The sequence below is a fragment of the Hydrogenophaga sp. L310 genome, from assembly GCF_055703065.1.
Genome location: NZ_JBVPZA010000018.1, coordinates 1 through 54814, shown reverse-complemented (window position 1 = coordinate 54814; position 54814 = coordinate 1). Strand labels below are relative to the sequence as shown.

At 66.6% G+C, this 54814-nt stretch carries 56 protein-coding genes, 1 tRNA gene and 2 pseudogenes (1 of these 59 cut by a window edge); 40 read left to right on the top strand and 19 right to left on the bottom strand.

Features of this window, described 5'->3' with window-relative positions:
• On the bottom strand, nt 1–197 hold the beginning of the coding sequence (locus AC0GNO_RS21235; RefSeq protein ID WP_472905408.1) for a UvrD-helicase domain-containing protein. The gene continues 2239 nt to the left of window position 1, outside the view; the window shows 197 of its 2436 coding nt (coding positions 1–197); the start codon lies at nt 195–197; its stop codon lies off the left edge, out of view.
• A gap of 248 nt (nt 198–445) precedes the next feature.
• Here AC0GNO_RS21235 and AC0GNO_RS21230 point away from each other — a divergent pair, with 248 nt between their 5' ends.
• Nucleotides 446–1423: a GMP reductase gene (locus AC0GNO_RS21230; protein ID WP_472905407.1), complete on the top strand. Its 978-nt coding sequence runs from the start codon at nt 446–448 to the stop codon at nt 1421–1423.
• A gap of 200 nt (nt 1424–1623) precedes the next feature.
• On the opposite strand, the gene AC0GNO_RS21225 is transcribed toward AC0GNO_RS21230, so the two are convergent.
• Nucleotides 1624–2508 carry an alpha/beta hydrolase gene (locus tag AC0GNO_RS21225; protein WP_472905406.1) on the bottom strand — a complete coding sequence of 295 codons (885 nt, stop codon included), beginning with the start codon at nt 2506–2508 and terminating at the stop codon, nt 1624–1626.
• A gap of 84 nt (nt 2509–2592) precedes the next feature.
• On the opposite strand from AC0GNO_RS21225, the gene AC0GNO_RS21220 reads away from it, so the two are divergent.
• The 6 genes from AC0GNO_RS21220 to AC0GNO_RS21195 all read left to right on the top strand — a co-directional run bounded on the left by AC0GNO_RS21220 (nt 2593) and on the right by AC0GNO_RS21195 (nt 7662).
• Nucleotides 2593–3297: a GntR family transcriptional regulator gene (locus AC0GNO_RS21220; RefSeq protein ID WP_472905405.1), complete on the top strand. Its 705-nt coding sequence runs from the start codon at nt 2593–2595 to the stop codon at nt 3295–3297.
• A 135-nt stretch (nt 3298–3432) separates the two neighbouring features.
• Entirely contained in the window at nt 3433–4341 is a 909-nt protein-coding gene (locus tag AC0GNO_RS21215) for an NAD(P)-dependent oxidoreductase (protein WP_472905404.1), read from the top strand.
• Nucleotides 4342–4616: 275 nt separating this feature from the next.
• Nucleotides 4617–4692: transfer RNA gene (locus AC0GNO_RS21210), tRNA-Ala, on the top strand.
• 182 nt (nt 4693–4874) lie between these two features.
• The gene (locus AC0GNO_RS21205; protein ID WP_472905403.1) at nt 4875–6146 is read left to right on the top strand and encodes a tyrosine-type recombinase/integrase; all 1272 of its coding nucleotides are present in this window, start codon (nt 4875–4877) and stop codon (nt 6144–6146) included.
• A 45-nt stretch (nt 6147–6191) separates the two neighbouring features.
• Nucleotides 6192–6815 (top strand): type IV toxin-antitoxin system AbiEi family antitoxin domain-containing protein, encoded by a 624-nt coding sequence (locus AC0GNO_RS21200; RefSeq protein ID WP_472905402.1) that lies wholly within the window; start codon nt 6192–6194, stop codon nt 6813–6815.
• On the top strand, nt 6808–7662 hold the full coding sequence (locus AC0GNO_RS21195; RefSeq protein ID WP_472905401.1) for a nucleotidyl transferase AbiEii/AbiGii toxin family protein: 855 nt from the start codon (nt 6808–6810) through the stop codon (nt 7660–7662). Before AC0GNO_RS21200 ends, AC0GNO_RS21195 begins: the two co-directional genes overlap by 8 nt.
• Nucleotides 7663–7904: 242 nt before the next feature.
• Here the strand turns inward: AC0GNO_RS21195 and AC0GNO_RS21190 are convergent, their stop codons facing one another.
• Nucleotides 7905–8813, bottom strand: a complete 909-nt coding sequence (locus tag AC0GNO_RS21190) for a LysR family transcriptional regulator (RefSeq protein WP_472905400.1) — start codon at nt 8811–8813, stop codon at nt 7905–7907.
• Nucleotides 8814–8935: 122 nt separating this feature from the next.
• On the opposite strand from AC0GNO_RS21190, the gene AC0GNO_RS21185 reads away from it, so the two are divergent.
• From AC0GNO_RS21185 to sufT, 11 genes are all read left to right on the top strand, one after another.
• On the top strand, nt 8936–9568 hold the full coding sequence (locus AC0GNO_RS21185; RefSeq protein ID WP_472905399.1) for an NADPH-dependent F420 reductase: 633 nt from the start codon (nt 8936–8938) through the stop codon (nt 9566–9568).
• A 44-nt stretch (nt 9569–9612) separates the two neighbouring features.
• Nucleotides 9613–10056, top strand: coding sequence for a DoxX family protein (locus AC0GNO_RS21180; protein ID WP_472905398.1), 444 nt, complete (start codon nt 9613–9615; stop codon nt 10054–10056).
• On the top strand, nt 10056–10859 hold the full coding sequence (locus tag AC0GNO_RS21175) for a dioxygenase family protein (RefSeq protein WP_472905397.1): 804 nt from the start codon (nt 10056–10058) through the stop codon (nt 10857–10859). Before AC0GNO_RS21180 ends, AC0GNO_RS21175 begins: the two co-directional genes overlap by 1 nt.
• 15 nt (nt 10860–10874) lie before the next feature.
• On the top strand, nt 10875–11525 hold the full coding sequence (ypfH, locus tag AC0GNO_RS21170; RefSeq protein WP_472905396.1) for an esterase: 651 nt from the start codon (nt 10875–10877) through the stop codon (nt 11523–11525).
• Nucleotides 11522–11974, top strand: a complete 453-nt coding sequence (locus tag AC0GNO_RS21165; protein WP_472905395.1) for a hypothetical protein — start codon at nt 11522–11524, stop codon at nt 11972–11974. Before ypfH ends, AC0GNO_RS21165 begins: the two co-directional genes overlap by 4 nt.
• A 783-nt stretch (nt 11975–12757) precedes the next feature.
• On the top strand, nt 12758–14212 hold the full coding sequence (sufB, locus tag AC0GNO_RS21160; protein ID WP_472889722.1) for a Fe-S cluster assembly protein SufB: 1455 nt from the start codon (nt 12758–12760) through the stop codon (nt 14210–14212).
• Nucleotides 14213–14246: 34 nt separating this feature from the next.
• Nucleotides 14247–15017, top strand: coding sequence for a Fe-S cluster assembly ATPase SufC (gene sufC, locus AC0GNO_RS21155; RefSeq protein ID WP_226462534.1), 771 nt, complete (start codon nt 14247–14249; stop codon nt 15015–15017).
• 2 nt (nt 15018–15019) lie between these two features.
• Nucleotides 15020–16330, top strand: coding sequence for a SufD family Fe-S cluster assembly protein (locus AC0GNO_RS21150; protein ID WP_472905394.1), 1311 nt, complete (start codon nt 15020–15022; stop codon nt 16328–16330).
• Complete coding sequence (locus tag AC0GNO_RS21145) at nt 16323–17579, top strand: aminotransferase class V-fold PLP-dependent enzyme (RefSeq protein WP_472905393.1); 1257 nt, start codon at nt 16323–16325, stop codon at nt 17577–17579. The genes AC0GNO_RS21150 and AC0GNO_RS21145 overlap by 8 nt, the downstream gene beginning before the upstream one ends.
• Complete coding sequence (gene sufU, locus AC0GNO_RS21140) at nt 17576–18049, top strand: Fe-S cluster assembly sulfur transfer protein SufU (protein ID WP_472905392.1); 474 nt, start codon at nt 17576–17578, stop codon at nt 18047–18049. The genes AC0GNO_RS21145 and sufU overlap by 4 nt, the downstream gene beginning before the upstream one ends.
• 62 nt (nt 18050–18111) lie before the next feature.
• Nucleotides 18112–18657: a putative Fe-S cluster assembly protein SufT gene (sufT, locus tag AC0GNO_RS21135; RefSeq protein ID WP_472905417.1), complete on the top strand. Its 546-nt coding sequence runs from the start codon at nt 18112–18114 to the stop codon at nt 18655–18657.
• Between the two features lie 42 nt (nt 18658–18699).
• Here the strand turns inward: sufT and fdxA are convergent, their stop codons facing one another.
• From fdxA to AC0GNO_RS21120, 3 genes are all read right to left on the bottom strand, one after another.
• A complete protein-coding gene (gene fdxA, locus AC0GNO_RS21130) occupies nt 18700–19023 on the bottom strand; it encodes a ferredoxin FdxA (RefSeq protein WP_472905391.1) in 324 nt (107 codons plus the stop codon).
• A 15-nt stretch (nt 19024–19038) separates the two neighbouring features.
• Complete coding sequence (locus AC0GNO_RS21125; RefSeq protein WP_472905390.1) at nt 19039–19338, bottom strand: DUF2249 domain-containing protein; 300 nt, start codon at nt 19336–19338, stop codon at nt 19039–19041.
• 66 nt (nt 19339–19404) lie between these two features.
• The gene (locus tag AC0GNO_RS21120) at nt 19405–20622 is read right to left on the bottom strand and encodes an NnrS family protein (RefSeq protein ID WP_472905389.1); all 1218 of its coding nucleotides are present in this window, start codon (nt 20620–20622) and stop codon (nt 19405–19407) included.
• Nucleotides 20623–20745: 123 nt separating this feature from the next.
• Here AC0GNO_RS21120 and AC0GNO_RS21115 point away from each other — a divergent pair, with 123 nt between their 5' ends.
• Nucleotides 20746–21255, top strand: a complete 510-nt coding sequence (locus AC0GNO_RS21115) for an Rrf2 family transcriptional regulator (RefSeq protein WP_472905388.1) — start codon at nt 20746–20748, stop codon at nt 21253–21255.
• A 50-nt stretch (nt 21256–21305) separates the two neighbouring features.
• A complete protein-coding gene (locus AC0GNO_RS21110; protein ID WP_472905387.1) occupies nt 21306–21563 on the top strand; it encodes a DUF2249 domain-containing protein in 258 nt (85 codons plus the stop codon).
• A gap of 60 nt (nt 21564–21623) precedes the next feature.
• Here AC0GNO_RS21110 and AC0GNO_RS21105 read toward each other — a convergent pair whose 3' ends face one another.
• Nucleotides 21624–21908, bottom strand: coding sequence for a hypothetical protein (locus AC0GNO_RS21105; protein ID WP_472905386.1), 285 nt, complete (start codon nt 21906–21908; stop codon nt 21624–21626).
• Between the two features lie 110 nt (nt 21909–22018).
• On the opposite strand from AC0GNO_RS21105, the gene AC0GNO_RS21100 reads away from it, so the two are divergent.
• The 3 genes from AC0GNO_RS21100 (at nt 22019) to AC0GNO_RS21090 (ending at nt 24038) form a co-directional block, all read left to right on the top strand.
• Nucleotides 22019–22669, top strand: coding sequence for a LysE/ArgO family amino acid transporter (locus AC0GNO_RS21100; RefSeq protein ID WP_472905385.1), 651 nt, complete (start codon nt 22019–22021; stop codon nt 22667–22669).
• A gap of 153 nt (nt 22670–22822) precedes the next feature.
• Entirely contained in the window at nt 22823–23461 is a 639-nt protein-coding gene (locus AC0GNO_RS21095) for an FMN-binding negative transcriptional regulator (RefSeq protein ID WP_472905384.1), read from the top strand.
• Between the two features lie 211 nt (nt 23462–23672).
• Nucleotides 23673–24038 carry a hypothetical protein gene (locus AC0GNO_RS21090; RefSeq protein WP_472905383.1) on the top strand — a complete coding sequence of 122 codons (366 nt, stop codon included), beginning with the start codon at nt 23673–23675 and terminating at the stop codon, nt 24036–24038.
• On the opposite strand, the gene AC0GNO_RS21085 is transcribed toward AC0GNO_RS21090, so the two are convergent.
• The 3 genes from AC0GNO_RS21085 to AC0GNO_RS21075 form a co-directional block, all read right to left on the bottom strand.
• A complete protein-coding gene (locus AC0GNO_RS21085; RefSeq protein WP_472905382.1) occupies nt 24035–24700 on the bottom strand; it encodes a hypothetical protein in 666 nt (221 codons plus the stop codon). The genes AC0GNO_RS21090 and AC0GNO_RS21085 overlap by 4 nt on opposite strands.
• A gap of 254 nt (nt 24701–24954) precedes the next feature.
• Nucleotides 24955–25983: an MlaD family protein gene (locus AC0GNO_RS21080; RefSeq protein ID WP_472889736.1), complete on the bottom strand. Its 1029-nt coding sequence runs from the start codon at nt 25981–25983 to the stop codon at nt 24955–24957.
• Between the two features lie 19 nt (nt 25984–26002).
• Nucleotides 26003–26809: an MlaE family ABC transporter permease gene (locus tag AC0GNO_RS21075; RefSeq protein ID WP_472889737.1), complete on the bottom strand. Its 807-nt coding sequence runs from the start codon at nt 26807–26809 to the stop codon at nt 26003–26005.
• Between the two features lie 142 nt (nt 26810–26951).
• On the opposite strand from AC0GNO_RS21075, the gene AC0GNO_RS21070 reads away from it, so the two are divergent.
• The gene (locus tag AC0GNO_RS21070) at nt 26952–28511 is read left to right on the top strand and encodes an acyl-CoA synthetase (RefSeq protein WP_472905381.1); all 1560 of its coding nucleotides are present in this window, start codon (nt 26952–26954) and stop codon (nt 28509–28511) included.
• A 35-nt stretch (nt 28512–28546) separates the two neighbouring features.
• On the opposite strand, the gene AC0GNO_RS21065 is transcribed toward AC0GNO_RS21070, so the two are convergent.
• Both AC0GNO_RS21065 and queG read right to left on the bottom strand, forming a co-directional pair.
• On the bottom strand, nt 28547–28984 hold the full coding sequence (locus AC0GNO_RS21065; protein WP_472889739.1) for a c-type cytochrome: 438 nt from the start codon (nt 28982–28984) through the stop codon (nt 28547–28549).
• A 144-nt stretch (nt 28985–29128) separates the two neighbouring features.
• Nucleotides 29129–30253, bottom strand: a complete 1125-nt coding sequence (gene queG, locus AC0GNO_RS21060) for a tRNA epoxyqueuosine(34) reductase QueG (protein ID WP_472905380.1) — start codon at nt 30251–30253, stop codon at nt 29129–29131.
• Here queG and tsaE point away from each other — a divergent pair.
• Nucleotides 30236–30853 carry a tRNA (adenosine(37)-N6)-threonylcarbamoyltransferase complex ATPase subunit type 1 TsaE gene (tsaE, locus tag AC0GNO_RS21055; protein ID WP_472889761.1) on the top strand — a complete coding sequence of 206 codons (618 nt, stop codon included), beginning with the start codon at nt 30236–30238 and terminating at the stop codon, nt 30851–30853. The genes queG and tsaE overlap by 18 nt on opposite strands.
• Nucleotides 30850–32268, top strand: a complete 1419-nt coding sequence (locus AC0GNO_RS21050) for an N-acetylmuramoyl-L-alanine amidase (protein WP_472889741.1) — start codon at nt 30850–30852, stop codon at nt 32266–32268. Before tsaE ends, AC0GNO_RS21050 begins: the two co-directional genes overlap by 4 nt.
• Here the strand turns inward: AC0GNO_RS21050 and AC0GNO_RS21045 are convergent, their stop codons facing one another.
• A complete protein-coding gene (locus AC0GNO_RS21045; RefSeq protein ID WP_472889742.1) occupies nt 32269–32931 on the bottom strand; it encodes a DedA family protein in 663 nt (220 codons plus the stop codon).
• A gap of 42 nt (nt 32932–32973) precedes the next feature.
• Here AC0GNO_RS21045 and mutL point away from each other — a divergent pair, with 42 nt between their 5' ends.
• Both mutL and AC0GNO_RS21035 read left to right on the top strand, forming a co-directional pair.
• Nucleotides 32974–34956: a DNA mismatch repair endonuclease MutL gene (mutL, locus tag AC0GNO_RS21040; RefSeq protein WP_472905379.1), complete on the top strand. Its 1983-nt coding sequence runs from the start codon at nt 32974–32976 to the stop codon at nt 34954–34956.
• A gap of 19 nt (nt 34957–34975) precedes the next feature.
• Complete coding sequence (locus tag AC0GNO_RS21035; RefSeq protein ID WP_472905378.1) at nt 34976–35683, top strand: GNAT family N-acetyltransferase; 708 nt, start codon at nt 34976–34978, stop codon at nt 35681–35683.
• On the opposite strand, the gene AC0GNO_RS21030 is transcribed toward AC0GNO_RS21035, so the two are convergent.
• From AC0GNO_RS21030 to AC0GNO_RS21020, 3 genes are all read right to left on the bottom strand, one after another.
• Nucleotides 35655–36788, bottom strand: coding sequence for an ABC transporter permease (locus AC0GNO_RS21030; RefSeq protein ID WP_472905377.1), 1134 nt, complete (start codon nt 36786–36788; stop codon nt 35655–35657). The two genes, AC0GNO_RS21035 and AC0GNO_RS21030, sit on opposite strands and share 29 nt — an antisense overlap.
• A 61-nt stretch (nt 36789–36849) precedes the next feature.
• Nucleotides 36850–37794, bottom strand: coding sequence for an ABC transporter ATP-binding protein (locus AC0GNO_RS21025; protein WP_472905376.1), 945 nt, complete (start codon nt 37792–37794; stop codon nt 36850–36852).
• A complete protein-coding gene (locus AC0GNO_RS21020; RefSeq protein ID WP_472905375.1) occupies nt 37791–38876 on the bottom strand; it encodes an HlyD family secretion protein in 1086 nt (361 codons plus the stop codon). The genes AC0GNO_RS21025 and AC0GNO_RS21020 overlap by 4 nt, the downstream gene beginning before the upstream one ends.
• Nucleotides 38877–39101: 225 nt before the next feature.
• Between AC0GNO_RS21020 and gdhA the strand changes: the two genes are divergently transcribed.
• Entirely contained in the window at nt 39102–40445 is a 1344-nt protein-coding gene (gene gdhA / locus AC0GNO_RS21015; RefSeq protein WP_472905416.1) for an NADP-specific glutamate dehydrogenase, read from the top strand.
• Between the two features lie 47 nt (nt 40446–40492).
• Here the strand turns inward: gdhA and AC0GNO_RS21010 are convergent, their stop codons facing one another.
• Nucleotides 40493–40897 carry an HIT family protein gene (locus AC0GNO_RS21010; RefSeq protein WP_472889749.1) on the bottom strand — a complete coding sequence of 135 codons (405 nt, stop codon included), beginning with the start codon at nt 40895–40897 and terminating at the stop codon, nt 40493–40495.
• 97 nt (nt 40898–40994) lie between these two features.
• Here AC0GNO_RS21010 and AC0GNO_RS21005 point away from each other — a divergent pair, with 97 nt between their 5' ends.
• The 5 genes from AC0GNO_RS21005 to AC0GNO_RS20985 all read left to right on the top strand — a co-directional run bounded on the left by AC0GNO_RS21005 (nt 40995) and on the right by AC0GNO_RS20985 (nt 46537).
• Nucleotides 40995–41837 carry an alpha/beta hydrolase gene (locus AC0GNO_RS21005; protein ID WP_472889750.1) on the top strand — a complete coding sequence of 281 codons (843 nt, stop codon included), beginning with the start codon at nt 40995–40997 and terminating at the stop codon, nt 41835–41837.
• A gap of 156 nt (nt 41838–41993) precedes the next feature.
• The gene (locus AC0GNO_RS21000; protein WP_472905374.1) at nt 41994–43250 is read left to right on the top strand and encodes a Bcr/CflA family efflux MFS transporter; all 1257 of its coding nucleotides are present in this window, start codon (nt 41994–41996) and stop codon (nt 43248–43250) included.
• Complete coding sequence (miaA, locus tag AC0GNO_RS20995) at nt 43240–44226, top strand: tRNA (adenosine(37)-N6)-dimethylallyltransferase MiaA (RefSeq protein ID WP_472905373.1); 987 nt, start codon at nt 43240–43242, stop codon at nt 44224–44226. Before AC0GNO_RS21000 ends, miaA begins: the two co-directional genes overlap by 11 nt.
• A complete protein-coding gene (locus tag AC0GNO_RS20990; RefSeq protein WP_472889753.1) occupies nt 44223–44897 on the top strand; it encodes an ABC transporter ATP-binding protein in 675 nt (224 codons plus the stop codon). Before miaA ends, AC0GNO_RS20990 begins: the two co-directional genes overlap by 4 nt.
• Nucleotides 44894–46537 (top strand): alpha-D-glucose phosphate-specific phosphoglucomutase, encoded by a 1644-nt coding sequence (locus AC0GNO_RS20985; RefSeq protein WP_472905372.1) that lies wholly within the window; start codon nt 44894–44896, stop codon nt 46535–46537. The genes AC0GNO_RS20990 and AC0GNO_RS20985 overlap by 4 nt, the downstream gene beginning before the upstream one ends.
• A 97-nt stretch (nt 46538–46634) precedes the next feature.
• Here the strand turns inward: AC0GNO_RS20985 and AC0GNO_RS20980 are convergent, their stop codons facing one another.
• Nucleotides 46635–47972 (bottom strand): DUF2254 domain-containing protein, encoded by a 1338-nt coding sequence (locus tag AC0GNO_RS20980; protein ID WP_472905371.1) that lies wholly within the window; start codon nt 47970–47972, stop codon nt 46635–46637.
• Between the two features lie 239 nt (nt 47973–48211).
• Here AC0GNO_RS20980 and AC0GNO_RS20975 point away from each other — a divergent pair, with 239 nt between their 5' ends.
• The 5 genes and pseudogenes from AC0GNO_RS20975 (at nt 48212) to AC0GNO_RS20955 (ending at nt 53073) form a co-directional block, all read left to right on the top strand.
• Nucleotides 48212–48454, top strand: coding sequence for a hypothetical protein (locus AC0GNO_RS20975; protein ID WP_472905370.1), 243 nt, complete (start codon nt 48212–48214; stop codon nt 48452–48454).
• The gene (locus tag AC0GNO_RS20970) at nt 48432–48641 is read left to right on the top strand and encodes a hypothetical protein (protein ID WP_472905369.1); all 210 of its coding nucleotides are present in this window, start codon (nt 48432–48434) and stop codon (nt 48639–48641) included. Before AC0GNO_RS20975 ends, AC0GNO_RS20970 begins: the two co-directional genes overlap by 23 nt.
• Nucleotides 48642–48882: 241 nt before the next feature.
• The gene (locus AC0GNO_RS20965) at nt 48883–51789 is read left to right on the top strand and encodes a cation-translocating P-type ATPase (protein ID WP_472905368.1); all 2907 of its coding nucleotides are present in this window, start codon (nt 48883–48885) and stop codon (nt 51787–51789) included.
• An 83-nt stretch (nt 51790–51872) separates the two neighbouring features.
• Nucleotides 51873–52022 (top strand): annotated as a pseudogene (locus AC0GNO_RS20960) (heavy metal-binding domain-containing protein); the annotation flags it as partial.
• 604 nt (nt 52023–52626) lie between these two features.
• Entirely contained in the window at nt 52627–53073 is a 447-nt protein-coding gene (locus AC0GNO_RS20955) for a DUF2846 domain-containing protein (RefSeq protein ID WP_472905367.1), read from the top strand.
• Nucleotides 53074–53388: 315 nt separating this feature from the next.
• Here AC0GNO_RS20955 and AC0GNO_RS20950 read toward each other — a convergent pair.
• Nucleotides 53389–53508 (bottom strand): annotated as a pseudogene (locus AC0GNO_RS20950) (helix-turn-helix domain-containing protein); the annotation flags it as partial.
• A 374-nt stretch (nt 53509–53882) separates the two neighbouring features.
• Between AC0GNO_RS20950 and AC0GNO_RS20945 the strand changes: the two are divergent.
• Entirely contained in the window at nt 53883–54455 is a 573-nt protein-coding gene (locus AC0GNO_RS20945; RefSeq protein WP_472905366.1) for a hypothetical protein, read from the top strand.
• Nucleotides 54456–54814: the final 359 nt, after the last annotated feature.

Genomic DNA, 54814 nt, shown 5'->3' with positions numbered 1-54814 from the left:
ACGGCCAGCACGCCGCCGGGCGTCACCTGCCCGGTCTGCAGCAGCCAGGCGATGCGGGTGGTGAGCACACGGGTCTTGCCCGAGCCGGCGCCAGCGAGGATGAGCGCGTGTTCGGCCGGCAAAGTGACGGCGGCGCCCTGTTCGGCATTGAGGCCCGCGAGCAGCGGGGAGGAGGCAACGGGTTCTTCAAACAACATGGTGTCGATTGTAGGAAGCCGGTGCCCGACGATGGATCTATATGAGCAACCATATGAGCGTCATACCGCCACCAACCGGCCCGCAGTCTGGGCGAGCGGCGCCAGAGCGCCTAGAATCAATCACCGGGCCCAAGATTCTTGCGCCCGGTTTCTTTTTGGCGGGATGGATTCCCGCCGAACCGAAGGCCGGACCCAAGCCAAGCGCTCTCCCTGTTCATTTACAACAGTTTTCTGGAGCCTGGTTTCAAATGGAAATTTTTGACTACGACAATATTTTGTTGCTCCCGCGCAAGTGCCGCGTGGAGAGCCGTTCGGAATGCGATGCCAGCGTGGAGCTGGGTGGCCGCACATTCCGCCTGCCGGTGGTGCCCGCCAACATGAAGACCGTGGTGGATCAGACCATCTGCCTCTGGATGGCGCAGAACGGCTACTTCTACGTGATGCACCGTTTCGACCTGGACAACGTGCAGTTCGTGCGCGACATGCACGCCGCAGGTGTCTACGCCTCGATTTCGCTGGGCGTGAAGGCGCCCGACCGCGCCACGGTGGACACCCTCGCCGCCGAAGGGCTGGTGCCCGAGTACATCACCATCGACATCGCCCACGGCCACGCCGACAGCGTGCGCGACATGATCGGCTACATCAAGACCCGGCTCCCGGGCAGCTTCGTGATTGCGGGCAATGTGGCCACGCCCGAGGCGGTGATCGACCTGGAAAACTGGGGTGCCGACGCCACCAAGGTGGGGGTGGGACCGGGCAAGGTCTGCATCACCAAGCTCAAGACGGGTTTCGGCACCGGTGGCTGGCAACTCAGCGCGCTCAAGTGGTGCGCCCGCGTGGCGACCAAACCCATCATTGCCGACGGCGGCATCCGCAGCCACGGCGACATCGCCAAGAGCATCCGCTTCGGTGCGTCCATGGTCATGATTGGCTCGCTGTTCGCCGGACATGAAGAGTCGCCGGGCCAGACGGTCGAGGTCGACGGTGTGCTCTACAAGGAGTACTACGGCTCGGCCAGCGACTTCAACAAGGGCGAATACCGGCACGTCGAAGGCAAGCGCATCCTGGAACCAATCAAGGGCAAGCTGGCCGACACGCTGGTGGAGATGGAGCAGGACGTGCAGAGCTCCATCAGCTACTCGGGCGGCACCAAGCTGCTGGACCTGAAAAAGGTGAACTACGTGATCCTGGGCGGTGAGAACGCCGGGGAACACCTGTTCATGTGAACGAGCTCCCCCCGCGCCGCCTGCGGCGTCACCCCCTCAAGGGGGCGATGCGAGTGGCCCGGCGGAGCCGGTTCCACCGCATCCTCGAATCAAGACATTTCGCTCCGGAGAGGACGTTGGCGCCAGGGCACCGCGGAACCGGCTTCGCCGGGCCGCCAGTGCCGCCCCCTGGGGGGTGACGCCGCAGGCGGCGCGGGGGGCTAGCCTTTCAACAGCTGCCTGGCCAGCTGGTGCAGCCGGTGCCGCGGCTGCACCAGCGCTTCGAGCACGCTGAAGTGGTTCAGGCCCGGCAGGGCTTCGGCCACGGGCACCACCTGCGGCCCCCAGGCCTGCTGGATCAGCTGGTTCTGGCGCAGGAACTCGCTGCTCTCGTTGCCCCCGGCCACGCTGAACAGCGCGCCCCGGCCCTCACGCAGCGGTGGCGCGGGCAGCAGGGCCGGGCTGGCTTTTTTCACCTGCTCCGAAGTCAGGCGCAAGGAGTCGGCAACGAAGGGCGTGTGGCGCAGCGGCTCCAGGTCGAACACGCCTGAGATCGACAGCGCGTTCTTCACCAGGTCCGGCGGCAGATCGGCCGCCACCGCCGGCCACTGGCAGGCCAGCAGCATGGCGGCCAGGTGCCCGCCCGCCGAATGACCCACCACGGTGATGCGCCGCCGGTCGCCGCCGTGCACAGCGATGTGGCGGTACACCCAGGCCAGCGCCTGCACCATCTGCAGGGCGATGTCGGGAATGGTCACCGCCGGGCACAGCGCGTAGTTCGGCACCACGACGCAGGCGCCCTGCTTCACGAAAGCCGGCGCCAGAAAACTGTGGTCCGCCTTGTCCAGGCTGCGCCAGTAACCGCCGTGGATGAACACCAGCACCGGCGCCAAGGGCGCGCCCGGCTTGCGCTGCGCGGGAAAGACGTCGAGCTTTTCACCCTCAGCGTGTCCGTAGGCCACATCGAGCAGCCCGCCGAGCTGTTTGCGCGCGCTCTGAGAGTCGGTTTTCCAGCGCTCGAAATGAACGCCGTGCTCGGGCACGAGGGCGCGGTTGTTGTACTGGCAGTCGAGCCAGGCGGGTTCTGGGCGGGCGGCATTTTTCATGGTCGCGCATTGTGTCACGCAGGGGGTGAAGGTGACAGCCACGCCCAGTTCGTGTATTCTGAATCCAGAATTTAGACAATCAACATGAGCGTTCATCTGCCTCAACTCGAATCGACGCCGGACCTGACCGATCAGGTCTACCGCGCCCTGCTCGACGCCATCAGCGATGGCTCGCTGGCGCCCGGCCAGCGCATCACCCAGGAAGAGCTGGCCGAACAGCTCGCGGTCTCCCGCCAGCCGGTCGTGCAGGCCTTGAGGCTGCTGAAGAAAGACGGTTTCGTGCACGATGCGCCGATGGCCAGCAGCCTTGGCGGACGCAGCCGCGGCCTGCTGGTGGCGCCGCTGGACGCGGACTGGATCGCCCAGGTTTACGAGGTGCGTGGCGCGCTGGACGTGCTGGCCGTGCGCAGTGCAGCGGAGCGACGCACCTGCATCGATCCGGCCATCTTGGAACGTGGCCGAAAAGCTGTCAGCAGCGCCGACATCCAGGCCATGGTCGACGCCGATCTGGCGTTCCACCGTGCGATCTACCGGGCGGCGGGCAACCCGCTGATCGAGCAGAGCGCCCTGCTGCACTGGCACCACATCCGCCGAGCCATGGGCGTCACGCTGCAGACAGCCAGCCTGCACGAGCCGGTATGGGACGAACACGAAGCCATTGCCCGCGCCGTCGCGGCCGGCGATGCCACTTTGGCCGAAACCCTGATGCGCCAGCACTGCGGCCTGGCCAGCCGCAATCTGGGCCACCACATGAGCCGCACAACACCTGCTATGGCGACAGCCACCTAGAACAACTCCATGGTTCTTTTGAACCATTTGATGCGGTTTTCAGGCATGTCCTGAAAACCGCTTTTTTTTTGTCTGCCGGCAGACACCCAACCCCTACAATTTTTCCCTTTGCCCTCTCAGAAAAGCGCCCGAAACATGCCCAGTGCCACACACCTCTCCGACCCTGTGATCCCGATATCCATTGCCGTGCTGGGCATCGGTCTGATGGGCTACCCCATGGCTCGCCGGCTGTGCGAGGCGGGTCACCGGGTGACGGCCTGGAACCGCTCGCGGGCCAAGGCCGAACGCCTGGAGCCCTTCGGTGCCCGGGTGTGCGACACACCGGCCCAGGCCGTGGCGCAGGCCGACTTCGTCATCACCCTGCTGGAGAACGGCGATGTGGTGGAAGATGTGCTGTTTCGCCAGGGCGGCACCGAGGGCCTGCGCCCCGGCGCGCTGGTGGCGGACATGTCCTCGATCCTGCCGCGCCAGGCCCGCGACCACGCAGCGCGGCTGGCGGCGCTGGGCGTGATGCACCTCGACGCGCCGGTGTCGGGCGGCACCGTGGGCGCCGAGGCCGGCACGCTGGCGATCATGGCGGGCGGCGACATGGCCGATTTCGAGCGCGCCGTGCCGGTGTTCAGCGCCCTGGGGCGTGCCACCCATGTGGGACCACACGGTGCGGGCCAGCTCGCCAAATTGGCCAACCAGATGATCGTGGGCATCACCATCGGCGCGGTGGCCGAGGCATTGTTGCTGTGCGAAAAGGGCGGCGCCGACATGGCCAGGGTGCGCCAGGCCATCGGCGGCGGTTTTGCCGACAGCCGCATCCTGCAGGTGCATGGCCAGCGCATGGTCGAGCGAGACTTCGCCAAACGCGCGGCCATCACCGTGCAGCTCAAGGACATGCGCAACGCCCTGTCCACCGCCAGCGAGCTGGACTTCGAAGCCCCCATCACCGGTCTGTTCGAGCAGTTGTTCGCCCAGGCCGTCGACCACGGCCTGGCGGACATGGACCATTCCGCCCTGTTCGTCGAGCTCGCGCGGCGCAACGGAATGACCTGAAAGAAACGGCCATGTGGTGCGCCAGGAGCGGATCCATACCCACAGCGGCATCAAAGAACCCGTGGCCATCTCCCGCCTCTGGATCCGGGGCGAGCTGGCCGCCGTCCGGCCAGCGGTGAGGCCGACACGCACCCGGTGGCCGCACCATGGAAGCTGTCTGGCCCCACCGCCAGCCGCCCCGTCGAACTCACGATGAAAACCCCCGAGGCGCAGTCCCCCGCCTGAGCAGCAGGTTTGCCCAAGGGCATGGCGCTTTGATACCATCCAGACCTCAAGGGGACGTAGCTCAGCTGGGAGAGCGTCGCGTTCGCAATGCGAAGGTCGGGAGTTCGATCCTCCTCGTCTCCACCATGTGAAATTTTCAGGACATCCCAAGACGTCCCAAGAAACAGAAAAAGCCCTTAGGAATCAATGCCTTGGGGCTTTTTTCTTGCCCAGACAGTCCCAGGAAGTCCCATGCGATCCGAGATCACATTGCAGGAACTCGTGCAGTAACCGGAGAATCTGCTCCATTCTCTCGCGAAAGTTACTGTATGGCCCTGCACCTGATCTCCTCTGCCGCCACCCTCAAGGCCATCAAGCCGGGGGACCCACGCCGCCGTCTCAGTGACGGTGGCGGACTCTACCTGCTGCTGTTCGTCAAGGGCGGTTCACACGGCTGGCGGCTCGACTATTCCTTCGAGGGTCGACGCAAGACCCTGAGCCTGGGCACCTACCCCACCGTTGGCCTGGGCGCCGCGCGCCAGAAGGCTTCAGAGGCCCGGCAACTGCTCACCACCGGCGTGGACCCGAGCCAGGCCCGGCAGCAGAAAAAGCAGTCCGTCGTCAAGCAAAGGCAGATCGAACAGCTGGTGGAAGCCGGTCTGCCTGTGCCCGAGTCGTTCGAGGCCGTGGCCCGCGAGTGGTTTGGCAAACACGCGCCAACCTGGGCCAACAGCCACTCCGACAAGATCATCCGGCGTCTGGAGCGCGACGTGTTCCCCTGGATCGGCCCGCGACCAATTGCAAGCATCACGCCCAAAGACCTGCTGGAGTTGCTCCGGCGGGTTGAAGCTCGGGGCGCCATCGAGACCACCCACCGGGTGCAGCAGAACTGCGGCCAGGTCTTTCGCTACGCGGTGGCCACCGGCTTGCTGGAGAGCGACCCGAGCCGGGACCTGCGCGGCGCCCTGCCCCCGTGGCGGCCGGAGCACTACCCGACCCTGACCGACCCGCGCAAGGTCGGTGTGCTGCTGCGGGACATCGATGCCTACGAAGGCGGCTTCCTCACCCGCTGCGCTCTCCAGCTTTCGCCCCTGCTGTTCGTGCGACCCGGTGAGCTGCGGCGCGCCGAATGGAGCGAGATCAACCTGGAAGCGGCCGAGTGGCGCATCCCTGCGGCCAAGATGAAAGGCCGCGTGATGCACATCGTCCCGCTGGCCAAACAGGCCTTGGCGGTGCTGCGCGAACTGGAGCCGCTGACCGGCCCGAACGGCTGGGTGTTTCCGGGCAACCGGACCAATGGCGAGCCGATGAGCGAAAACACCGTCAATGCCGCGCTGCGGCGGCTGGGCTACAGCCGCGCCGTCATGACCGCCCACGGTTTCCGGGGCATGGCCTCGACCATGCTGCACGAGCTGGGCTGGCCATCCGACGTGGTCGAACGACAGCTCTCGCACGCCGAGCGCAACACGGTCAAGGCCGCCTACAACCACGCCGAACACCTGCCGGAACGGCGGCGCATGATGCAGGCATGGGCCGATCACCTCGACAAGCTTCGACGCACCCAGACACCCAAAACCACCGCACTGGCAGCCATAAAATGATATAAATACTCGGACAAACTTTAACATCATCCGAGCTTTCAGATCATGCTTGTCGCCCCACCCACCACCCAACGCAGCCAGGCGCTGGCGCTGCTGCAGCGGCGGGGCCTGGCGCGGCTGGCGGAGTTCAATGCGGCGGGCATCACGTCCGCCACGGTCAGCCGCATGGAGCGGGCGGGCGACATCGTGCGCATCACACGGGGCCTCTACCAACTGCCCGATGCGCCCCTCGATACCCAGCAATCGATGGCCGAAGTGGCCCGCCTGGTGCCCAAGGGCGTGATCTGCCTGGCCTCGGCCCTGGCCTTCCACGGGCTCACCGACCAGATGCCGCCCAAGGTCTGGATTGCCATCGGGCGCAAGGACTGGCGCCCTCGCCTCACCTATCCGCCGATCCACGTCGTGCGCTTCTCCGACAAAATGCTGGGGCGGGGTGTCGAGACGCAGCACATCGCTGGCACGCTGGTGCCGGTGTTTGGTGTGGCCAAGACCGTGGCCGACCTGTTCCGGTACCGCCGAACCGTGGGCGAAACACTGGCCATCGAAGGCCTGCGCAACGCGCTGCGCCTGCGCAAGCTCACGCCCGCAGAGATGGCGCGCGAGGCGCAAGCCGGGGGCATCTGGCCCGTGATGGAGCCCTATCTGATGGCGCTGACCAGCGATGCCTGACCACAAGCGCGACATCGGCGCCTCCGTGCGCCAGCGGCTTCTGAACCTGGCGCACGCGCGAGGCCAGCCCATGGACCTGCTGCTGACCCGCTATGCGCTGGAACGCCTGTTGCACCGCCTGAGCCTGTCGCCGCACCGGGAGCGCTTCGTGCTGAAAGGCGCGATGCTGCTGGTCACCTGGTTCGACGAACCCCACCGCGCCACGCGCGACGTGGACCTGCTGGGTTTCGGTGACGCCAGCGAAGACGCCCTGCTCTCCACCTTCCGCGAGATCATGGCGATCGAAGCGGACGACGGGGTCCACTTCGACCTGAAGAACCTGCGGATCGATGCGATCCGCGAAGAACTCGAATACGGCGGATCGCGCCTGCGCACCACCGCGGCGCTGGCCGGCGCGCGCATCCCGATCACGGTGGACATCGGCTTCGGCGATGCCATCGCACCCGGCACCGAAGACGTGAACCTGCCTGTGCTGCTGGACATGCCCTCGCCCCACCTGCGTGCCTACCCGCCAGAAACCGTGGTCGCAGAGAAGGTCCATGCGATGGTGGCCCTGGGACGCGCCAACAGCCGCATGAAGGACTACTACGACGTGTGGATGCTGACCAGCACGTTCGACCTGAACCCGGAGCGCATGCGCCAGGCCATCGCAGCGACCTTTGCCCGCCGCGACACGGTGATCCCGAATCAGGTACCCGATGGACTCAGCGATGCGTTCGCTAACGACCCGGCGAAGCGGCGGCAATGGGACGCATTTGTGCGCGACCTAACAGGATCTGTTCCGCAGCTGGACCGAGTGTTTGCTGACCTTCGGGATCGTTTGATGCCTGTTCTGGCACAGAGATGAAAGCGATCGCTCTTCGGCCAAAGCGTCGGTTGATTGGCACGATCAACGCCCGCTGTTTGCTGACTTTCGCGCTCGGCATATGTTTGACTGCATGTGCAGGAAACCGGGCTTACTGCGACCCGGTCGCACTGAAAGCCCGAGACGTCTGCCGTGGCGATCAGAACCAACGCCCTCATGAAGACGTTCTGCCCATAGCGGAGCAATGAGCATCCTGACGAAGAAACGGGAGCGAAGCAACAGGTTCATGCAGGCCACGCCCGCATGCGAAATGCGTCCACCAAGAAGTCGACCAGCGCACGGACCTTGGGTGCGAGGTGTCGGCGGCTTGGATACACGGCGTAGATGCCAAGCTCGATGGACCGGTAGTCTGGCAACACTTCCACCAGTGCTCCAGACTGCAGGTGCGGGTGGACCAAGAACGACGGTTGCAAAACAAGTCCCATGTGCTGCAAGGCTGCAGCGACACAGGTGTCTCCGCTGTTGGTCCGCATGCGCGGCGATACCCTCACCAGAAAGGGCTCGCCTTTCCCGTCTGGGGCCGAGAACTCCCATTGGTCACCCATGGCCAGCAGTGAGTAGGCAATCACCGCGTGGTCGGCCAGTTCGGCCGGATGCTTGGGGCTACCGTGCCTACGCAGATAGTCAGGCGAGGCACACAGAATCAGTCTTGTCGTGGTGAGCTGGCGGCTGATGAGAGATGACACCTGAAGGCGGGCGATCCGGACCGCGACGTCGAATCCCTCGTCGACCAAATCCACCAGCCGGTCGGACAGCGTCACCTCCAGGGTCACCCTCGGGTGCAGGGCCATGAAGGCCGGCCACAAGGGCGCCAGGTGCAGCAACCCGAAAGTGACCGGCACGTTCACCCGCATTTGCCCAATGGCCTCACCCGCATGGGTGGACAGTTCGGCCTCCGCCTCCGCCACGCCATCAACCAGTTGCCGGCACCTTTCCAAAAAAATCTCGCCCTCTGGCGTGAGCGACAGCTTGCGCGTCGTTCGGTGCAGCAGGCGCACACCCAGCCGCAGTTCCAGGTCATTGACCAGCCGCGACACGGCGGTCTTTGACAGATCGAGCGCGTCGGCTGCGCGCACAAAGCTGCCAGCGTCGACCACAGCAACAAACACGCTCATTTCCTGAAATCGGTCCATCTCGCCTATTGTGCCGTTATTCGGGATAGTAAATCCTTTTACAGGCCATTTATCTATCTATTGGTGCACTTTAAAGTTCAGTCCATCGCAGCAAGTCGCTGCATTCAACCCAAGGACACATCATGAACATCACCATCATCGGCGCCGGCAACATGGGCTCGGCCTTCGTCAAACAACTCGTTCGCGCAGGCCACCAGGTCAGCGTCGCCTCCCGCGACAACGCCAAGGCTGCACAGGTCGTCGCGGCTCACCCGGGCGCAAAAGCCGTGGGGATCGCCGGCGCGGCAGACGGCGCCGACGCCATCGTGCTGGCTACGGGCTATGACAGCGCCCTTGCAGCTCTGAATTCAGTGGGCGATCTGCAAGGCAAGGTTGTCATCGACATCACCAACCCGCTGACACCCGACTACATGGGTCTCACCCTCGGCCACAGCAGCTCGGCCGCCGAAGAAATCGCCAAGGCCGTGCCCGGTGCCGAAGTCGTCAAAGCTTTCAACACCGTCTTTGCTCAGGTGCTGAGCGAGGGCGCCGACTTCGGCCATGGTCGCAAGGTCTCGGTCTTTGTGGCCAGCGACAGCACCCGTGCCAAGCAGACCGCCGCTGCACTTGCCCAGAGCATGGGCTTTGAAGTGGTGGACGCCGGTGGCCTGAAGAACGCACGCTACCTCGAGCCTCTGGCGGGTCTGAACATTTACCTGGGTTATGGCGCAGGGCTTGGCACCACCATCGCACCGACCTGGATTCACAAAGCCTGAACCGACCGAACCCCAACACTTTCACTGATCAAACGGAACACATCATGAACAACACATTCCTCCAACGCATCCTTTCCACCGACAACGGATCGGGTGCCCTCGCCCTGCGTATCCCCGTGGGCATCATCTTCGCTGCCCACGGCGCACAGAAGCTCTTCGGCTGGTTCGGTGGCTACGGACTCGAAGGTACCGGCCAGTTCTTCGGCTCGGTAGGCCTGAACCCGGGCTACCTGATGGCGCTGCTGGCTGGTGCTGCCGAATTCTTCGGTGGCCTGGCACTGGTCCTTGGCGTACTGGTTCGCCCGGCGGCCGCAGCGCTGGCCTTCGCGATGCTGATTGCCATCTTCGCGGTGCACATCGGCAACGGGTTCTTCATGGACAAGGGCGGCTACGAGTACGCACTGGCCCTGTTCGCTGCCTCGCTGTCCCTGCTGTTCAGTGGTGGAGGTCGCTTCTCGGTCGACCGCGCCCTTACCGGAGAACGTTGATGTCACGCCTGCCCACCCTGTTTGTCTCGCACGGTGCACCCACCTTCGCCATTGACCCCGGTATGGCCGGCCCCAGGCTGACCGAGCTGGGCCGTTCGCTGCCCCGCCCGAAGGCGGTGCTGATCGTCTCGCCGCATTGGATGACGCCCACGCCGCAGGTAGGCACCACCGCACAGCCCACCACCATTCACGACTTCGGTGGGTTTGATCCGGCCTTGTACCAACTGAGCTATCCGGCCGCGGGCCATGCTGAGCTGGCCCAGCGCACCATCGCGCAACTGACAAAGGCGGGCTGGCCGGCGCAGGCGGATGAGCGGCGTGGCCTCGACCATGGTGCCTGGGTTCCGCTGTTGCACCTGTTCCCGGAGGCTGATGTGCCAGTGTTCCAAGTCTCCCTACCGTCGAGGCTGGATGCACAGCGCGCGTGGGCTTTCGGGCAGGCGCTGGCGCCACTGGCCGAGGAAGGCGTGCTGATCATCGGCTCGGGCAGCTTGACACACAACCTCTACGAATTCCGCGCAGCACACGGTGCGGACGAAGCTTACGTGGCCGCATTTGCGGGTTGGGTGCGTGAAGCGATAGAGCATGGCGACAATGCTCGCTTGCAGCGGACGTTGGATGAAGCTCCAGATGCCCAGCGGGCACACCCAACGGCCGAACACTTTTGGCCGCTCCTGGTGGCTGCGGGTGCGGCTGATGCTGGTAACGGTACCCCGCCGGGCACTGTGATCCACGGTGGCATTGCGCATGGCATGCTGGCAATGGACTCCTACGCGTTCGGCCTGACCGCCGCTGCTCACTGAACAAGCGAGGTGACCATGCCAACCGATCTGATTCTTCAGCGCCCCCAGACGTCAGACAACGCGGAGTTGTTGCTGCTGTTCCACGGCGTGGGGTCCAGTGCCGAGGACCTGGCGCCACTGGGTCAGGCCCTGGCCTTGCAGCGACTTAACGCCTGGGTCATCAGCGTTCGCTCGCCAGACCGCTCCGACCTCGGTCGAGGCTGGCAATGGTTCTCGGTGCAGGGTGTGACAGAAGCCAACCGACCTGAACGGGTTTCCTCAGCGATGCCCGCGTTCGTGGAACGCATTCGGAGATGGCAGAGTGAAACAGGCGTCGGCCCGCTGAACACGACGCTGGTTGGCTTCTCGCAGGGTGCGATCATGGCGCTGGAGTCGACGCAGCTCTCCGACGACTCAGAAAATGCAGCCCGTGTGGTCGCGATAGCCGGACGCTTCGCGCAACCACCCCGGATCAAGCCAGAGAACGTCGCGGTGCATCTGCTGCATGGTGAGCAGGATCAGGTGATGCCCTTCAGGCTGGCCCTAGAGGCTGAACGAGAGTTGCGGTCCCTGGGGGCCTCGCACACACTTGACCGATTTGCAGGTCTTGGCCACGGTATTGATGCTCGCGTGGTTCAAGCCATCGGTCGACGCCTACAGGCTTTGAACGAGGAGAGGGGCTCGTGAGCTCAGGCTACTTGACCCGAATTCGCTTCGACGATGACCGTACCGTCCTCTCGGATGGAGCATCACCCCATGTGGGGCTGAACATAGCGGCGATCAACATCGCAACGCGTTTGTTCCGGCACGATCCGCCCACACCGGGGGAGATCGAGCAGGCCATCGACTGGGTTGAGGATGCTCTGGCCACCACGGGCCTGAAACAGACCGCGCGCGGCGATCTGGTCATTGATACCCCCATGTTGTTCGAGCAACTCGGGCTCGACGCTGAGGGAGAGCGAATGGCTCGCGAGCAGTTGGAAGCCAGGTTTCAGCGGCTGGTGTCAATGTCACTGGGCCATCCGCGAGCGCAGGGCGATCCTCCGTCAGAACCGATGGCAGCCGCCTTGTTGTTAATCCTGCGGGAGTGCGTGCACCACCTGGGCTACAGCGGGCTGGTGCCAAACCGGCGCTGAAGCAATCTGTTCAAGACCAAATACAAGCCTTCACAGTTCAGAGGCGTTTTGCACAACATCTGATCGCAGGCTGACCGCTCATTGACTTGCCGCAGTCAGTCATCGTTCCTGAGCCGATGACGGTCCTTCGCTGCAGAACGGACTTCGAGCGTTGCTGCGTCGAACTGCACCAACCAGTCGCAATACATTCTGAAAGTCAGCGGGATCGAGTTGACGGTCCTGGCTTCCCAAGTGCAGCCAACGCCCCCGCGGCGAACACCAGGTGCCGCCGCACATCCCCTTCCAGCGTATCGAGCATGTCCCGGTGCGCCCGGGCCTGCTGTACGTTCGCCTGGGTCAGGAGGCGTGTGAGGGCATGGATATTCCGGCTGAGGCTGGATAGATGGAAGCTCGACGCCGTGAGGGCCTCAATGTGCTCTGACCGGCTTCCTCCGTTAGACAGCACGGGCACAGCTGCGCGATCTGGAGCCCCTGACCAGGCCGAGCGGCTGTGTTTCCGGGCAACCGGACCAACGCCGGAGACCTGCCGGAACGGCATCGCATGATGCAGGCTTGAGCCGATCACCTCGACACGCTTCGGTGGGCTCAGTGAAGTGATGTGTGTCCTCGGTTCTGGTACTCGCCCAATGACCCTGACAGACAAGCGGGCAACGCGGTTTTTGATGGTGATGAATCTTAAAGAGGCATACACTTTGCATCTTTAAAAGAGGGTTCAGTTCGGGCACACCGAAGCCACTTCGGTCGCGCATCGAAGCTGCACCCCATCGCCGCAGGAGCCCCGCCATGACCACCGTTGAACAAGCACCGCCGCTGACCCAGGCGTTGCAGCAGTCCTACCGACACGGGTTCGTCACCGACGTGGAGAGCGACTCGCTGCCGCCGGGGCTGGACGCCGACACCGTGCGCGCCATCTCGCGCCGCAAGCGCGAGCCCGATTTCCTGTTGCAGTGGCGCCTGGCGGCTTTCGAGCGCTGGCAGTCCATGGCGCACCCCCACTGGGGCCAGCTCCGCATCGAGCCGGTGGACTTCCAGGCCCTGAGCTATTACTCGGCGCCCAGGTCGCAGAAAGACGGCCCCAAGAGCCTGGCCGAGGTGGACCCCAAGCTGCTGGAAACCTACGAAAAACTCGGCGTGCCGCTGCACGAGCGGGCGCGCCTGGCCGGGGTGGCGGTCGATGCGGTGTTCGACTCGGTGTCCGTCGGCACCACCTTCCGCGAGCAGCTGGCCGAGGTCGGCGTGATCTTCTGTTCGTTCTCGCACGCCGTGCAACACCACCCGGAACTGATCGAGCGTTACCTGGGCACGGTGGTGCCGCCGGGCGACAACTTCTACGCCGCGCTGAATTCGGCGGTGTTCTCCGACGGCTCCTTCGTCTACATCCCCCAAGGCGTGCGCTGCCCGATGGAGCTGTCGTCCTACTTCCGCATCAACGCGGCCAACACCGGCCAGTTCGAGCGCACGCTGATCATTGCCGAGGAAGGCAGCCACGTGAGCTACCTCGAAGGCTGCACGGCGCCGCAGCGCGACGAGCACCAGCTGCACGCGGCGGTGGTCGAGCTGATCGCCCACGACGACGCCCACATCAAGTACTCGACGGTGCAGAACTGGTACCCCGGCGACGAACGCGGCCGGGGCGGCATCTACAACTTCGTCACCAAGCGCGGCCTGTGTGCGGGCCAGCGTTCGCACATCGCCTGGACGCAGATCGAGACCGGATCGGCCATCACCTGGAAGTACCCGAGCGTGGTGCTGCGCGGCGACGATTCGCGCGGCGAGTTCCATTCGATCGCGGTCAGCAACCACTTCCAGCAGGCCGACACCGGCACCAAGATGATCCATCTGGGCCGCAACACCAAGAGCCGCATCGTCTCCAAAGGCATCAGCGCCGGACACGCCCAGAACAGCTACCGCGGCCTGGTGCGCGTGGCCCCGACCGCGGCCGGTGCCCACAACCACACGCAGTGCGACTCGCTGCTCATCGGCCCCGACTGCGGTGCCCACACCTTCCCGTACATCGAGGCCGCGCGCGACGACGCCCTGGTGGAACACGAAGCCACCACCACCCGCATTTCCGAAGAGCGCCTGTTCTATTGCCAACAGCGCGGCATCCACCCGCAGGACGCCACCGCCCTCATCGTCGGTGGCTTCTGCCAGGCGGTGCTGGACGAGCTGCCGATGGAATTCGCGCTCGAAGCCAAGGCGCTGCTGGCCGTTTCGCTCGAAGGCGCTGTCGGCTGAGACCCCCCACACGATCCATCAGGAAAGACCCACCATGACCCATGCCGAACCCCTGTTGCAGGTGCGCGATCTGCGCGTTGACGTTGGCGGCCGCCACGTGTTGAAGTCGATCTCGCTCGATGTCCCGGCCGGTGCGCTGGTGGTGCTCATGGGCGCCAACGGCAGCGGCAAGAGCACCCTGGGCCTGACGCTGGCCGGCCACCCGCGCTACGGCGTGGTCGGTGGCCAGGCCCGCTTTGGCGGCCAGGACCTGCTGGCCATGAGCCCCGAGGCGCGCGCGCGCGCCGGGCTGTTTGTCTCGTTCCAGGCGCCGCCCGAGATTCCCGGTGTGAAGAACAACCTGTTCATCCGGACCGCCCTCAACGCCGTGCGCGAAGCGCGCGGCGAAGCACCGCTCGATGCCTTTGATTTCCTCGGTGACGCGCGCGCCGCGGCGACCCGGCTGGGCCTGCCCGAGGCGATGCTGGCGCGCCCCGTCAACGACGGTTTTTCCGGCGGGGAGCGCAAGCGCAACGAGCTGCTGCAACTGGCCCTGCTGCGCCCGCGCCTGGCGATGCTCGATGAAATCGATTCGGGCATGGACGTGGACGGCACCCGCGCGGTGGTTGATCTGGTGCAGTCGTTGCGCGCCCAGGGCACCGCCTTTGTGGTGGTCTCGCACTACCTGCAGCTGATCGAGTCGCTGCAGCCCGACGCGGTGCTGCGCCTCGACCAGGGCTGCATCGCCGAGACCGGCGACCTGGCGCTGGCCCAACAGATCGCGCGGACCGGCTTTGTGCGCGCGGCCGACGCACTGGAGGCCTGAGCATGGACCACGCACGCGCCGACATCCTGGCCGCCCGCCACCGGCTGCAAGATGCGGGCTGGATCCCGCGTGACGCCGAGGCGTTTCGCCATCTGCCGCCACCGCCGGCCGCCGTCTGGCTGGGCGAAGCGCCCGAAGCCACGTTGACCGGCTGTGACGCCCACCCGCTGAGCGGCGCAGGCTGGACGCTGCACCCGCTCGGTCAGACGCCGCAGGGCCGTGTGGACGCCCGCTGGCTCGATGCCGCCGACCCGGCGCAGCGCAAGGAGCTGTTCGCCGGCCTGCCGCTTCCCAGCCACCCCGATGGGGTTTCCCACGGCGACACCGCCCAGCACGATGCCGCGCCGTTTGCCTGGGTGCACCACGCGCTGTGCCGTCACGGCCTGCGGCTGCGCGTCGGCGGTGAAGCCTCCGACAATCGCGGTGCCACTGAGACGGTGTGGATACAGCTGCGGCACCAGCCGCGCAGCGCGGTCGAAGCGCCGATGCTGGTGATCGATGTGCAGGACGGCGTGCACTGCGTGCTGGTGGAAACCCACCACCGCCATCATGGCGAAGGGGTGGCCTGCGAACAGCCGGTGGTGCAGAACCTGCACACCCACATCCGGCTCGGCGCGGGCGCCACCCTGCAGCACCTGCGCAGCGTGCAGCCCGGTTCGGCCGACCGGGTCGCCCACCACCTGCAGCTGCAGCTCGGGCCGGACGCACGCTACGAACAGGGCCTGATCGCCACCGGCAGCCGCTATCACCTGCAACGCCAGGTGGTCGAGCTGGCGGGGGACCGCGCAGAGGCCCGCAGCGCCGGTTTGCTGCTGACGGCCGGCGCCGACCTCGAACAACAGGTGCGCATGCATCACACCGGCGAGCGCACCCGCAGCCAGGTCGAGGCCCTGGCGCTGGCCAGCGGCGCGGCGCGCGCGGTGGTCAACGCCCACACCCGCATCGCACCGGGCGCGGCCGACGCCGAGGTGCGCCAACGGCTCACGGGCGTGCCCACCGGCGGCCAGCCCAGGCTGGTGTTGCGGCCGCACCTGGAAATCCACCACGACCAGGTGCAGGCCGCCCACGGCGCCACCTGGGGTGCCTTGCCGGAAGACGCGCTGTTCTATGCCCGCCAGCGCGGCCTGGACGAACGCAGCGCGCGCGGCCTGATCATCGAAGGCATGGCCAGCGCCTTGCTCGCGCGGGCCTTTGGTGATCCGTTGTTCATCGAGTCGCTGGACCTCGCGGGCCTGCTGCGCCAGGCGGTGGCCCAACACCTGAGCGATGACCCCACCGCCCCCACCACCCAACAGGAGGCGGCCCATGGGTGACGCCCTCATGACCGACCGCCTGGTGATCGAGACCGTGCGCTCGCAGTTTCCGGTGCTCGCGCAGCGCATCCACGGTGCCGAGCTGGCCTACCTCGACAACGCCGCCACCACCCAGATAGCCCTGGCGGTGCAGGCCGCGATGCGCGCCTTCGAACAGCACGACCGGGCCAACATCCACCGCGGTGTGCACACGCTGAGCCAGCGCGCCACCGACGCCTTCGAGCGCGCCCGCAGCGAGCTCAAGCGCTTTGTCGGCGCCGGACCCGACCACGAGCTGGTGTTCACCTCGGGCACCACCGACGCACTGAACATGGTGGCCCATGGCCTGTCCACCTCCGGGGGACAGCCCGCCTGGCTGCAGGCCGGCGACGAGATCGTGGTCAGCGGCCTGGAGCACCACGCCAACCTCGTGCCCTGGCAACAGGCGGCGCGGCGCACCGGCGCGGTGTTGCACGTGTTGTTGCCCGATGCCCAGGGGCGGCTGCATGCGGCCGACCTGCGCCGCCTGCTCAACCCCCGCACCCGCGTGCTGGCGCTCACCGCCTGCGCCAACGCCACCGGCGAGCGCCCGCCCTACGAGGCCCTGCTCCAGCTCGCTGCCGACGCGGGCGCGCTGACCGTGCTCGACGCGGCCCAGGCCGTCGCCCACGGGGTGCCCGACCTGTCGGCGCTGGCCTGCGACTTCATGGCCTTTTCGGGCCACAAGATGTACGGGCCCATGGGCACCGGCGTGCTGGTGGGCCGGCGTGCCGCGCTGGAACGGCTGGAGCCCTTGCGCTACGGCGGCGACATGGTGGCCTGGGTCAGCGCCACCGAGGCCAGCTTTGCCGAACTGCCGGCGCGGCTGGAAGGCGGCACGCCCAACGTCGCGGGCGCAATCGGCTTGGCCGCTGCGGCGGGCTTCATTCAACAGATCGGGCGCGATCGCATCGACGCCCACCTGAGCGCGCTGCGCGAACACGCCGCCGCGGGCCTGGCCGCGATGCCCGGCATCACGGTGCTGTCGGCCCACAGCCGCGCATCGGCGATCGTCTCGTTTGTTGCCGACGGCGTGCACCCGCACGACATCGGCACCTTGCTGGACCAACTCGGCATCGCAGTGCGCACCGGTCACCACTGTGCCCAGCCGCTGCTCGAACACCTGGGCCTGGGGCCCACCACGCGCGCCTCGTTTGCGCTCTACAACACGCACGCCGAGGTGGAGCGCCTGCTCGCTGGCGTGGCGCATGCCATGAAGGTGCTGAGATGAACACCGAAACCGCTGCCGAACTCGACCTCTACCAGGACGTGGTGATGGACCACAAGCGCGCGCCGCGCCACTTCGGCACGCTGGCCGCGCCGACCCACCAGGCGCGCGGACAGAACCCGCAATGTGGTGACGACCTGCGGGTGGCCCTGGTGGTCGACGACGGGCGGGTGCGTGACATCCGCTTCCACGGCCAGGGCTGCGCGATCTGCATCGCGTCCGCGTCCATGATGAGCGAGGCGGTGCTCGGGCAAGAGGTGGCGCTGGCGCAGGCCCTGCAGGGCCGTTTCCGGGCCGTGCTCACCGGCCAGATGGAAGCCGAAGAAGCGCACCTGGGCAAGCTGATCAGCCTGGCCGGTGTGCGCCGTTACCCGGGCCGCATCAAATGCGCGCTGCTGGGCTGGCACGCGCTGATGCACGCGCTGGGCAGCGAAGCCGATCCAGCGAACAACCCGCCGGAGGCCACGCCATGAGCGCCGCGCCGGGCCGTTCCCAAGCAAGCTCGCACCGCAGCCCGCCGGGCGAAGGTACTCCAGTGAGCGCTCGACGCGAACGGGTGATGGTCACGCGCGAGGTGGCCGTGACCTGCGTGCCCGATGGTCGCCCCGCCGAATTGCCGGCCGGCACGCTGGTGCAGATCACCCAGGCACTGGGAGCCTCGTTCACCTTGCTGGTTGACGGCCAGCTGATGCGCCTGGCCGGCGCCGATGCCGACGCCATCGGCAAGCCGGTGCCGCTCGCGCCGGTGCTGCCCGCCGTTGCGGGGCCTGCCGGCCTGCGTGGTCAGGTCTGGCAAACGCTCAAGACCTGCTACGACCCGGAGATTCCGGTCGACATCGTCGAGCTCGGGCTGGTCTATGTGTGCGACGTGCTGCCGATGGACGGCGGCGAATTCAGGGTGTCGATCAAGATGACCCTGACGGCGCCCGGCTGCGGCATGGGCGACATGCTGGTGGACGAGATCCATGAGAAGTTGCTGGCCTTGCCCCGCGTGGCCGAGGTGGACCTGGAGTTCGTGTTCGATCCGCCCTGGGACCGTTCGCGGATGTCCGAAGCCGCGATGTTGTCACTGGGCCTGTGACGCGGCCCGGTGGCGGCCCGGGTGCTTGCACCCGGGGTGGTTTCAGCGTTCGAGCTGGTCGCGTTTGTCCTGAACCGAGCTCCACGCGTCGGCATCGGGCAGCGCGGGCTTGGTCCGCGTGATCGGTTTCCACACCAGCGCCAGCTCGGCGTTGAGCGGCGTGAAGTCCCGCTGGTCCTTGGGCACGTCTTCTTCGGCGTAGATCGCCGAGACCGGGCACTCCGGGACACAGACCGCGCAATCGATGCACTCGGCGGGATCGATCACCAGGAAGTTCGGTCCCTCGCGAAACGCATCGACCGGGCAAACGTCGACGCAATCGGTGTATTTGCACCGGATGCACGATTCGGTCACCACAAAGGTCATGGCGCTGGCTCCCGGTCAGCCGCCGCAGGACCCGCAGCAGGAATCCACCCCGTGCACGGGCTTGCTCTCGGCCGGTTTGGCGATCTGCACGCGCCATTGTTCGGGTCCGCTTTCCAGCGGAGTCCAGCTGAAGGCGCCGTAGAGACCGCTCTCGAACTGCCCGCGCAGCGGTTGCGGGTTGTGGTCGTTGATGAGTTCCATGGCCGCGCCGGGTGGCAAGGCCTTGAAGGTGGAGAACACCAGCGAGTGGCGTTCGCGCGGAGCGATGGTGCGCAGGTCCACGGTGGGGGCGGGAGCGGTGGTGGTGGTGTTCATGAATGGGTCCTGAAGTGGGTGAAGAGGGATGGGTTGAAAAAGCGGAGCGGGATGGAAAAAAGGGCGTCAGCCGTCCTTGCCGTCGAAGCGCGTCTGGAGCAGCCAGGGGGTGTAGATGAAGAGGTAGATCGCAAACGCCACCGACCAAGCCGCTGCCGCCACGACCAGAGCCAATGGCAGCCATTGCGGCACGGCCAGCGGCAGCAGCACGCGCACCAAAGCCGCCAGCATCACGAGCACGTAGGCCGCGATCTCCGGGCGGGACACCTGCAGTGCGCGCCCGGTGTGGCCGCGGGCGGTGCGGGTCATCATGCCGATGATGAGTCCGGCGGTGGCGCCGATCGCCAGCGCATGCACGCCGGCGGAAACACCGACCCAGCCGAACCGGGCCGCCGCCAGCAAGGCCAGCCCGAAGGGAATCCAGGCGTAGGACACGTGCAGGATCCACAGGATCGGGCGGTGCCGGGTCAACGCAGGCCGCCATTGCAGCAGCCGTCCCACCTGGGCCATCGCCGCGAGCGAAAACGCCAGGCCACCGACCATGTTCCAGCCAGCAGCAGCCGGCGCAAACACCCACAGCAGCAAGGCCAGCGCCGTGAGCGCCAGCGCGGCGCGATCCACCGGCGCGCGCACCTGGAGCTTCAGACCCGGGGTCGCGCTCATGGTGAAGGCCGGAATCACCCGCCCCGCGATCACGCACTCGATCATCACGATCAGGGCCAGGGCGGCGTACAACGGGGTCAGCGGGGACATCTCGAGGACGCCGATCACGCCCAGGTGAAAGAAACCGTTGGCCAGCGCGAGCAGCATCAGCATCCCCGCCAGCGGCAGGTTGCGCCGGTTGCGCGCGCGCAGCAGCACATGGGTGAGTACCGCGGCCACCAGGGGCAGCAGCGCCAGGTCCAGCACGGCGTAGACAGCGTAGGGCCCGGTCACGGCGGCCACCCGGGCCGCCAGCCACAACAGGGCCAGGGCCCCCAGAAAGGCGCCGCGCGGTGTGACCAGCCCCGTCCAGGCTTTGACCGCGGTCAGCAAGAAGCCCAGGATGACCGCGATCGCGAAGCCGAACAGCATTTCGTGCGCGTGCCACAGCAGCGGTGGCAGCGCCATCGTGAGGTTCCACTGGCCCAGGAACAGCGCCACCCACAGGGGAATCGACAGCAGCGCGAACGACGCAGCCCCCAGGTAAAAGGGCCGGAATCCCAGCCTCAGCAGCGGCCAGCCCGGGGGCTGTGGCGCGGCGGTGGGCTCGTGCGGCGAGGCGTGCAAGGTGGGGAGGGCCATGGTGTGGTGGGCGTTGCAGGGACCGTCGGGTCGCTGCGAAGACCTCATAAGAAGTATGTGGGATGAATCTTATACCCAAACCGCCTCTAAAGAAATATACTTCGTGCCTCTTTAGGGGTTTCCATGCGACTTGCCGAGTACACCGACTACACCTTGCGCGTGCTGATGTATTGCGCGGCCCGCCCGCATCAGATGGTGACCATCAGCGAACTGGCCGAACAACATGGCGTGTCCAGGAACCACCTGATGAAGATCGTCACCGACCTCGGCCGCCAGGGCGTGCTGGAAACCACGCGTGGCCGCGGCGGCGGACTGCGCCTGCTGAAAGACCCGGCCCAGCTGCGCATCGGGGACGTGGTGCGCGCCTCGGAGACCGACTTCCGCCTGGTCGAGTGTTTCGACCCGGGCTCCAACCAGTGCACGCTGTCGCCGACCTGCCGCCTGAAAGGCCTGTTCAACGCCGCGCTGGGGGCCTACTTCAAGGAACTTGACGGCATGACGCTGGCCGACATGGTCGAGCCCGTGCCGGCGCCGGCCAAGGGGCGCGCCATGTCACCGGGGCTGGCTCCGGTGGTGGCGCCCCGCAGCCTTCGCCCGCCCGCCAGCAAGGCCAAAACCTCCCCCACCGCCTGACGCCTGGCGCCTTGCGCCGGGTCCCTCCAACGTCCACTCAAGGAACCGACATGTCACAAGCTCACACACACCTGTCACCCGACGCCATCTACCCGTTCGACGCCCGCGGCGTGGCCAAACGATTCCGGCACGCCGCCATCTTCGGCGCGCTGGACAGCCTGCAGCCGGGCGAGACCATGCGATTCGCCAACGACCACGACCCCCTGCCGCTGCTGTCGCAAATCGCGCAGCGCTACGGCGACCGCATCGGCGTGGCTTACCGACAGCGCGAGCCAGGCGTGATCGTGATCGACTTCAGCGTGCTGTGAACGGGCCAGGCGACGCAGCCCCGCCAACAACCCGTTTCTGCAGATCCACATGTGTGGGGATCATGGCGCCGTAGCGAGGCGGTGTTGGCAAGCGTCGAGTGACATCTGTGCCCGCTCGAACCGCAAGGCCAAGCGGCCGGGCACGCGCAGCTTCGTGAGGAGGCCGAACCCGTCCGACCACGGCACCACGCCCACATTGCTCTGGATCAGCGGCAGCTCCAGCAACTGCTCGACCCGCTTGAGCTGATGCGCCCTGATGAACGCCGTGCTGGCCGCCGCGATGCAGCGCATGGCACCCAGCGGCTGGCTGTTGCAGCCACTGGCGGGGCGGGCGGTGCCCGTCACAGCGACCAGGGCATGGAGGGCGGCATGGTCCCTGCATGAATGCAGTTTTTCTCCATCGGAAGAAGAAAAGACAGTTTGCCTTCATTCCATTCCACGGGCACTCTCGGCGCATGACGCCGTTTCCTGTTTCCGATTCGCTGGTGTTCCCGGTCTTCCTGCAGGGCCTGGTCCTGGGCCTGGGTCTCATCGTCGCCATCGGTGCACAAAACGCGTTTGTGCTGCGCCAGGGGCTGCGGCGTGAGCACGTGGGCAGTGTGGTGCTGTTCTGCGCGCTGGCCGACGCCGTGCTCATCACCGCCGGGGTGCTGGGCATGGCGCAGGCGCTGGGCAAGCACCCCGGTGTGGCCCGGGCCATGGCGCTGGCCGGCGCGGCGTTTCTGGCCTGGTACGGCTGGCAGGCGCTGCAGCGTGCGCGCCGTGCGAATCGGCTCACCGCCTCGCAGGATGGCGCAGGCCTGAGCCACGCCGCCGCGCTGGCGCAGGCCGCCGCCTTCACCCTGCTCAACCCCCATGTGTACCTGGACACGGTGCTGCTGGTGGGCAGCATCGGCGCCCAACAACCCGCCGGCCTGCAAGGCTGGTTCATCGCCGGATCCAGCATGGCCAGCCTGGGCTGGTTCAGCGCCCTGGGATTTGGCGCGCGCTGGCTGGCACCGCTGTTCGCCAGGCCCCGCGCCTGGCAGGTGCTCGACGGCCTGATCGGCGGGACCATGTGGTTGCTGGCGGCGCTGCTGGTGCGCCATGCGCTGCAGAGCGTCTGAGGTCAGCCCATGTACCTGCCGCCGTACCATGTGCCCTTCCTGCCGGACCGCCACCAAGCGCTCTCGCGGCACGCTGCCGGGCCGGGTGGCGCGGGGCGGACGCGGCCATGGCCTATCTGGTAGAAAGATTCACGCAACCTCCTCGCCGAAACCATGTACCTCCCCACCCACTTCGAAGAACACCGCCCCGGCGAACTGCAGCGTGTGCTGCGCGAACACCCGCTGGGCGCGCTCATCACGCAAGGCCCCAACGGACTGGACGCCAACCACATCCCGTTCGAGCTCGACGAGGCCACCGGCCCGCAGGGCACGCTGCGCGCCCACGTCGCACGCGCCAACCCGGTCTGGCGCGAAGTGCCGGCCGACGGTGCGGACGTGCTCGTGATCTTCCAGTCCAGCGAGGCCTACATCTCGCCCAACTGGTACCCCAGCAAACCCGAGCACCACCGCCACGTGCCGACCTGGAACTACCAGGTCGTGCATGCCCACGGCCGCCTGCGCGTGATGGACGACGAACGCTTCGTGCGCGGCCTGGTGGCGCGCCTCACGCGCGAACACGAGCGGCGCTCGCAGCAGGTCAGGCCCTGGAAGATGGGCGACTCGGCGCCCGAGTTCATCACCGGCCTGCTGCAGGCCATCGTCGGCATCGAGATCGAACTCACCCGCCTGGTGGGCAAATCCAAGCTCGGCCAGAACCGCGAAGCGCGGGACCGCCTCGGCGCGGCAGCGGGGGTGGAGGGCCTGGGAAATGCAGAGGCGGCGCGGGCCATGCGCGAAGCGGGAGGGACCTGAAGGGCATGGCGGGCTGCGGCCTGCTGCAACCCGTTCAGTCACCGAAAAGCAAGAAGCCCAAGAACTGAGCCATGATGCGGCACACCAGACACCTTTCGACCCTCCTCGCACCCCCATCAGCGCCATCAGGGGCCGCTCTCACAGCCCACAGGGGCCAGCGACTGGCCCGATCCGGCGGGCCAGCCTCCATCTGATCTCCTCCTGCACAGACATGACCAGAAAAACCGGCAACCCCGTACCCGAACTTTGGCGTTGCGACGCGGGCAGCGCCTCGGTGGCGGTGCTGCACATCCCCGGCGCGCTGGACCGGCGCCGGACCTTTGACATCGACGTGACCCTCCTGGTGCGCGTGCCCGTCGAGGGCGACGGGCCCTGGCACGAGCTGGCGGTGGAGCTGGACGGCCAGCAGCAATGGCGCCGCCGCATTCCCAGCCACAGCCCCGGCCAGACCGACGGTCTGGACTACCACTGCCGCATCGAGCTGGAAACCGGTCGCGCGCTGCGCATCCGGGCGACCGCGGGCGTCGGAGGCTCGCGCGTGCAGCAGCTCAGCATCGAGGCCCGGGAAGCGCTTTAAAGGGCGCTCTTTCCCAGCACCACGTCGATGCGCCGCTGGATGCGCGCCACCTCATCGGCAGCGCCTGCCGCCTGTGCACGCTGCAACTGCACCTGGAGCCAGGCCAGCAGCGGACGGCGCCAGCCACGGGCGGACGCGGTATCGATGGCCTGCGTGATGGTGCCCGGGGTGGCCAGACCGCGCCTGAACAGCACACCTGCGGCCACCAGACGGGACATCGGGTCAGCGATGCCGGCAAGCGCCGCTTCGGGCGCAGCGGTCGCGGCAACGAGGCCCCGGTGGGCCTCGGGCAACAACGGTGCATCGGTCGCCTGAGCGGCGCCCTTCAGGTAGCGCGCATAGGCCTGCTCGGCCGGTGCGGCATCGCTCGCGAGCGCATCGAAGCCGGTGCACGGTTCAAAGTCGAGTGCCGCCGCCCGCGCGGCACAACGCAGCAACTCGATGCGCGCCAGCAGATCCGGCCGCGCCGTGCGCGAGACCTCGCTGCGCGCCCGCGCAAATTCCGCCGCCTCCACCCGGCTGTCGCCACTGAGCCAGGCTTCCGCCGCCCGGTCCGCACTGCCCTTGGCATTCATCTGCCATTCGGGCACCGGCGGGTTGTTGCCGCAGGCGGCCAGCGCCAACACCGAGACAGCTACGAAACAGCGAGCGATTCTTCTCAATTGACCCACCGCGAAAAATCCGACCGGAGCGAGGTGACTTAGCCCAGAAACACCGTGGAACCGGCTCCGCCGGGCCACAGGTGTGCCTTGCAGGCCGCGGCTGCGCCAGAGGCGCCGCCTCTTCGGACTGTCCAAGTCTGCGCAGGCAGACTTGGAGCCGCGGTCCTCAGCCCCCTTGAGGGGGGATGCGGCTGAGCGGATTGCCGCTTGAGGCGGCAATCCGGGGCGCAGCGAGCAAGCAACGGGGGTGGGCTTCATGGCAGCTTGATCTCCGTGTCGCGCGCAAACGGCCATTTGCGGTTCAGGTCGTTGATGAGCGCGTCCACCTTGCGCAGGCTCGCGTCCACATCGCTGCGCAGCGCGCCCAGATCGGTGGTCGCTTCGCGGGTGTTGCTGGCGATGCCCTGCGCCTCGACCAGCAAGGTGTCCAGCTTGGTCAGGCTGCCGCGCGCTTCGCCGAGCAGGCCGTTGAGCTGCTGTACGGTGGTGCGGGCGTCGCCCACCAGCCCACCACCCGTGGCGTTGCCAGACCCGCCCGGGTCCTGCCCGAACACCTGCCGGTCGGCATTGACCACCAGCGAATCCAGCCGCTGGATCAGGCCATCGGCCCGCGCGAGCACGGCGTTGGCGTTGCCCAGCGTCGCCGCCAGCTTCTTCGCATCTTCGTCGTTGCCCATGAGCAGACCCATCGCACCCTGCGGCCCCTTGAGGCGCTCGGTGGCCACCTGCAGGTTGGCCAGCGCCTGCTGCAGCGCCGCGTCGTCCTTGGTCAGGTTGTTGAGGTTGTCGAGCAGGTCGCGCGCCTGGATCACCAGCTTCGGGATCTCGGCCGCCGCGTCGCCACGCAGCACATCGCGCACGGCGCCGTCTTCCAGCGGCGGGTCGCTCAGCACGCCGCTGTAGGCGCGGATCTTCGTGCCACCGACCAGCGCCTTTTCCATGGTGAAGATGCTGGTGCTGCGCAGCCATTTGGCGTCCTTGGTGGGCACGTCCACCAGGATGCGCACGTTGCCGTCCTCGGCCAGCTCCAGCTGCGCCACCTTGCCGATGGCAAAGCCGGCGAAGGTCATGTCCATGCCGGCGACCACGCCCTCGGAGTCGTCCGACATCAGCACCAGGCGCTGCGTGCGCTCGAAGGCGCCGCGCGCGTACATCACGTACAGCGCCGAGCCCACCACCAGCGCCAGCAACAGCAGCAGCAGGAGCGCGGCCTTGAACTCCAGGTTGTTCACCGGGGGCACGGGATCGGGCACGGGGCCCAGAGGCGGATTCGTTGGGGTCATGGATGCGGGTATGGAGAATTCAATAGTAGTTGCCCATGAGGGACACCACTTCCAGCAACAGGATCACCGAGAGCAGGCGCGCGAATTCGGTGATGTCGCTGCGCCGCGCGTAACCGCCATTGGCGTCGGGCTGGGCGCTGGCGGCCATGGGCACGAAAGCCACCGCCAGGCTGAAGAACAGCGTCTTGAGGCCAAAGATCAGCGAAACCTCGGGTGAGAACACACTGCCCACGCTGCGGTTGTAGTCGGCCAGCGCCCAGGGCGAAAAGCCGTACACGTTCAGGTAGGTCAGCACCAGCGCGATGAAACAGCTCAGCGCGGCCAGCAGCAGCACCGAGAACACCCCGGCCAGCGCGCGCGGCAGCATGTCCTGGCGCAGCAGTTGCTGGGGTGGGCGGTGCAGTCCGCGGCGGTGTTCGTCGCTCAGCAGGCGGCGGATGCGTTGCGACTCGGGCATGGTGTAGCGCACCGCCACAAAGAGCGCCGCATACAGGGGAATGAGCTCCAGCACCAGGGTGCGCACCAGCACCTCCAGCGCGTACTGCGAGAGGCCGTAGCTCAACGCCGTGGCCACCACGATGCGGATCAGCACCAGGCTCACCAGGGCCGACAGCACCAGGAACCAGGTCAGCAGCGGCGCGCTGGCACGGTAGATGTGCGCCATCACCGCACGGCGCTCCTCGGGTTCGTCGTAGCTGGAGGGAGACAGCGACAGCACCACGATCTCGGCACCGATGAACAGCACCTGCCACCAGGCGCCCCAGGCGGACAGCACCCCCCGCCCCCAGCGCAGCAGCGTGTTGTGCATCGAAGCAAGCAGGTTCATGCGCCGGATCATAGCGGCGCGACGCCAAGGTGACAGCACAAACCCATGGCTGGTGAAAACGCCCATGGCCGCGCGCGCGGTTTGTGGGTTCAATGCCCCATCGCACCCGCAACCGCGGGGAACGCTGTAACCGGAGGCATTCGTGACCCATTCCCTTTCCCCTGTCGTGCGCCGCCAGACCATCGCCGACGCCCTGCACCGCACCGCTGTTCGCCTGCCGACCAAGACCGCCATCGTCTGCGGCGACACGCAATGGACCTACGCCGGGTTCGACGCACTCGTGTCGCGCCTGGCCGCCGGCCTGAACCAGATCGGCGTGTGCGAAGGCGACAAGGTGGCCGTGCTGGCGCGCAATTCGCACGGCTTTGCCGCATTGCGTTTTGCGCTGGCGCGCCGGGGCGCGGTGCTGGTGCCGATCAATTTCATGCTCAAGGCCGAAGAAGTGGCCTTCATCCTGCGCCACGCGGGGGCGAAGACGCTCGCCACCGACAGCGGCCTGGCCGGGCTGGCGCGCGAAGCCTCGGCGCTGGAAACGCAGGTGCAGCAGTTCATCTGGCTGCCGAGCGAAGACCCGGGCGAGCCGGCGCCCGGCATGCACCGCTTCGACGAACTCGCCGGCTGCACAGACACCCTGCCCGACGTGGCGCTGGGCAGCTTTGACCTGGCCCAGATCGTCTACACCAGCGGCACCGAATCCAGCCCCAAAGGCGCCATGCTCACGCACGACGCCGTGCTCTGGCAGTACGTGAGCTGCGTGATCAACGCCGAAATCGCCGAAACCGACCGCACCCTGCACGCCCTGCCGCTGTACCACTGCGCGCAGCTCGACGTGTTCTTCGGCCCGGCCATCTACATCGGCAGCAGCAACGTCATCACCAGCAAGCCCACGCCCGACAACCTGCTCGCGCTGATCGAACAGCACCAGATCACCAGCTTCTTCGCGCCGCCCACGGTGTGGATCGCGCTGCTGCGTTCGCCGCTGTTTGACGCCAGCAAGCTGGGCAGCCTGGCCAAGGGCTACTACGGCGCGTCCATCATGCCGGTGGAGGTGCTGAAGGAACTGGCCGCTCGACTGCCGGCCGTGCGGCTGTGGAACCTGTACGGCCAGACCGAGATCGCGCCGCTGGCGACCATGCTTGGGCCCGACGACCAGCTGCGCAAACCCGGCTCCTGCGGCAAGGCGGTGCTCAACGTGGAAACCCGCGTGGTCAACGACGACATGCAGGACGTGGCCGTGGGCGAGGTCGGCGAGATCGTGCACCGCTCGCCGCACCTGATGCTCGGCTACTTCAACGACCCCGAGCGCACGGCGGCCAGCTTCGAGGGCGACTGGTTCCACAGCGGCGACCTCGCCGTGATCGACGACGAAGGCTTCATCACCGTGGTCGACCGCAAGAAGGACATGATCAAGACCGGCGGCGAAAACGTGGCCAGCCGCGAGGTGGAAGAAATGATCTACCGCCTGCCCGCGGTGAGCGAGGTGGCGGTGATCGGCCTGCCCGACCCGAAATGGGTCGAGGCCGTGACGGCGGTCATCGTGGTCAAGGCCGGACAGGCACTCACCGAAGACGAGGTGCTGGCGCACTGCAACCAGCACATGGCGCACTTCAAATGCCCGAAACGCGTGGTGTTCACCGACAGCCTGCCGAAGAATCCGAGCGGGAAACTGTTGAAGCGGGAGCTTCGGCGGCGCCACGCGTGAAGGCCAGGTGCGCGCGTTCGCACCCGCTACACACCCTATTTCCGCTGCATGCGCTCCAGGTGGTCGATCAGGTCGTCAATGCGCCGCTGTGCGGCCCGCTCGGCCTGCTCATCGGATCCGCCCACGTTCTTCACCCGATCAAAGTAGACGCTGCCCCAGACGGGCATTTCGCGTGTCCCGTGCGTGCCGATGGCCGCGGTGCCGCGCCCGTCGATCATCGCGGCCACCCGGTCCTTCGGAAACACACCGCCATGGCGCCCGGCCAGCAGCGTCAGGTCGCTCGGACGGGTCACCAGAAAGGGCACCAACGGACCGTCACCTCGCCCGGCCACACCGTGACAGCTGGCGCAGCTGTTCTGGTAGTCCCAGCGGCCAGGGTCTCCCAGGCGCTGCGTCGGGACCTGTGCGTGCGCCGACGCCGCCAGCCACAAAACACCACCCGCCACCATCCACTTCCATGCCAACGTGTCCATGCTGCTTTCCTTTGTATTGAAATCTGTTGCGATCAGAAGACACAGTACCACCCATGGTTTGAAATGGTCTGTCGGGGAAAAAAAGAGGTCGTTGATGCCGCGCCCTGCGACCTTGTCTGATCGGTGGTTGCGGGGGACCGGGGATCAGGAATCGGCCGGGCCACCCGGCAATCCGTTCTCCCGCCCGCCCTGCTCCAGTGCCCAGGCCACATGCTCGCGCACAAGCGCGCTGGGGTGTTCGCTGCGGGTGCCCAAGGCCTGGTGCAGGGCACTCCGCTCCACGCCCGCCACCGCCGACAACGCATTGCCCATCGCCACCGCGATGTTGCGCAACCAGCGCTCATGCCCGATGCGCCGGATCGGGCTGCCTTCGGTGCAGCGCAGGAATTCCGCTTCGGTCCACGCAAACAGTTCGATCAGCGTTGAACCGCCAAGCCCTTCACGCGGATCAAAGTCGGGCAAGGGGCTGCGCTGCGCGAACTTGTTCCAGGGGCAGACCAGCTGGCAGTCGTCGCAGCCGTAGATGCGGTTGCCGATCAGCGGGCGCAGGTCTTCGGGGATCGCCCCCGCGTGTTCGATGGTGAGGTAGCTGATGCAGCGCCGCGCGTCCAGCCGCTGCGGGCCAAGGATCGCCTGCGTCGGACAGACCTCGATGCAGGCCGTGCAGGCGCCGCAATGGTCCGACACCGGTTCGCTCGGCGGCAGTGCGATGTCCACATAGATCTCGCCCAGAAAAAACATGGAGCCGCCTTCGCGGTTGAGCACCAGCGTGTGTTTGCCGCGCCAGCCCTGGCCGCTGCGGCTGGCGAGTTCGGCTTCAAGCACGGGCGCGGAGTCGGTGAACACGCGGTGGCCCAGCGGCCCCACTTCGGTGGCGATACGCTCGGCCAGTTTCTGCAGCCGGTTTCGCAGGACCTTGTGGTAGTCGCGCCCCCGGGCGTAGAGCGAAACCACGGCCTCGCCCGGCCGCTCCAGGCGGCCGAGCTCGATCGCCTGCCAGCCTTCGGGCGTGTCACGCGGCAGGTAGTCCATGCGCGCGGTGATCACGCTCACGGTGCCCGGCACCAGCTCGGCCGGGCGCGCGCGCTTGAGGCCATGGCTGGCCATGTAGCCCATGTCACCGTGAAATCCGGCCTGCAACCAGGCGTTCAAACCCGGTTCGGCCGCAGAAAGATCCACGCCGGTCACGCCGATTTGTGAAAATGCGAGCTCCCGGCCCCAGGCCTGAATCTGTGAGACGAGTTGAGCAGCATCAAAACCGGTTTTCATGTTCCGCCCATTGTAGAAATGGACTCGGGAACGCGCTCCCCGGCAGCCCCCCCGTCTGGTGCCGCGGCTGGCGGGTTGTGGCCCGAGTTGAAGGTTCACTGGTACAGCGAAGAAGACACGCTCGCCTTCGCCAACCGTCTGGCCACCTGCCCTGCACTGGCCCACGCCACCCTCACCCTGCACGGCGACCTGGGCGCGGGCAAGACCACCTTCGTGCGCCATCTGCTGCGCGCCCTCGGCGTGAGCGGGCGCATCAAGAGCCCGACCTACGCGGTGGTCGAACCGCACAGCAGCATCGACTGTCCCTTCATGCCCGATGGCGAAGTCCTGCACATCTGGCACTTCGATTTTTACCGCTTCAGCGACCCGCGCGAATGGGAAGATGCGGGTTTTCGCGAACTTTTTGCCAGCCCCGGCCTCAAGCTGGTGGAATGGCCCGAGCGCGCGGCCGACACGCTGTCCACCGTGGACGCCGATATTCACATCGAGCCCGAAGCCATGAGCCCCTCATCCCGCGACGAAGCTGACAGCGTGCGCAGCGTGCGCTTCACCGCCTTCACCCCCACTGGCCAGCACCTGCTGGCAACACTGCAGGCATGACCCTTCGAGAAAACGGCCCGAACCGCCGCGCCCTGCTGCAGGCCGGCTCACTGGTGCTGCTGCTCGGCACGCAGCAGATCGCGCGTGGCGCCAGCGTGGTGGCGGTGCGCATCTGGCCCGCGCAGGACTACACGCGTGTGACCATCGAGTCCGATGGCGAACTCAAGGCGCGCCAGACCACCGTGAACGTCCCTCCGCGCCTGACGGTAGACATTGAGGGCATCGACCTCGTGGAGGGCATGCGCGAGCTGGTGGGCAAGCTCAAGCCCGACGACCCCAACATCGCAGGCATCCGCGTCGAGCAGCGCAAGGGCAAGCTGGTGCAACTGCACATCGACCTCAAGCAGCCGATCAAGCCCCAGGTGTTCAACCTGCAGCCGGTGGCGGCCTACCAGCACCGCCTGGTGTTCGACCTGTACCCGGTCAACGCGCCCGATCCGCTCGAAGAGCTGATCGCCCAGCGTTTGAAGGAGCTGGACGAGGCCAGCGCTCGCGCCGCGCGCCTGCTGGGCATCGAAACCGATGCCCTGGGCAGCCCGGCCGGTACCGAAGATCCCCTGGGCGAGCTGCTCGCGCGCAACGGCCATATGCCGCTGGACAAGCCAGCACCCGCCCCGCCCAAAACGCCCGCTGCGAACACCGGCAAAGCGCCAGCAGCGCCTCTCCAGCGGCCAGCTTCGGGCGGCATCACCGACCGCCTGATCATCGTGGCCCTCGACCCGGGCCACGGTGGCGAAGACCCCGGCGCCATCGGCCCCGGCGGCACGCGTGAAAAAGACGTGGTGCTCAAGGTGGCGCTGCGCCTGCGCGACCGCATCAATGCCACCCGCGTCAACGGTAACCCCATGCGCGCCTACCTCACGCGGGACGCCGACTTCTTCGTCCCGCTGCACGTGCGCGTGCAGAAGGCCCAGCGCGTCAAGGCCGACCTGTTCATCAGCATTCACGCCGACGCTTTCATGACGGCACGCCCCCAGGGAGCGAGCATCTTCGCGCTCAGCACCAAGGGCGCGAGCAGTGCCGCCGCGCGCTGGATGGCCGACAAGGAGAACGCCGCCGATCTGGTGGGTGGCATCAACGTCAAGGCCAAGGACGCCACGGTACAGCGCACCCTGCTCGACATGAGCACCACCGCTCAGATCAAGGACAGCCTGAAACTCGGCAGCGCCATGCTCGGCGAGGTGGGCCGCGTGGGCAAGCTGCACAAGCCGCGTGTGGAGCAGGCAGGCTTTGCCGTGCTCAAGGCGCCCGACATCCCGAGCGTGCTGGTCGAGACCGCCTTCATCAGCAACCCGGAAGAAGAAGAGCGCCTGCGCAGCGTGCAATACCAGACCGACCTGGCCGATGCCCTGCTCAAGGGCATCGTGAAGTACTTCGGCGCCAACCCGCCGCTGGCCCGGTCCCGGCAGTTCTGATCAGGGCGTCGCAGCGACGCGCGCTTTTTCCGCCCGCGCCGCCCGCCAGCCGCCAAAGATGGCGATCAGCCCCGGCACGAAGATCAGTGCCCAGATGATCTTGGACAGGTTGGCCTGCACCCAGGGCAGGTTGCCGAAGAAGTAGCCGGCGGCAGTCAGGCCGATCACCCAGATGATGGCGCCGACCACGTTGTAGGCGGTGAACTTGCTGCGCGTCATCTCGGCCACGCCCGCGACGAAGGGCGCAAAGGTGCGGATGAAAGGCATGAAGCGCGCCAGGATGATGGTCACGCCACCGTAGCGCTCGTAGAAGTTGTGCGCCTGGTTGAAGGCGTTCTTGTTGAAGAAACGCGAGTTTTCCCACTGGAACACCTTCGGCCCGAAGTAGCGGCCGATGCTGTAGTTGGTCTGGTCGCCCAGGATGGCGGCCACCAGCATCAGGCCGGCGGCGAGCGACCAGTCCATCAAGCCGGCGCCGCAGAGCGCGCCGACGATGAAGAGCAGCGAATCGCCGGGCAGGAAGGGCATGACCACCAGCCCGGTTTCCACAAAGATGATGAGAAACAGCAGGGCGTAGACCCAGGCACCGTAGGTTTGCACGAAGGCCATCAGGTGCTGGTCCACGTGCAGGATGAAATCGAGTAAGAAGGCAATAAGTTCCATGGGGGGATTATCCCTGCCACCGAGACACCTACAATTTCCCCGGTGAACGCACCGCACCCCCTCCCGGCCCGCAGACCCATCCGCGAACTGCCCGACGAACTGATCAGCCAGATCGCGGCCGGCGAGGTGGTCGAACGGCCCGCCTCGGTGGTGCGCGAACTGGTGGACAACGCTTTGGACGCGGGCGCCACCCAGATCACCGTGCGTCTGCAGGCCGGTGGCGTGCGGCTGATCAGCGTGGAAGACAACGGCTGGGGCATCCACCGCACCGAGCTGCCCACCGCGCTCAAGCGCCACGCCACGAGCAAGATCGCCAGCCTGGGCGACCTGGAATCGGTGCACACCATGGGTTTTCGCGGCGAAGCGCTGGCCGCCATCTGCTCGATCGCCGAGGTCTCGGTGCTCACGCGCACGGACAGCGGCGACGAGCCGCACGGCTGGCTGCTCGATGGCCGCAGCGGCGAGCTGCAGCCGACCGCACGCGGCCCCGGCACCACGGTCGAGGTGCGTGAACTGTTTTTCGCCACGCCGGCGCGGCGCAAGTTCCTCAAGACCGACGCCACCGAGCTGGCCCACTGCATCGAAGCCGTGCGCCGCCACGCGCTGGCGCGACCCGAGGTGGGCTTTGCGGTCTGGCACGACGGCAAGCTGGTCGCACAGTGGCGCGCCGTGTCGGCCGACCTCGCTGGCGGCGGCACGCTGGACGCCCTGCGCCAGCGCCTGGCCGACGTGCTGGGCGAAGACTTCATTCAGCAGGCGGTGGCGGTCAACTGGCCGGCCGACGCCGTGCCTGGCGAAGCGGCCCTGGCCGATGGCGTGCAGCGCCTGCGCGTCTGGGGTTTTGCCGGCGTGCCCGACGCGGCGCGCTCGCGCAGCGACTGGCAATACGCCTACGTGAACGGCCGCTTCGTGCGCGACAAGGTGATCGGCCACGCCGCGCGCAGCGCCTATGAGGACGTGCTGCACGGCCACCGCCAGCCGGTCTACGCGCTCTTCGTGAGCCTGGACCCGACGCGGGTGGACGTGAACGTGCACCCGACCAAGATCGAGGTGCGTTTCCGCGACAGCCGCGAGGTGCACCAGGCCGTGCGCCACGCGGTGGACGCTGCGCTGGCCGCGCCGCGTTCGGCTGCGGCGGCCAGCGCGCAAGCTGTGTTGCCGCAAGGCGAAGCCGGCGCGAGCCCGTCCCCATCGGCAGGCGCTTGGACGCCACCCGAGCGCCTGCCCTCCACGCTGGGCGGTGCGCAGAATCCGCTGCCGTTCCAGCGCTACGCGCCACCCGACGCCATCGGCCAGCGGGTGAGCGACCTCGGGGCCCTGTGGGGCAACAGCCTTCAGGGAGCCACTCCAGGGTTCGATTCGGCGAGCACGTTGGCCCGTTCGTTGCAAACAGACGGGATACGCAGCGAACCGGCCGACAGCCCACCCCTGCCCGCCGGCGACTGGCCGCTCGGCCGCGCCATCGCGCAGCTGCAGGGCGTCTACATCCTGGCCGAAAACGCCCAGGGTCTGGTGGTGGTGGACATGCACGCCGCCCATGAGCGCATCGTCTACGAACGCCTCAAGCAGCAGATGGACAACGAACAGCTGGCCAGCCAGCCGCTGCTGATCCCGGCCACCTTCGCCGCCACACCCACCGAAGTGGCGACCGCCGAAGACAGCGGCGTGGTGCTGGCCATGCTGGGTCTGGAGGTGGTGCCGTTTTCGCCCAGGACGCTGGCGGTGCGCGCCGTGCCTACCACGCTGGCGCAGGGTGACCCTGTGGAGCTGGCGCGCAGCGTGCTCGCCGAGCTGAGCCAGCACGACGCATCGACCGTGGTGAAACGAGCGCGCAACGAGCTGCTGGCCACCATGGCCTGCCACGGCGCGGTGCGCGCCAACCGGCGCCTGACCATCGACGAAATGAATGCACTGCTGCGCCAGATGGAAATCACCGAGCGCTCCGACCAGTGCAACCACGGCCGCCCGACCTGGCGCCAGGTGAACATGCGCGAGCTCGACGCGCTGTTCCTGCGCGGACGCTGAACCTCCGGGAGGCATCACCATGGTGCATCTTCTCGACAACATCTTCTGGCACGCCCTGACCGGCCCGCAGGCGCACTGGGCCGTCGGCTCGGGCGGCGCCCGCCGCTACGCCCCGGGTTTTTCGCCCATCGTCGGCTTCGCCAACCCGCAGCGGCCCGATTTCGACGCGCTGACGCCGCATTGCGAACCCGGCGAACATTTTTACTGCGCCGGCTGGTCGGGTCCCGCTCCCGCGGGCTGGGTGGTCGAGGCCGAGACCACCCTGCACAAGATGGTCTGGGCCGGCGAGGCCCCGGCGCGCGACGATGCCCCCGACGCCCGGCCCATGGGCCCGGAACACCTGGACCAGGTGCTGGCCCTGGCCGAACTCACCCGCCCCGGGCCGTTTGGCCCGCGCACCATCGAGCTCGGTGAATACTTCGGCCTGTTCGATGGCGAACGCCTCATGGCCATGGCCGGCGAACGCAGCTTTGCCGAAACCCTGCGCGAGGTCAGCGGCGTCTGCACCCACCCCGACTTCCAGGGCCGCGGGCTGGCGCGGCGGCTGATGCGCAAACTCATCGCCCGCCAGCTCGCGCGCGGCGAAACCCCGTTCCTGCACGTGATGAGCGACAACACCGGCGCCCTGGGCCTGTACCAACGCATGGGCTTTCGCACCCACCGCGAATCGGTGGTGCGCGTCATCACACAGAGCCAAGTCAATCCAGGGTCTGCCGATAGCGTTTGAGCGCCACGGCGCCTGCGATCGCCAGAAACAGCAACATGGGCCAGAGCTCGGCCCAGAGCTGCGGCGCCTGGTTGCCCTTGAGCATGATGCCGCGCACGATGCGCAGGAAATGCGTCAGCGGCAGGACCTCGCCCAGCCACTGCGCCCAGACCGGCATGCCACGGAACGGGAACATGAAACCCGAGAGCAGCATCGAGGGCAGAAAGAAAAAGAAGGTCATCTGCATCGCCTGCAGCTGGTTGCGCGCGATGGTGGAAAACGTGAAGCCGACCGCCAGGTTGGCCACCATGAAGACGCCGATCATCATCATCAGCAAAACGAAGCTGCCCACCATGGGCACCTCGAACAGCAGCCAGGCCGCGCCCAGAATCACGCCGAGCTGCACATAGCCGATCACCACGTAGGGCAGGATCTTGCCCACCATCACCTCCAGTGGCCGCACCGGTGTGGCGAGCAGGTTTTCCATCGTGCCGCGCTCGCGTTCGCGCGTCATGGCCAGCGAGGTCAGCATCACCATGGTCATGGTGAGGATGGTGCCGATCAGGCCGGGCACGATGTTGTAGCGCGACAGGCCCTCGGGGTTGTAGCGCCGGTGCACCCGGATCTCGAACGGCGCCGCGCCCTTCTGCAGCGATTGCAGCGGGCCGGTGAGATCGTGGCGCAGGGCCAGGTTCGTCATCTCGCCGAGCGCGGCGATCGCGTTGCCCGAGGCCGAGGGGTCGGTGGCGTCCACCGAGACCAGCACCGCCGGACGATCGCCGCGCACCACGTCGCGCGAAAAACCGGGCGGGATCACGATCATGAACTGCACCTCGCCCGTGGCCACCAGGGCGTCGGCCTCGGCTTGGCTGGTGCCCTGGTGCACCACCTTGAAGTAGCCGGTGTTCTGCAGCGAGGCCACCAGGCTGCGCGCCAGCGGGCCGGCGTCGGCCGCGACCACCGCCGTGGGCAGGCCCTTGGGATCGGTGTTGATCGCGTAGCCGAACAGCACCAGCTGCATCACCGGCACGCCCACCGCCATGGCGAAGGTGAGCCGGTCGCGCAGCATCTGCTGGAACTCCTTGATGAACACGGCCCAGGTGCGCGCGGGCGAAAACCATTTCACCGAGTACCTCCGTGCTGCGCACTGCGGTGCGAGCTTGCTTGGGAGCGGCCCGGCGCGGCGCTCATGGTTGCCCCGCCTGGCTGTTGCCGAAGTTGTCCTGCGCCTGGTCGATCAGGCTGATGAACACGTCCTCCAGGTTGGCCCGCGTTTCGCGCAGCACCACGCCGCTCTCGCCCTGGAAAGCGCCGAGCGACTGCGCCAGCAGCGCGCCGTCGCGCCCGGCCACGTGCAGCGTGTTGCCGAAGGCGACGACGTTCTGCACCCCGGGCAGCGCGCGCAGGCGTTCGCTCAGGTCCTGCGCGGCAGCGCCTTCGAGCGCCCAGACGCTCAGGCCCGCCGCGTCGACGATCTCGCGCTCGTTGCCGCGCGCGAGCACCTTGCCATAGGCGATGTAGACCAGGTCGTGGCAGCGCGCGGCCTCGTCCATGTAGTGGGTGGACACCAGCACCGTGATGCCCTGCGCGGCCAGGCGGTGGATCTGGTCCCAGAAGTCGCGCCGCGCCTTGGGGTCCACGCCGGCCGTGGGTTCGTCAAGCAGCAGCAGGCGCGGCCCGTGGATCAGGCAGGCGGCCAGCGCCAGGCGCTGTTTCCAGCCGCCCGAGAGCGTGCCGGCGAGCTGGCGCTGGCGCGCTTGCAGGCCCAGTTGCTCCAGCGCCTGGTCCACCGCCGCGCGGCGCCCAGGCAGCTCGAACAGCCGGGCCACGAAGTCCAGGTTTTCGCGGATCGAAAGGTCGTCGTAGAGGCCGAATTTCTGCGTCATGTAGCCCACCTGGCGCTTGATGGCGGCGGCCTCGCGGCGGAAGTCCAGCCCCAGGCACTGGCCCTCGCCCGCGTCGGGGCGCAGCAGGCCGCAGAGCATGCGGATCGTCGTGGTCTTGCCGCTGCCATTGGGCCCGAGGAAACCGCAGATGCGGCCCTGGCCCACCTGCAGGGTCACGTCGTCCACCACGGCGCGGCCGTCGTAGCGTTTGGTCAGGCCGCGCACGTCGATGGCGAGCGTGTTCATCCCGGGTCCTGCGTCAGGCGGGTCACGTCCAGCGGCTGGCCGGGGTGCAGGCGGCTGGCGTCGGCCGGGCGCGGCGCGGCCTCCACCAGAAACACCAGCCGGGCGCGCTGGGCGTTGGAGTAGATCACCGGCGGCGTGAATTCCGGACCACTGGCAATGCGGATGATGCGCGCCGGAATCGCCTCGCCACAACCGTCGCAGGCCAGGGCCACCCATTGCCCGGTGGCCAGCGCACCGACCTCGGTCTCAGGCACATAGAACCGGGCCTTCACGCCCCCCGGTGGCAACAGCGACAGCACCGGCTGTCCCGGCGCCACGGTTTCGCCGACGCGGAAAAACACCTCGGCCACCAGGGCATCGGCGGGCGCGGTCTGCTGCTTCTGGGCCAGCCGCCAGTCGCTCTGGCGCAGCACCTGGCGCGCGGCTTCGGCCTGGGCCTCGGCGGCGTCGGTTTCGTCGCTGCGCGCCGGCAAGGCCGCCACGCGCAGGGCAGCCTCCAGTTCGGCGACCCGGGCGTTCGCCTGGTCCAGCGCGGCCTTGGCGGCGTCCTGGCTGGCCTGCGACACAAAACCCTGGGCCACCAGATCCCGCTGGCGCGCCCAGGCGGTCTGCGCCAGCACGGCCTGCGCCCGGGCCTGCGCCAGCTGGGCGCGGGTCACCGCCACCTCGTCGGTGCGCCGGCCTTTGGTGGTGTTGGCGGCCTGGGCCAAGGTGCCGGCCAGGCGCGCCTGGGCTTCGGCCTGTGCCGCCTGTTCGGCCTGGGCGTCGAGCGCGAACAGCGCATCGCCCTTGCGCACCCGGTCGCCCGCCCGCACGGCCAGCGTGTCAAGCCGCCCACCCACCGGGGACGACACATGCACGTAGTCGCCCTCGACGTAGCCCGACCAGCCCGCGGGCGGCGCCTCACCGCAGGCCGCCAGTCCAGCGACCACGGTCAGCACGGCCATCAGACCCGGGCCGCGCCGTCCGCCGGGCGCTGTGGCCTGCCCCGCATTCTTCGAGGCGATGGTGTGTTCGTCGGCGAACACGTCGGACGCCGGGACTTCGCGGCAGCGAATGCGGGTGAAAACACGGTCGGTCATGGGCGGGTCGTCCGGTGGGGCCTGGCGAGGTGGTTTTGCGCAGGCCGGGCTCATTCTGCCTTGAAGTTTTCGCAGGGGTTCGCACCATTCCTTGCCATGAAACGTTGCGTGCCGGCCATCGGCCAACGCACCACCATGAATCAGAAAGCACCAAACCAAGGCGTTTTCGCTACACAAAATGCCGGCTTTGCATAATGTCATGCACATTTTTGGAGCATGACCCACATGAAGTACGCCTCGGTTCACGATTTTCTTTCCCACGTCGCCCTGCGCAACCCGGGCCAGCCCGAGTTCCTGCAAGCCGTCACCGAAGTGATGGAAAGCCTCTGGCCTTTCATCGCTGCCCACCCGAAATACGCCGAACAAGGCCTGCTGGACCGGCTGGTCGAACCCGAGCGCATCGTGATCTTCCGCGTGTCCTGGGTGGACGACCACGGCAGCGTGCAGGTCAACAAGGGCTACCGCATCCAGCACAGCATGGCCATTGGTCCTTACAAGGGCGGCCTGCGTTTCCACCCCTCGGTGAACCTGTCGGTGCTGAAATTCCTGGCCTTCGAGCAGACCTTCAAGAACGCGCTGACCACCTTGCCCATGGGCGGCGGCAAGGGGGGCTCGGACTTCGACCCCAAGGGCAAAAGCCCGGCCGAAGTCATGCGCTTCTGCCAGGCGTTCGCCAGCGAGCTGTTCCGCCACGTGGGTGCCGACACCGACGTGCCGGCGGGCGACATCGGCGTCGGTGGCCGCGAAGTGGGCTTCATCGCCGGCATGGTCAAGAAGCTCTCCAACCGCGCCGACTGCGTGTTCACCGGCAAGGGCCTGAGTTTCGGCGGTTCGCTGATCCGCCCCGAAGCCACCGGCTACGGCACGGTCTACTTTGCGCAGGAAATGCTCAAGACCCGCGGCCAGTCCTTCCAAGGCTTGCGCGTGTCGGTGTCCGGTTCGGGCAACGTGGCCCAGTACGCGGTCGAGAAGGCGATGGAACTCGGCGCCAAGGTGATCACCGTGTCGGACTCCAGCGGCACCATCGTGGACGAATCCGGCTTCACGCCCGAGAAGCTGGCGATCCTGATGGACGTGAAGAACCACCACTACGGCCGCGTGAGCGACTACGCCGAGCGCACCGGTGTGCAGTTCGAAGCGGGCAAGACACCCTGGCACGTGCCGGTGGATGTGGCCCTGCCGTGCGCGACCCAGAACGAGCTGAACGAACAGGACGCCGCCACGCTGATCCGGAACGGCGTGATCTGTGTCGCCGAAGGCGCCAACATGCCCTCCACCATCGAAGCCGCCAAGGCCTTCGAGGCGGCCGGCGTGCTGTACGCGCCAGGCAAGGCATCGAACGCGGGCGGCGTGGCCACCTCGGGCCTGGAAATGAGCCAGAACGCGCTGCGCCTGTCGTGGCCCCGTGACGAGGTGGACGGTCGCCTGCTGCAGATCATGCAGGGCATTCACGCCGCCTGCCTGAAATACGGCAAGCAAGCCGACGGCAGCGTGAGCTACATCGACGGCGCCAACATCGCCGGCTTCGTGAAGGTGGCCGACGCCATGCTGGCCCAGGGCGTCATTTAAGGCTCCCCCTCATTGGCGGCACATCGCTGCACCGCGCGCGCAGTCCATCACAACTGGATGCGCGCTGCCAGCGCCTGCAGGTCGGCCAGCGGCGGGTCCTTGCGCGGCCACACCAGGCCCACACCATCGTCCGCATGGCGCGGCAACACGTGCACGTGCACATGGGGCACGGTCTGCCAGCCATCGGGTTTGTTGGTTTGCAACAGCGTCATGCCGGTCGGCCGAAACTCGGCCTGAACGGCCTTGGCGATCCGCGTGGCCACCGCAAACAGGTGGGCGGCGTCGACCTCGTCGAGCTCCATCACGGTCTCCACCTGGCGCCGGGTCGCCACCAGCACATGACCCGGATTGATCTGGCCGGCGTCCATGAAGGCAATGACCTGTTCGTCCTCATAGACGATGGCCGCCGGGATCTCACGGCGGATGATGCGGGTGAACACACTGTCGGTCATGGGCTTGTCGTCCGGTAGGCTGTGGCGCAGCGGGTGCTCCGCCGACCTGGTTCATTCTGCCTTGAACTTTCCGGAGCGGGTCGCATCACTCCTTGCCATGAAGCGCCTTCTCATCGTCCTTTTCGCCGCAGCCGCCGTGCTCACCGGCTGTGCCACGCTCGACCAGCGACAACGCGCCTGGATCTTCCAGCCCTCGGACCGCAGCTGGTGGGGCGGTCAGGAGGCGGCCACGGGCATGGACGCCGTCTGGATCGATTTCCAGTCGCGCGAATCCGGCCAGCCGGTGAAACTGCATGGGCTCTGGCTCGCGCACGAGGATTTCACGACCCGGTCCGACGCCCCGGTGCTGCTCTACCTGCACGGTGCGCGCTTCAACGTGGTCGGCTCGGCCTTCCGGGCGCGCCGCATGCAGGAGCTGGGCTTTTCGGTGCTGGCCATCGACTACCGCGGTTTCGGCAAGAGTTCGCCGGGGCTGCCCTCGGAAACCATGGCCTACGAAGACGCCCGGGCCGCCTGGGACTGGCTCGGAAAGCAGTACCCCGGTCGCCCGCGCTACATCTTTGGCCACTCGCTGGGTGGCGCCATCGCCATCGACCTCGCGGCCCAGGTGACCGACGAAGCGGGCACGCTGGTCGAAGGCAGTTTCACCTCCATCCCCGACGTGGTGAGCACCTTCAAGTGGGGCTGGCTGCCGGTGGGACCGCTGATCACCCAGCGTTTCGAAGCGGTCAAGCGCGTGCCGGACATCGGCTCACCGCTGCTGGTGGTGCATGGCGGCTCGGACCGGCTGATCCAGCCCGAGCTCGGGCGCCGCCTGTTTGAGGCCGCCACCGGGCCCAAGACCTTCGTGCTGGTCGAGGGCGGCTCGCACCACAACACCAACTCGGTGGGACAGCCGCAATACCGGGTGGCACTGGCTGAGCTGTTCGGATTGGAATAGAACACCCCTGCCGCGCTTCGCGCGACCCCCTCAAGGGGGCGGCACTGGCCGTCTGGCAGAGCCAGCCCGGCGGTGCCCTGAGTGGCGTTGTTTCAGGCTTCGGGGTGGCGCTCTGGCAACCTGTCGGCCCGGTGCGCATCTGCTACCCTCGACTGGATGTCCGCCAAGCCCCCTTCCATGTCGCCCGGCCTGATCGTGCTGGTGCTCTCGCTGCTGCTGGGTCTGCAACCCGTCACCACCGACCTTTACCTCCCCGCCCTGCCCGCCATGACCCAGGGCTTTGGTGCGGCGATGTCGCAGGCCCAGCTCACGCTGACCGCGCTGCTGCTGGCTTTCGGCCTGTCGCAGATGGTCTGGGGCCCGCTGTCGGACCGCTTCGGCCGCCGGCCGGTGCTGCTGGTGGGCATGTTGCTCTACGTGGTGGCCTCGGTGGGCAGCACGTTTTCTGCTTCGATGGACCAGCTCATTGTCTGGCGCGCGCTGCAGGGCGTGGCGATGGGCGCGGGCGTGATGTGCGCACGCGCCATCGTGCGCGATCTCTACGCACCGGTAGACGGTGCCCGCATCATGTCCAAGGGCCTCACCGGTCTGGGTGTGATCGCCTGCGCGAGCGCGCCGCTGGGCGGCCTGCTGGCCGAATACCTGGGCTGGCGCGTGGCGCTGATGGCGCTGGCGGTGTTCGGCGCCGGCACGCTGCTGGTGGTGGCGCTGCGTTTCGAGGAAACCCTGGCGCAGAAAAACCCGCGCGCACTGGAACCGGTCACGCTGCTGCGCACCTGGTGGGCCATCCTGCAGAACCCCACTTTCTGGGCCTTCACGCTGCTGGCCACCACATCCTACGGTGGCCTGTTCACCTTCCTGGCCGCGTCTTCGTTCGTCTTCATCCAGGTGCTGGGCCTGTCGCAGCCGGCCTACGGACTGGCCATGTTCACCATGTCGCTGAGCTACATCGCCGGCACCTTCATCTGCCGCCGGCTGCTGCCGCGCTACGGCGTGCGCAAGACGGTGGCGCTGGCGGGCGCCTGCACCCTCACCGCCGGCACCAGCATGGGCCTGCTCGCCCTCGCGGGCGTGCAGCACGTGGCCGCCATCATGGTGCCGTTCTACGGCTTCATGCTGGCCCACGGCGTGCACCAGCCCTGCGGTCAGAGTGGCGCCGTCGGGCCGTTCCCGCAGGCCGCGGGCGCGGCTTCGGCGCTCAGCGGTTTCATGATGATGATCGCTGCCTTCTTCATGGGCGGCTGGCTCGGCAAAAGCCTGGCCGCCCAGCCCGACAGCGTGCTGCCGCTGACCAACGGCGTCTGGTTCTGGAGCGTGCTGATCGCGGCCACGGCCTGGACGCTGGTGCAGCGCTTTGGTGAGGTGAAGACGCCACCGGTGCACACCAACGCCGGAGCGACGAATGCCAGCTGATCGGCCGCGCTGCCTGGCCATCGCCGGGCCCACCGCGAGCGGCAAGAGCGCGGCTTCGCTGGCCATCGCACAGCGCTGGCCGGTGGAGATCATCAGCGTCGATTCGGCCCTGGTCTACCGCGGCATGGACATCGGCACCGCCAAGCCCACGCCCGACGAGCTGGCCCAGGTGCCGCACCACCTGATCGACACCCTCGACCCCCTGCAGGCCTACAGCGCCGCCGGCTTCGTGTCCGACGCCACGCGGCTGATCGGCGAGATCCAGGCGCGCGGGCGCACGCCGCTGCTGGTGGGCGGCACCATGCTGTATTTCAAGGCGCTGATGCAGGGCCTCAATCAGATGCCCCGCGCCGACGCCGCTGTGCGCCAAGGCATCGAAGCGCGCGCCACCCAGCTCGGCTGGCCCGCGCTGCACGCCGAACTCGCGCGGGTGGACCCGGTGACGGCGTCCCGCCTGTTCCCCAACGACTCGCAGCGCATCCAGCGCGCGCTGGAAGTGTTCGAGGTTTCGGGCCAGCCGATCTCGGCCTTCCAGACCGGGCCGGACGAGACCACGCCCACCAGCCCGATCGCGCCCGGCGCCCTGCTCTCGCTCGAACCGCAGGACCGCGCCTGGCTGCACGCGCGCATCGCCCAGCGTTTCGACGCCATGCTGGCGGCGGGCTTCCTGGACGAGGTGCGTGCACTGCGCGCGCGCGGCGACCTGCACCCCGACCTGCCGTCCATGCGCTGCGTCGGCTACCGCCAGGCCTGGGAGGCGCTGGACGCCCACGGTGAAACACCCGGCGCGCCCCAGCTCGCCGAACTGCGCGACCGCGGCGTCTTCGCCACGCGCCAGCTGGCCAAACGCCAGATCACCTGGCTGCGCTCCATGCCGGAACGCGTGGTCGTGGCCTGCGACGCGTCCGATGCGCTGGCACAGGTGCTGCAATGGGCCAGCCGCTGGCTGGATGGGCCAGCCAGGGAGACCGCATGACCCTCGTCATCCACAACCTGAGCAAACGCTACGGCGACACGCCCGTGTTCAGCCAGGTGAACCTGCGCGTCGAGCCGGGCGAGTTCATCGCCATCGTCGGCGAATCCGGCGTGGGCAAATCCAGCCTGCTCAACTGCATGGCCGCGCTGGACGACTGGAGCGAGGGCACGATCACGCACGACGGCGTGGACCTGGGGCAGCTGGGCGAGGTGCAGCGCGCGCACTGGCGGCGCGAAAAGCTCGGTTTCGTGTTCCAGGCGTTCCACGTGCTGCCGCACCTGGACGTGGCGCAGAACGTGGGGCTGCCGCTGCTGCTGCTGAAGCGCCCGGACCCGGCGCGCGTGGCGCAGATGCTCGAAGCGGTGGGCCTGGGCGGACTCGGCGAGCGCCTGCCGGCCCAGCTCTCCGGCGGGCAACTGCAGCGCGTGGCGATCGCGCGCGCCCTGGTGCACCGCCCCAGCCTGCTGCTCGCCGATGAACCCACCGGCAACCTCGACCCTTCCACCGCGCGCCAGGTGATGGGTGTGCTGGAACAACAAGCCCGCGACAGTGGTGCAGCGCTGGTGCTGGTGACGCACTCCGAAGCGGCCGCTGCGCGGGCGCAGCGCGTGCTGCAACTCACCGCGACGGGCTGCCATACCCTCCCCTCGAAAAACCAGGAACCGCCATGACCCTCCAGTCCCTGCCCACCACCCCCTTCGCCGGCCAGCTGCCCGGCACCTCCGGCCTGCGCAAGAAGGTCACGGTGTTCCAGCAGCCGCGCTACCTCGAGAATTTCGTGCAGGCGCTGTTCGATGTGCTGCACGGCGAATACCAGCTGGCCACCGGCCAGACCCTGGTGCTGGGTGGCGACGGGCGTTTCCACAACCGGGCCGCGGTGCAGACCATCCTGAAGATGGCCGCGGCGCGCGGCTACGCGCGCGTGCTGCTGGGCCAGGGCGGCATCCTGTCGACGCCCGCCGCGAGCGCGGTGATCCGCCGCCACCAGGCGAGCGGCGGCATCATCCTCTCGGCCAGCCACAACCCCGGCGGCCCCGACGGCGATTTCGGCATCAAGTACAACGCAGCCAATGGCGGCCCCGCGCCCGAGAAACTGACCCAGGCGATCTACGAGCGCACCCAGGTCATCGAGCGCTACCAGATCAGCGACGCGGCCGACATCGCCATCGACATGCAGGGCACCCAGCAGATCGAGGACATGACCGTCGAGGTGATCGATCCGGTGGCAGACCACGCGGCCGTGCTGCGCAGCCTGTTCGACTTCGACGCCATCCGCGCGCTGTTCGCCCGCGGCTTCCGCCTGCGCTACGACGCCATGTGGGCGGTCGGCGGCCCCTACGCCAAGGCCATCATCGAAGGCGAACTCGGCGCGCCCGCCGGCACCGTGGTGCACGCCGAGCCGCTGGAAGATTTCGGCGGCCTGCACCCCGACCCCAACCCGGCCTACGCCGACGACCTCGTGGCCCACCTCATGGCGGCCGACGCGCCCGACATGGGGGCCGCGTCCGACGGCGATGCCGACCGCAACATGATCCTCGGCCGCTGCTTCCTGGTCTCGCCCTCCGACAGCCTGGCCGTGCTGACGGCCCACGCGACACAGGTGCCCGGCTACGCCCGGGGCCTGGCCGGCGTGGCGCGCTCCATGCCTACCTCCACCGCGGTGGACCGCGTGGCGAAAGCGCTGGACATCGCCTGCTACGAAACGCCGACCGGCTGGAAGTTTTTCGGCAACCTGCTGGACGCGGGCAAGGTCACGCTCTGCGGTGAAGAGAGCTACGGCACCGGCTCGGACCACGTGCGCGAAAAAGACGGCCTGTGGGCCGTGCTGTTCTGGCTCAACCTCGTGGCCGTGACCGGCAAATCGGTGGAAGAGCTGGTGCGTGGCCTCTGGCGAGCGCACGGCCGCTGCGTGTACTCGCGCCACGACTACGACGGCATCGCCACCGAGAAGGCCAACGCGCTGATGAGCGAACTGCGCGCCCAGTTGCCCACGCTGGGTGGCACGGCGGTGGCGGGCCAACCCATCGCCTGGGCCGACGACTTCGCCTACACCGACCCGGTGGACGGCTCGGTGAGCCAGAAACAGGGCGTGCGCGTGGTGCTCGAAGATTCGTCGCGCGTGGTGTTCCGCCTCTCCGGCACCGGCACCGAGGGCGCCACGCTGCGCGTCTACCTGGAGCGCCACGAACCCGATGCCAGCCGCCACGACGTGCCGGCCCAGGAAGCGCTCGCACCGCTGGTGGCGCTGGCCGAAGCCGTGGCCCACATCCGGCAGCACACCGGGATGGACGCACCCACCGTCATGACCTGATACGGGTTCGCATTCAAACGCATAACCGCGTTGGTTGGTTGTCGCGACAGGATGCTTGAGGCTGGTTGCTGCCGGTGAACCAGCTGTGAAGCGTCAGCTAGCCGTGAAGCCTGCGCAACACCTGTGTCGCCGCCATGAAACGCACCTCGACGGCGAGCACATCGTTCGCCTCCGGCACGGCTTCCCGCGCCCCGCGGACGATCATGTCTGCGTGGCGCTGGAGGCAGGCCGTGTCCTGCGGGTGTTGCACGTGGCCGGCGATCTGGGCGATGGCGTCGAGCATGCGGATCGCCACGGCGGGGTTGGACCGGGCGTTTTGTCGGATCTGGTTGAAAGCCAGGTCAACGATGCCGGCAAACGTGGCCCCATGCGCCACCAGCCGCAGCCGCCCTTCGGCGTCGAACCTCAGCGGTGATGGCATGTCGCATCGGGCCAGCCGGCTCAGGGCCGATCCCAGTCGATCCACGCAGGCGACGGCCGTGAACGGGTCGTTGATGCCCGGGGACAGCGCCCGCACCGCGATCTCGACCAACTGGAGGAACGAGAACTCGACATCCTGGGTGGCCGTGCGCTGGTTGCCGAATACAAAAGCGTCGTTCAGCTGATCCACCAGGGCTTCTGTCACACGCTCCCCCGGCCACACCATGACCAACGCCTGGCCATGAACCAGGTAGTGCCCGGGGCGACGCTCCAGCCGCAGCAGCAGGTCTTCCTGGCTGGCCAGCTCCATCAGGGCGTCGGCATCGATCAACTGGAGGTAGCCGTCTTCGAGCGCGCCCACGGGAAGCGCCTCGCGATCGAACGCGGCTGGCAGGCGGGCTTCTCGTGGCGCGTTCGAGGTTTCAGACCCAGGCTGGCCCAACTGGCCGGGAAACAGCCTGCCGATCCCGTCTTCCAGTTCGTGGCCCACCCGGGCCACGACCACATCCGCCTGGATCGAGACCGAGACATGGTGGATGAAGTAGATCAGCACCCCGATGCTGACCATGGCCAGCATCACGCCGATGCTGACGGAGAGATGGGGCACAAAGGCCACCTCGTCGGCGCGCCGGATGGTGCGCAGCACGAGCAGGCAGTACACGAAGGTGGCCACGAAGGTGCCGAGCACCACCTGGTTGGCGGTGTCGCGCATGAAGTTGCGCAGCAGGCGCGGCCCCAGCTGGGACGAGGCGAGCGACATCGCCACCAGCGTCATCGAGAACACCGTCCCGGCGATGGCGATCATCGACCCGGCCACGGTGCCCAGCAGCAGGCTGGCGCCCTCGGCGCCACCGGAGTAGCTCCAGCCCAGGCGCTCCAGCCAGTCGTCACCGACGGCCTTGTCGAGCTCGACGGCGGCGACGGCCAGTGCCACGGCCAGGCAGGCCATGGCCGCCGGCACGAACCAGAAACTGGACCGAAGTGAATCCCAATACGTCAGCAGCAGTGCTTTCAAGATGCCTCGCATCAACCCTTGAGCCTGAAACGCCGGCGCCGAACGGACCATCGGCGGAGTGTGGGCTGAAAGCCCGACGCGCTCTGTTCACTATCGCACAAAGTCACCAACGCAGCGAAGAGGTGGATGGGCGGCGTTGGTGATGGGAATGCCCTGTGCGTCAGCGCACAGACGCCTCACCGACAGCCGCGCATCTTGGAACCTTTCTCCCCTCTCACCGACACCCCGAGGATCCGACCATGAAATTCAAGATACCCCTGCCGTTGCAACAGGAACACGAGGCCCTGCACGAGCGGTTGCGCCTGGCGACACAAGCGGGCGGCGAAGTCGGCGAGGCGGCCAGGACGCTGGCGCAGCTGATGCATCCGCATTTCATCAAGGAACACCAGGGCATCGTCGCCGCATTAAAAACGTTGCGTGATGCCGCAGCGCAAACGGGCCGCAGCGACATCGTCGACCATGCAGACCCCTGCCTTCTTTGACGCCGTGCCGGCGATCTTTGTCGTTGACCCGCTGGCCGACGCGCTGGGTGCGGTCGAGGGCGGGCTGATCGAGTACCGCTATATCGATGCCGCCGCTCGGCGCGCGTTCGCCGACACCTGGCAAGGCTGGGTGCAGGCGCTTGTGATTGACCATGCCGACGATCCGGCGCTGATTGCCACGACATGACGAAGCTGTGTCCGGGTGGAGAGCCGGGTCGATGGTATGGTCTGGGGAATTCCACTGCTTTGTCTGCCAGCACAGCGACGAGGTACCGAAAGTTGCGCATCCCATGCCTTGGTTCGCCGGGCTGGTCATCGAACGGGACATGCCCCCGCTGAGCGCCCACGGGTACCCGCAGCTGCAAATGTCTTGCAAACATCACCGCTGACAGCCGGAGCACCATGCTTCTTCAAACCACAGCCCCAGAGTGCCCCAGGCCAACCCGTCACTGATCGACAGCGCTGATCTGGCCGTGTCGCTCGGCACCGATCTGGAACGCGGCCTGGGCGCCGAAGAGGCTGCCCAACGGCTGCAGGCAGACGGTCCCAACGAATTGCGCGCGGTGCCGCCTGTGCCCATGTGGCGCCGTGCGTTGGCCCAGTTGCAGGACCCCCTTGTCTACCTGCTGGGTGCGGCCGCGACCGTGGCCCTGGCCGCATGGTGGTTCGAAGGCCGTGGCCAGGCCGGTGTGGCCGGCTGGCCACTCGATGCCATCGTCATCGCCGGCGTGGTGGTGCTGAACGCGGTGCTGGGCTGGCTGCAGGAGGCCAAGGCAGCGCAGGCGGTGGCAGCACTGGCGAAGATGACCACCGCCACCTCGGCCGTGCTGCGCGATGGCGCCGTGACCCGGGTGCCCAGCGCCGAACTCGTCAAGGGCGACGTGCTGGTGCTCGCCGAGGGCGACGCCGTGGGCGCCGATGCCCGCCTGGTGCAGGCCGCCGCGCTGAAGCTGCTGGAGGCGCCCCTGACAGGCGAAAGCGAAGCGGTGCTGAAGAATGCGGCACGGCTGCCCGGGCCGGTGGCGCTGGGCGACCGGCTGAACATGGTCTTCAAGGGCACCGCGGTGGCGCAAGGCACCGGGCAGGCCATCGTCACCGCCACCGGCATGCAGACCGAGATGGGCGGCATCGCCACCCTGCTGGACACCACGCCCGACGCACCCACGCCGCTGCAGGTCGAGGTCGCGCACCTGGGCAAGGTGCTGGGGATTGCGGCGCTGGTGATTGCAGCTTTGGTGGTGGTCACGATCCTGCTCATCTCGGACATCCATGGCGTGGCCGATGTGATCACGGTGTTGCTGCTGGGCGTGTCACTGGCCGTGGCCGCCGTGCCCGAGGGCCTGCCGGCCATCCTGTCGGTGGTGCTGGCGATGGGCGTGCGCCGCATGGCGCGCCACCACGCCATCGTCAAGCAACTGGCCTCTGTCGAGACGCTCGGCTCGGCGTCCGTCATCGCGTCAGACAAGACCGGCACGCTGACACGCGGCGAGATGACCGTACAAAGGGTGATGACGGCTTCGGGCCGCAGCGACATCACCGGCGTGGGCTACGCCCCCGAGGGGCGCGCCGAGACGGCGGGTACCGAACTGGCCGAAGGCCCGCTGCGCCTGGAGCTGCAGGCCGTGCTGCGCGGCGGCAGCCTGGCCGGCAATGCCCAGCTGCAGCAGGACGAAACCGGCACCTGGGTGATCCAGGGCGACCCGACCGAGGCCGCGTTCCTGGTGGCCGAACGCAAGCTGGGTGATCCGGCCAAAAGCGAGGCCACGCCCGGGACGGAGGAACGCTTCGAGCGCATCGGCGAAATCCCCTTCACCTCGCAGCGCAAGATGATGTCGGTTCTGCTGGTGGACCATGCCGACGGCGACGCGCATGTGCTCTTCACCAAGGGTGCGCCCGATGAGCTGCTGGCGCATTGCACCCACGCGCGCCGCGGCGAGGACACGGTGGCGCTTGATGCCGCCCTGCACGCGCGGGTGCTGGCCGACGTGGCTGCGATGACCGGTGACGCGCTGCGCACGCTGGCCGTGGCGCGCCGCACACTGGCGCCCGACGCGCAGATCCCGAACGATGCGGATGAGGCGGCTGCGTTTGAGCAGGGCCTGGAATACCTCGGCACCGTCGGCATCATCGACCCGCCGCGCGAGGAAGCGGCCGTGGCCATCGCCGAGGCGCGCCAGGCAGGCATCCGCGTGATCATGATCACCGGCGACCACCCGCGCACGGCGGCGCGCATCGCCGCCGATCTCGGTATCGTCGATGCCGGGGCGCCGGTGCTCACGGGCATCGAGCTCGACAAGCTGGGCGATGACGCCGCCTTCGCTGCCGCCGCGCAGAACACATCGGTGTTCGCCCGCGTGGCGCCTCGGCACAAGCTGCGCATCGTGCAGGCGCTGCAGGGCAGCGGCCAGGTGGTGGCCATGACGGGCGACGGCGTCAACGACGCCCCCGCATTGAAGGCTGCCGACATCGGCGTGGCGATGGGTGTGGCGGGCACCGAGGTGAGCAAGGAAGCGGCCCGCATGATCCTGGCCGACGACCACTTCGCCACCATCGTGCTGGCGGTGCGCGAGGGGCGCGGTGTGCTTGACAACATCCGCAAGTTCCTGCGCTACCTGCTGTCGTCGAACCTGGCCGAGGTGCTGACGGTGTTCGCCGGCGTGGTGGGGGCCGGTGTGATTGGTCTGAAGGCCACGGCCACCGGATCGGGTGGCGCGGTGGTGCTGCCGCTGCTGGCCACACAGATCCTGTGGATCAACCTGATCACCGATACAGGGCCCGCGCTGGCCATGGGCGTGGACCCGATCGCCGACGACGTGATGGCGCGCAAGCCGCGCCCGCGCAGCCAGGGCATTCTGGACAGGGCCATGGCGTGGGGCGTGGTGGAAGGCGGCGTGGTGATGGCGGTGCTGACCCTGCTGACGCTGGACCTGTTCCTGCCCGGCGGGCTGATCGAGCCGGTCGACCGCTGGCTGGGCGCGGGCCCGCACAGCCTGGAACTGGCGCGCACCGCCGCCTTCACGGTGCTGGTGCTGACGCAGCTGTTCAACTGCTTCAACGCGCGCTCGGCCAGCGCATCCGCGTTCCTCGCGCCGTTCTCCAACCGCTGGCTGTGGGCCGCGGTGGCCTTGTCGGCAGCGCTGCAAGTGGCCGTCGTGCACCTGCCTTTTCTCAACCTCGCCTTTGGCACCGTTCCGCTCTCGGCGGGCCAGTGGGGCGTGTGTGTGACGATGGCCAGCGGCGTGCTCTGGTTCAGCGAAGCGCGAAAGCTGGTGCGACGACGCTGGACGCGGCAGGCAACTGCGCCGCCTGTGACAGACAGGGCCGGGTTGAGCTGAAGTGATCATGGTGACAGAAGCACTGAACCCCCATATCCCTCACGCGGGAAACACTCCCGCTGCGCACGAACCGAACGCGGCGGCAGCCCGGACGTGTGTATACCTGCCCGATGCACCCTGAAATTCGGCAGGAACAGCCGGGCAACTGCCCGAAGTGCGGCATGACGCTGGAACCCGTGTTGCCCGCCGTGGGCAAGGACGAAAACAAGGAACTCCTGGACTTCCAGCGGCGCTGAACTGAGTCACTCGCGGACGGCGCTCAGAACAGTAGCGACGGTCGTCACCGGTCGTTCAGTGATCGACCACGCAAGTGACCGCTTCACCGTCAATACCGGGTACTCGCCAGTTGAAGGCATCAAGCCCTTGGTGAGGGACCGGTTTCTGACGGGGCGGAGAGACACTCCCGACCCTGAGCTGACGCACGGACGGCATGCCCAAAGCGGCCATTCATGCAGATCTTTCTTGGGAAATGAACATATGAAAAACAGCGCCAAATAGGCAACATTTTTCTGTCTCAGTTCCGTACACCCAGCGTATCCAGCAGATAACTGCTGGCTATTTTGCACCAAGTGTCTCAAAAGCGTCAGTACTATTGACACAATCGTTGGAACACGTCATCCTCCCCCTGCTCCCTTGCAGGAAAAATGGAGCGCCTCTTTTTGCAGGTTCGCCTGCGAGGTTGGATTTTCAGAGAGCAAACCTGAACCAACCGTGATAACTTACTTTTACTAGGTTTCGTTCCATGGAAAGCCCGATACTCGTTCTCGGGCTTTTATTTTCCAAAGGCGAAAAGTGCATAAGCATCGAACTCTATATTCAATGAATGGATCAATTGAAATGAAATACTTCGCCACATTGATGATTGTCTTTGGACTGGCGGGTTGCGCAGTGGTACCTCACGAGCAATTGGGACTCGACACCACATCGAACTTTCGGTCGCCGCCCCCTGATAAGGCTGGTATTTATGTATACCAGTGGAAGTCCGGAATATTGGGGTCGGCTGCGGATGTCAACTTCGAAATCAAAGGCCAGCCAAAAATCGCCTTGAACACCGGAGAGTATGGTTTCCTTGAATTACCTCCCGGTGAGTATGAGTACAAGTTAAGTGGTGGACTGATCCCGAGTTTTATTCCAGCAAAGTTCGAAGCAGGTCAGAACTACTTCTTTCGAGCGACGCTAGCGAATTTTTCCGATCTATCGTTTTTGATAAGAGATCAGCAGGAGATTAATGATGCCAAGAAAAGCATTCTCAGCGGTCGGTACGAGTTGTACAACGTAGACTAGCTTTTCCGACGAAAATTGCATCCTAATCCTCACTTTATGAATGTTGCATATGACGTAGAAAACTTAGGTCTCACTTGTGAGCCATCTCTATCACTTGTTAGTCCGCTTGGCGTCGGTATTAGTACCGTTGTTCATTGCAACTGATCACAACCTGATAACCTGCTTCTGGTCGGTTCTATTAAACCTGATCACACTATCTATTAGGATGAGCCAAGCGGCTTTGTTTAACGACCGCGAGTTGGTATCCTGCATCAATAAACGTTGGCGATCGCGTTCGCTCCTGATAGGGTTTTATCAATGGGCGGATTCAAGTCCGGAACGACCCAGGACTTGGGCCATGGCTCGAACGCTGTACTTCTGCTGGGCCAGACTGGCCAGGGTCACACGGTCTACAGGCTGGAGCTGTTGATAGCGCTTGGGCGGGGTACTTTGCATCTGCGGACCTTACTCGGTGGCAAGTGTTGCACTTCAGACTTGAATCCGCCAAGCAATTGGTCTTGGAAAAATAAAAGAGGTGCTTTGCGGTGATGTACTTTGGGTGCAGGATCGAGATATTTCGTGATACAGTAAGTATAATAAGTATCCTCGTTCTAATATTGGCGCTGGCGGTATGACAAATGCAACTATTGATCCACCCGAATAGACATCCACATTCTGCTTGGCCAGCAACTCACATACTGCCGCTCGGCATCCATCCACTATTTCTGCCGACGGCCTATCGTGTCTGAAGGCGGAACGGCGAGAAACTTCGAGAATATATTGAGCATCACAAAGTCAATTGTTACCAACAAAACTTGAAATAAGATGCAATGATTAAAGCAATGTTCCGAATCTTTCTCGGACTTTCACTCGTGGCATGCGGCATCGCTCTTGAAGGCCTCTGGCTTGCCTTTTGCTTCGGAACTGTTGTCGTTGGTGTTGTGCTTCTTATATGGTTCACCCCGATTCTTCTGTTTCCGTTTGCGCTCATATCGATACCTGGATGGCGCATTCTTCAGAATGGGATTCATGACCTTAGGCCCATAGACACCAGAATGATCTCTTCTGCAATTGCACCAGTTTTTTCTGCCCAAATCCGGAAGATAGAAGAATCTGGGCAAGCCGCGCCTCTCAACGAATCCGTTCTTTCTTATATCGCGGCTCTATCCTTCGTAGCTAGTCGTCGCAACCTATCGCTACAAGACGTTTTTGAAATAGCCTCAGAGCTTTACGCCGACCCTCAGTACAGGCTTCAAGTTGCAAACTTAAAATACTGTGTCGACTACAGCAATGATCTGAAAGGATTTTGGAGCGAGGCGAGTCGCATGACACCAACCGCTCAGCAAGAGTTGGCGGCAGGAGTTGGACGCGCGCTGATTGAGTTGTCGCAGACAACTGCCTAACCGCTTCTTTCGGCGGAGCATTCTTTCGCAGTCTAATCGAGGCAAAAATGGGGCTAGCACTAGAAATCTCGACAATCTTAGGGGGTATTACCGCTCTTTGGTTCTTCTATGACAAGCGCCATGTAATTTTCGCATGTTTTAAGATTAGGAAATCCACTTCCATCAACCCTTTGGGATTATCAGACGAGTGTTTTGAATTTCTATGTGTAAACCGAAAAGCCCTTCTTGCGAAGGCTCAATGCCGTTTTGCATGGAACTTGACCTTCAACTCCGATGCGTGGTGAGGCCTGCGAAGCGCGGCGCTGCGTGCTCGAACGGGTTGGCTGGAAGGTGCTTGAGCTTGGACAGGCGCAGGTACG

What these genes read in the sequence shown, in the direction of transcription:
- AC0GNO_RS21230 (WP_472905407.1), top strand. Translation starts at nt 446, where the DNA reads ATGGAAATTTTTGACTACGACAATATTTTGTTGCTCCCGCGCAAGTGC.
- AC0GNO_RS21225 (WP_472905406.1), bottom strand. Translation starts at nt 2,508, where the DNA reads ATGAAAAATGCCGCCCGCCCAGAACCCGCCTGGCTCGACTGCCAGTAC.
- AC0GNO_RS21220 (WP_472905405.1), top strand. Translation starts at nt 2,593, where the DNA reads ATGAGCGTTCATCTGCCTCAACTCGAATCGACGCCGGACCTGACCGAT.
- AC0GNO_RS21215 (WP_472905404.1), top strand. Translation starts at nt 3,433, where the DNA reads ATGCCCAGTGCCACACACCTCTCCGACCCTGTGATCCCGATATCCATT.
- AC0GNO_RS21205 (WP_472905403.1), top strand. Translation starts at nt 4,875, where the DNA reads ATGGCCCTGCACCTGATCTCCTCTGCCGCCACCCTCAAGGCCATCAAG.
- AC0GNO_RS21200 (WP_472905402.1), top strand. Translation starts at nt 6,192, where the DNA reads ATGCTTGTCGCCCCACCCACCACCCAACGCAGCCAGGCGCTGGCGCTG.
- AC0GNO_RS21195 (WP_472905401.1), top strand. Translation starts at nt 6,808, where the DNA reads ATGCCTGACCACAAGCGCGACATCGGCGCCTCCGTGCGCCAGCGGCTT.
- AC0GNO_RS21190 (WP_472905400.1), bottom strand. Translation starts at nt 8,813, where the DNA reads ATGGACCGATTTCAGGAAATGAGCGTGTTTGTTGCTGTGGTCGACGCT.
- AC0GNO_RS21185 (WP_472905399.1), top strand. Translation starts at nt 8,936, where the DNA reads ATGAACATCACCATCATCGGCGCCGGCAACATGGGCTCGGCCTTCGTC.
- AC0GNO_RS21180 (WP_472905398.1), top strand. Translation starts at nt 9,613, where the DNA reads ATGAACAACACATTCCTCCAACGCATCCTTTCCACCGACAACGGATCG.
- AC0GNO_RS21175 (WP_472905397.1), top strand. Translation starts at nt 10,056, where the DNA reads ATGTCACGCCTGCCCACCCTGTTTGTCTCGCACGGTGCACCCACCTTC.
- ypfH (WP_472905396.1), top strand. Translation starts at nt 10,875, where the DNA reads ATGCCAACCGATCTGATTCTTCAGCGCCCCCAGACGTCAGACAACGCG.
- sufB (WP_472889722.1), top strand. Translation starts at nt 12,758, where the DNA reads ATGACCACCGTTGAACAAGCACCGCCGCTGACCCAGGCGTTGCAGCAG.
- sufC (WP_226462534.1), top strand. Translation starts at nt 14,247, where the DNA reads ATGACCCATGCCGAACCCCTGTTGCAGGTGCGCGATCTGCGCGTTGAC.
- AC0GNO_RS21150 (WP_472905394.1), top strand. Translation starts at nt 15,020, where the DNA reads ATGGACCACGCACGCGCCGACATCCTGGCCGCCCGCCACCGGCTGCAA.
- AC0GNO_RS21145 (WP_472905393.1), top strand. Translation starts at nt 16,323, where the DNA reads ATGGGTGACGCCCTCATGACCGACCGCCTGGTGATCGAGACCGTGCGC.
- sufU (WP_472905392.1), top strand. Translation starts at nt 17,576, where the DNA reads ATGAACACCGAAACCGCTGCCGAACTCGACCTCTACCAGGACGTGGTG.
- fdxA (WP_472905391.1), bottom strand. Translation starts at nt 19,023, where the DNA reads ATGACCTTTGTGGTGACCGAATCGTGCATCCGGTGCAAATACACCGAT.
- AC0GNO_RS21125 (WP_472905390.1), bottom strand. Translation starts at nt 19,338, where the DNA reads ATGAACACCACCACCACCGCTCCCGCCCCCACCGTGGACCTGCGCACC.
- AC0GNO_RS21120 (WP_472905389.1), bottom strand. Translation starts at nt 20,622, where the DNA reads ATGGCCCTCCCCACCTTGCACGCCTCGCCGCACGAGCCCACCGCCGCG.
- AC0GNO_RS21115 (WP_472905388.1), top strand. Translation starts at nt 20,746, where the DNA reads ATGCGACTTGCCGAGTACACCGACTACACCTTGCGCGTGCTGATGTAT.
- AC0GNO_RS21110 (WP_472905387.1), top strand. Translation starts at nt 21,306, where the DNA reads ATGTCACAAGCTCACACACACCTGTCACCCGACGCCATCTACCCGTTC.
- AC0GNO_RS21100 (WP_472905385.1), top strand. Translation starts at nt 22,019, where the DNA reads ATGACGCCGTTTCCTGTTTCCGATTCGCTGGTGTTCCCGGTCTTCCTG.
- AC0GNO_RS21095 (WP_472905384.1), top strand. Translation starts at nt 22,823, where the DNA reads ATGTACCTCCCCACCCACTTCGAAGAACACCGCCCCGGCGAACTGCAG.
- AC0GNO_RS21090 (WP_472905383.1), top strand. Translation starts at nt 23,673, where the DNA reads ATGACCAGAAAAACCGGCAACCCCGTACCCGAACTTTGGCGTTGCGAC.
- AC0GNO_RS21080 (WP_472889736.1), bottom strand. Translation starts at nt 25,983, where the DNA reads ATGACCCCAACGAATCCGCCTCTGGGCCCCGTGCCCGATCCCGTGCCC.
- AC0GNO_RS21075 (WP_472889737.1), bottom strand. Translation starts at nt 26,809, where the DNA reads ATGAACCTGCTTGCTTCGATGCACAACACGCTGCTGCGCTGGGGGCGG.
- AC0GNO_RS21065 (WP_472889739.1), bottom strand. Translation starts at nt 28,984, where the DNA reads ATGGACACGTTGGCATGGAAGTGGATGGTGGCGGGTGGTGTTTTGTGG.
- queG (WP_472905380.1), bottom strand. Translation starts at nt 30,253, where the DNA reads ATGAAAACCGGTTTTGATGCTGCTCAACTCGTCTCACAGATTCAGGCC.
- AC0GNO_RS21050 (WP_472889741.1), top strand. Translation starts at nt 30,850, where the DNA reads ATGACCCTTCGAGAAAACGGCCCGAACCGCCGCGCCCTGCTGCAGGCC.
- AC0GNO_RS21045 (WP_472889742.1), bottom strand. Translation starts at nt 32,931, where the DNA reads ATGGAACTTATTGCCTTCTTACTCGATTTCATCCTGCACGTGGACCAG.
- AC0GNO_RS21035 (WP_472905378.1), top strand. Translation starts at nt 34,976, where the DNA reads ATGGTGCATCTTCTCGACAACATCTTCTGGCACGCCCTGACCGGCCCG.
- AC0GNO_RS21025 (WP_472905376.1), bottom strand. Translation starts at nt 37,794, where the DNA reads ATGAACACGCTCGCCATCGACGTGCGCGGCCTGACCAAACGCTACGAC.
- AC0GNO_RS21020 (WP_472905375.1), bottom strand. Translation starts at nt 38,876, where the DNA reads ATGACCGACCGTGTTTTCACCCGCATTCGCTGCCGCGAAGTCCCGGCG.
- gdhA (WP_472905416.1), top strand. Translation starts at nt 39,102, where the DNA reads ATGAAGTACGCCTCGGTTCACGATTTTCTTTCCCACGTCGCCCTGCGC.
- AC0GNO_RS21010 (WP_472889749.1), bottom strand. Translation starts at nt 40,897, where the DNA reads ATGACCGACAGTGTGTTCACCCGCATCATCCGCCGTGAGATCCCGGCG.
- AC0GNO_RS21005 (WP_472889750.1), top strand. Translation starts at nt 40,995, where the DNA reads ATGAAGCGCCTTCTCATCGTCCTTTTCGCCGCAGCCGCCGTGCTCACC.
- AC0GNO_RS21000 (WP_472905374.1), top strand. Translation starts at nt 41,994, where the DNA reads ATGTCCGCCAAGCCCCCTTCCATGTCGCCCGGCCTGATCGTGCTGGTG.
- miaA (WP_472905373.1), top strand. Translation starts at nt 43,240, where the DNA reads ATGCCAGCTGATCGGCCGCGCTGCCTGGCCATCGCCGGGCCCACCGCG.
- AC0GNO_RS20990 (WP_472889753.1), top strand. Translation starts at nt 44,223, where the DNA reads ATGACCCTCGTCATCCACAACCTGAGCAAACGCTACGGCGACACGCCC.
- AC0GNO_RS20985 (WP_472905372.1), top strand. Translation starts at nt 44,894, where the DNA reads ATGACCCTCCAGTCCCTGCCCACCACCCCCTTCGCCGGCCAGCTGCCC.
- AC0GNO_RS20975 (WP_472905370.1), top strand. Translation starts at nt 48,212, where the DNA reads ATGAAATTCAAGATACCCCTGCCGTTGCAACAGGAACACGAGGCCCTG.
- AC0GNO_RS20970 (WP_472905369.1), top strand. Translation starts at nt 48,432, where the DNA reads ATGCAGACCCCTGCCTTCTTTGACGCCGTGCCGGCGATCTTTGTCGTT.
- AC0GNO_RS20955 (WP_472905367.1), top strand. Translation starts at nt 52,627, where the DNA reads ATGAAATACTTCGCCACATTGATGATTGTCTTTGGACTGGCGGGTTGC.
- AC0GNO_RS20945 (WP_472905366.1), top strand. Translation starts at nt 53,883, where the DNA reads ATGATTAAAGCAATGTTCCGAATCTTTCTCGGACTTTCACTCGTGGCA.